Here is a 57671-nt window from a genome sequence, read left to right as displayed (position 1 = left end):
CGATCACCAGGTAGCGCGGATCGGTGAAGTAGTAGTCGATCCAGAAAGGCACGACGTTCTGACGGAAGTCGGCGCTGTCGGTGTTGCCGCCGTTCTGGTTCTCCCACATGATCGCGAACTTCATTAGCGGCGAGTACTTCGCCTCGAAGAAGCCGTCGTGGAGGGCGTGCCCCAGGTACGGGGAGCGGATGGGCGTTCCCTTCCCGGGCGAGGGCCGGAACCAGCAGTACAGCCGGAACGCAACCCCGTTCTCGACCATCCACTTGATCTCCCAGTCGGACACTTCAGGACTACCCTCGTCGTACGTGCCGAGCAACGGCATCCGCGACGGGTACGCCTTCACGGTGTCCCAGCCGATGTGGTGACCTTCGCGCCAGCCGGAGAACTCCTGCATGCCCACGAGTACCCCGGGTGTGCCGACGACGGTGGGCGCCGCCGGATAGTCGGCTGGTTCGTCGGGGTGCGTGAACACCTTCACGTCGTCGACGCGGACCACGGTGCCCGTCGGCGCTGCAAACGCGATCGACGCGGTCGGGGCGGATGTCGACGACAAGTGCACGGGCAGCGCTGTGGCGCACACCTTGCCATTGATGGAGATGCGCGCCTCCTCGCCTGCGATGTCGAGCCGGACGCGAACCTGCTGCCAGATCCCGGTCGTCGCGGCGCGGAGGCTCCGCCATGCGCCGTTGTCGTCCAGCACCTCCCATACGCCGGACGTCACGCGGAGCTGCAGGTCGAGCAGGTCCGCCAGCACGGCCACCGTCGTGCCGTTCAGGGCGCTCGCCGAATGTACGGCGAATTCGATACCGAGGTTCTCTGGCCCGATGACCACGGACGCGGACGCGTTCGCGGCGCCCGCCGTCGCGTCGAGGGACATCGTGACCTTGTCGGCGATGTCGCCCGTGTCGAGCGCGACGAGTGACGCCCCGGCGCCGGATGCCGTCCATGGGCTTCCCAGGGCGCCTGCGACGTCGTGCACGAAGCTCTCATTCAGGGCGAAGCCGCTGCTGAGCCGGACGGGCCCGAACTGCATGTCGTTGACCTGGGAGGCGCCCGTTGAGACGAGGAGGTTGTCGAGGGTGGAGCCGCTTCCCGTCATGCCTGCCGCGGTGGCGGCCGCAGAGCCGTTGACGTACACGTCGGTCGTGCGTGTGTCGAGGTGCGCGACGATGCGCACCCCGATCTCGACGTTGGTCGCGAGCGTGGCGAGCGGGGTCGTCCCCGAGGCATGCTCCAGCCGGAGCGCATTCGACGCCACCGAGAGCACGACCAGCGCCGAGGTGCCGTTGCGCAGTTCCCATCGCGCGCCGTCGAGGGTGCTGAGCGGCACGACCCGGAAGTCGAGCGCGACGTCGCCTCCGGACTGGGCGGCGAAACGCCGCGCGAGCGAGACCGGGAGTCGTCCCGTGGTGTCGCGCACGCGCAGCCACTGGCCGTAGTTCAGGAGGCCGCCCGCCTGCCGATCGTCCCATCCGGACGGTTGGACGTATCCCACGTGCGCGGGGAAGTTGAAGTTGTCTTCGATGAGGATGCGCGGCACCTGCGCTCCTGATGTCAGGGCGGCCGCCTGCTGGGGCACGCCGCCGGGGCCGAATTCCCAGAAGGCACCCGCCGCGGTGACCGCTGCCGCTGCTTGCAGGAAGGTGCGGCGGCTCAACCCGCCATGCTGATCCGAACGTGTCGTCGTCATTGAGAACACTCCTTCAATATTATGAACAAGGGGCATCATCGCATTGAGAGGATCGAGACTCAAGAGGTGAGCGCCGCGACGCCGGACCCGGATGGAGAATTCGCATGACCGATCGACTCCGCAGCGCGGAGCGCCTGAGAGCAGGCGAGCGCGACGTCCACATCAGCGCTTTCGTCGACTCGATCACCTACGGCGCCGGCCAGACGGGCGCTTCCCAGCCCAAATGGCGCAACTCCTGGCCCGGCCGCCTCAGCAGGATCCTCAACGGGCGGCTCGGGCTTCCCGCGGGCACCGGCATCGTCGTTCCGTGGAACACGCTCGACATCCGCCCGGACGACGATCCGCGTCTGCGGCGTGAGGGCGATGTGCGGCAGCTCGCCGGACCGGGTCCGTCAGACCTGCCGCGGGCGGGCGTCGTTGGACGGGGCACGTGGCGAGTCGAGGCGAAGGGGTCGGTGGTCTTCGCACCCATTGCTCCTTCGACGGAGTTCACGATCTACGTCCACGGCATCCGCCCAGTCGCTCCCCGAGTGGAGGTGGACGGCGCTCCCGTCGAGCTCGCTCGGGAGCCGTTGCTCGCCGGCCCCGAGGGCGTCGAGGTGATCGCGTGGACAACTCGCGGCGGCGGGCAGGAGCTGTCCCTCCGACCCGGCTCCGCCGAACCGCTCGACCTGTGGGGTTTAGAAGGACGCACGGGCGGCGTGCGCGTCTCCACCTTCGCCCGCGACGGCATCGGCACCGAGCTGCTCGCCTACGACCCTGATGATCTAAGCGGCGGATTGCCGCTGCATGCGGATGCGGCGCGAGCCGATCTCGCCATCATGCTTCTCGGTGCCAACGATCGCCGCGTCGAAGCGGCGGCGTTCGTCGAGCGCACGCGGACGGCGATCGATCGAGTTCGCTCGGTCGGAGGGGAGGTGCTGCTCATCCACCCGGCGCAGTTCGACTATGCCGATCCGCTCATCGGGTATCCGACCATCGACGAACGTGCGTCCGACCTCGCGCGGCTCTCAGAGGTCGAGGGCATCCCCCTGCTCCACCTCGGCCGCGAGTGGGATGACCACGCCGAGGCGGCACGCCGGGGGTGGTTCGCCGACGGGGTGCATCCGTCGGATGCCGGGCTCGAGGTCATCGCGCGTGACGTCGCCCGGTATCTGGTCGGCTGATCGTTCGTCGGCTACAGCGTCGCGGTGCGGGGCGACCGGCCGATCGGAAGAGGCTCCGCCGGTTCGACCCGGCTGTGCGCGCGAAGAGGAACACCCTTCGACGCCGAGCGGTAGATCCTGAGGAGGACCTCGCGCTACCCAGCGCGTGACTCGGCGAGCAGCGATTCCCTCGTCGCGACACCGTTTCGCGCAGGAAGGCGAAACGGTGTCGAGCCGAACCTGACAGCAATGCACGTAGGCACCATTCCTGGTGGTGACACGCCTGCGCATGTATCCTGCTCGCATGCGAGGCGGACTGCGGAGCTGGAAGCGGGGAACTGACTCTCGCGGCATCCGCAACGCCATCTCCTACGCGTTCGACGGCACCTGCGACGCGCATCGCCGCGAACCGCTCGGCCCTGAAGCTGCTACCCGCTACGCCGACAGTGCGACCGTGACCCGTCACACCGTGGTCGACGGTGCGATTGCACGCGACGAACTCGACGGCGCGGCTCTCCGTCGCTGGATCGAGGGCGCGAACCCCGCAACGGGGGAGTCGCGCGGGCTCGTGCGTCGCTCCGAGAACACCGACTTGCTGCTCGACGGCACCATCAACTTTCCAAAGTCATACAGCATCGCAGCCCTCCTCGTCCCGGAGCTCGCCACCGAGTTTGAGGCGCTACAAGACCGCATGCGCGACCGCACCGTCACGCTCTGGCAGCGCGAGCTCAACGCACGCCGCGGGCATGGTGGCAGTATCCGTGAAGACATTGCCCGGCTCGAAGTCGTCGAACTGCAGCACCGGCGATCGCGGGCACTCGATCCGCACATCCACCGCCACCTGTGGCTGAACATGAAGGTCCAAGGCGTCGACGGCAAGTGGTCGAGCCTCGACTCGCGGGTGGCGATGAAGCTCCACACCGTTGTCAATGCCGAGGGTGAGCTTGCCGCGCGCACCGACCCTCGCTGGATCGCGGCCCTCGCCGCGCGCGGTTACACCCTCGATCAAGACGGGGAGATCGCCCAGCTCGCGCACGTAGTGCGTCCGCTGTCGCGCCGGTCCAACAAGATCGAGGCCAACCGGGTTGGCCTGATCGCGCAGTGGCGCCGCGAACACCCGGGCCGTGAGCCGGGCGCCATTGACCTTCAGCACCTCGACGCGCTCGCGTGGGCACACGGCCGCCCCGGCAAGCCGGTCCATCTTGACGAAGGGGAGTGGGAGGAGCGGGTGCGCGCCGAACTCGCCGCCATCGATCCACTCCTGCTCGGGCAGCTCCATCCCGCGCGCCTCGAATCGACCCTGCTCGCCGACCTCGACCGCGATGAGCTGGCTCAGATGGCAATCGCGGATGCCGATGCCAGGTCGGTCTCGTCCAGCGGGCGCTTCTCGCCCTGGGATGTGCGCGCCGGTGCCCTCCGTGTCATCGCTCGCTCCGGAGTGACTGCCGACCGTGGTCTGCTCGACGAGCTGATCGATGACGTCGTCGCTCGGGCGCTTGGCGACACCATCGACCTTGTGCCAGACGACCCGGCGAAACCGCCACATATCAAGGCGCTGATGGCGACGCAGACCGTGCTGCTCAAGCTCCGGGTCGACAAGCGCTTCGCAGCGCTCGCCGCAACGGGGGCGCTGCCGAACCAGGCGCAGATGCGTATGGTCGCGAGCCGGAACGCGGGGGAGCAGGGTGGGCTCGACGAGGCGCAGCTGGCTGCGGCATCCGCCATCGCCGGAACCGGTCGACTCGTGTCGGTGACCGGCCCCGCCGGCTCGGGGAAGACGACTCTTCTCCGCGTCGCGCGGGACGCGCTGGCCCTGCAGCGCCGGGCGCTGGTGCTCGTCGCACCCACGAAGAAGGCGGCTGTCGTCGCCGAGCGCGAGGTGGGCGTCACCGCGGCGAGCCTGCACGCGGTGCTCGCGGACTACGGGTGGCGCTGGGGCAACGGGATCGCCGGCGAGCAGCGGTGGTCGCGGCTGGCGGTGGGCGAAATCGACGGGGCGGTGGGCCATCGTTACCTCGGGCCCCAGCGGTTCGCGCTGCGGCGCGGTGATCGAGTTGTCGTAGACGAGGCCGGGATGGTTGATCTGCAGAGCGCTGACGCTCTAGCAGCGGTGCTGGACGAGACAGGCGCGGGGATTGCGATGATCGGCGATCCTCGCCAAGCCGCACCGATCGGACACCTAGGTGCGATGGCGTTGCTGACTAGGCATGCGGATCATGTCGTCGAGCTGCGGTCGGTCCATCGCTTCGCAGATCGGGCGTATGGCGAGCTCACGCTCCGACTGCGGCAGGTGTCGAGTGGTGCGGAGGCCATGTCCATCGCCGACGAGTTAGCTGCCACCGGTCACGTCGCGCGGGTGGGAAGCGTGGATGCCGCGCACGATGCGATGGTCGACGCATGGTTCGAGCGGGTCGGTCAGGGCGAGCGGGTGGCGCTCGTCGTCGCGACCAATGACGACGCCGACGCGATCAGCGAGACCATCCAGCAGCGCCGGCTCGAGGCGGGTGAGCTTCGAGCGGATGCGGTCGCCTTCGGCCGCGGCGAGCAACAGATGCTCGTGGGTGACGTCGTCCAGACACGACGAAATGACAGCGGGACGGGCGTTCGGAATCGCGCGACCTGGGTGATCACGTCCATAGGCGATGATCGGATCGCGCTCGTGAATGTGGCCGACACGTCCGAGCGGCGCTCGATCAGTCGTGACTATGCGGCAGAGAACGCGAACCTTGCGTATGCGTCGACCGTCCACGGAATCCAGGGCGAGACGGTTGACACATCGATCGTCGGGCCGGGCGTGGATGCTGCGGGACTCTATGTCGGACTCACGCGCGGACGTTACGAGAACCAAGCGATCGTCGTTGCTGGGTCTACGGATGCTGCCCGCGAGGAGTTGGCGGCTGCGATGCAGCGCGGGATGCCCGAGCCGACCATCGAGGACTCGCGGCGCGCCGCGCAGATCGACCTCAGCCGGGCTGCGCGGCGGACGGCTGCTCCACCAGAGTCGATGGGAGTGGCCCCGGTCCGGGGAGGCATTGAACTTCGCTAACTTCGGCTATGGCTGTTCGGCGGGCTCGTCAATCGCGCCGAATACGAGAGAGAACAGAACCGTGACGTCTTTTCCCGCAGCGGCGACGTTGCGAATCAAGATCGCGGAGGAGTTCGTGTGCTCGACACGCCGACCGATGGTCTGCACCTCGTCGCACTCGAGTTCACGAGCCCAGATGAGGTCGTAAGTGTTCGTGTCGAAGAGAAGGAAGACTGCGCTATCGAAATCCCAGGATCTGAAAGCCGAGAAGTTCTGGGTGCGCTTGTCCAAGCGGTCTACAAGTCGGGCCTTCACCTGGATGCGGCGATTGTCCATAGTAAGTACGTCGTAACTCTTCTGCGAATTGGGGGCGAGAGTCCCTCCATACGCTCGCTCCGCGAGCGTCTCCGCGAGATCGCCGAGTGGTGAATTGCGTGTGCGGATGACGCCGCGCCGCGTGAGCTCGTCGAGCACTGCGACGTAAGAGGCGAGAAGCTCCCGCACAGAAAGAGCGGTCGGCGCAAAGGGCATGCGGGGCCCCGTCGTGTCCATAGGCAAAGCCTACGAGGAGCTCCTTGCCCGCGGTTCCCGAGCACCCGGCATATCGGCAGCCCTTCTGCCGGCTCCGTCGTCGGAGCAGTTGACACGCACGCGACTCGGATGCGCAGCCATGTCAGCGGCGCGCACGATGTGGCATCATGGTGGCATGGCGAAGTCCATCGTGCTCTCCGGGCGCAGCATCCTCGTTCCGCCCGGCCTCGCGCTGAAGCCGATCATCGAGGCCGACCTGTCTGCCGGCCCTCGCGAGATCCGCGCGCTCGAGCAGGGGGAGAAGGCGCGAGTCCAGTTGCGGCTCGAATACTCCGAGGATGCCGGACAATACGAAATCGCACACTTCGGCGTCGACCGGCGCGACCTTGCGCTAGAAATCGGCGGCACTCTACTGCGGACGGTTAAGGTGCACGCGATTGCGCGGCGGGCGATCGCCTACTCCCTCCCCATTTGGACACTCGGTGTCATCATGCTGCGCGACAAGCGACGAACGCGAGAGCTCGACGGCCTTGAGCCGTTCGCCCCCACCGCTGTGGAGACCCTCCACCTCACCGCCCTCGTGTATCGCATCGCCGAGATCTCGAACGAGAATCCCGCGTTCGCCGTCGCCGAGACGATGGGACTCAAGCAACGAACGGCGACCAACTGGATCGCTCGTGCACGTGCAGCGGGGTACATGACGACTGTGCTTGATCAGGCGGCCGCGCGCCGGATCGCAATGGGGCTGTTCGAGCGTATGGGAATCGAAGAGGCGATAACAGAGGAGGAGCATCAGGAGTTCCTCGCTTCGCTGGTGGGTCGCGATGGGGACGATTGAGGCGTACGAGACCGCGCGCGGCAAGCGATACCGCGTGCGCTATCGCACGCCCGATCACCGGCAGACGGACAAGCGCGGCTTCCGCACGAAGCGCGAAGCCGACCTCTTTCTTGCCAGCGTCGAAGTGTCGAAGGCGACGGGGGAGTACATCGACCCGTCGCGGGCACGCACCACGGTCGCCGAGCTCGGGCCGATCTGGCTGGAGGCCAAGCAATCGCGGCTGAAGCCGTCGAGCTACCGTGCTCTGGAAGATTCCTGGCGCGTCTACGTGAATCCTCGGTGGGGCAAGACCGCCGTGGCCGCGATCACACACAGCGACGTCCGCACCTGGGTGTCGCAGCTCGCGGCCGGAACAGCCAAGACCGAGCGCCGCGACAACATTCGCACCCGTACGCAAGGTGCACGCCGGAAAGAGGCGACCACCGTCATTCGCGCCTACAGTGTGCTGGCATCGGTCCTCGACATCGCGGTCAAGGACCGCCGCATCCCAAACAATCCCGCACGCGGGGTTGACAACCTACCCCGCAAGGTCCGCAAGGCGCACCGCTACCTCAGCCACCAGGATGTCGAACGCCTCGCCACCGCCTGCGGCGAGCACTCGACCCTCGTGTACGTCGCCGCCTACACTGGGCTGCGCTGGGGCGAACTCACCGCACTCCGAGTGCGGGATGTGGATGCTGTCCGCCGCCGCCTCGCCGTCAACGAGAACGCGGTGCGAGTCGGTGCCGACATCCACGTCGGCACACCCAAGACGCACGAACGACGGTCGGTTCCGTACCCGGAGTTCCTCGACGATCCGATCGCGCAGCTGTGTGAGGGCAAGACTCGGAACCAGCTACTGTTCGGCGACGGCGATGACTACTTCGGCCGGCCACGCTCGTCGGAGTACTCGCGGTCGTGGTTCAAGACAGCCCTGGAGGAAGCCGGGCTCGAGCGCATGACGATCCACGACCTGCGACACACCGCGGCGTCGCTCGCTATCAGTTCCGGCGCAAACGTAAAGGCAGTGCAGCGGATGTTGGGGCACGCGTCGGCCGCGATGACGTTGGACGTGTATGCCGACTTGTTCGACGACGACCTCGACACGGTGTCGGCCTCATTGAGCGCGGCGCGGAGTGCCGCCATCGCCGGGTAGGCGATGCATTGGTGCGTGCAACAGCATACGCGCGTCGCGTTGCCCCAACTCCGATCGAGTGGGTGGCAATGGAGCACCATGCCTGTCAAGCGCCATGACCTTCAAGCAGCGTGCGAGGGCGGAGCGCGGACGCCATCGTCACGCTTGCTTTACGGAGGCGGGACGTGGCGCAAGCCCTCGAGACCTGATCTCCGCGTTAGGTCTCTGACGTTCATCGAGTCGCGCAATTCGTCGAATGGGCCGTCCGGTCGTCGCCACAGGGAGGGGGCTGTCGGTTCGGGAGGAGGTGTGCTGCTTCTCCGCCCCATACACTGAACCCGTGACCGGTGATGACGTGCAAGCGCGCTCGCTCGTGAACCCTCCGGTGATCGAAGCTGTGGCTGGGATCGAGTTCCGCCCCCGTGGGCTTGGACTGGTCGAACTAGTTCGCGAAACCGACGCGTGGCGCGATCGCTACCCGACCGTAAGCACTCAGGGGGCGTTGCCGCCGACGCGGCCCTATGGGCAGCCCGGAGCCGAATTTGAGATGCAGCTGCTTGGCGGTCCGCCACCGTTGAGAGTCTGGTCAGAGTCGCTCGAAAGTGATTGGCTCCTGCAGACTCAGGACGACCGCTTGTTATTGAACTGGCGCCGTGTAGCTGATGGCGCGCGATACCCCGGCTACGACGAGGCGATCCGCCCAGAGATAACCCGCGTGCTTGACCTGGTGGCTAGTCGCTCCGAGCCGTCCCTACACCCTCTGGTCGCTGAATTTTCCTATGTCAACAAAGTCGCAACTGAGCTGCCAGGCTTGCATCACGCTTACGCGACGTTTCGCAAGCCCGAGCGTCCGATTCCGGGCGAAGTGGTCGGCGAGCGATACGAGATAGTTACTCAGCGCGAGGTCGGCAGCGGGGTCGCCCAGCTCACCGCTTCGATTCAGCCATCAGAGATCTCCGGCCAAACTGTCCTCACGTTGTCGACCAAGGTGTTCGCGACACGTCAAAGCTCTCTCTCGGAAGCGATTGTTATGATTGACGATGCGCACGCTACGTCTAAAGAGGCATTTTTCGCGATAGTGTCTGACAACACCGCAAGCCAGTGGGGGGATGCCGGATGAGTCCAAGTTTGACGCTACCTTCGCACGCCCCTTCGCACGCGCGGATCGATGAGTCGGCAAGCGATAGCCCGTCGCTTACCTTCGATCGAGAAACCTGGTCGAGCGCCCCTCGGTCCCGACGAGCCCTTCTCGCGTATGCACACGCGAGCCTTCGAGACCTTGCCGTACGGCAAGGTCTCGCAGACGGGCGGTATACGACGGTCTTGCGGCTAGTTAGCGTCCTCGTGGAGGACGGCTCCGCTACGCCGCAAGTCAGTTCTAACGGCGAAGGCGGCCTGTTCGTTGAGTGGCTCGTCGGAAGCGCGTCTCTCACGATCGATTATGAAGACGAGACTGAGATCCTAATCACAGCGTCTACCCAAGACGAGGGTGTGCGCTTCGCTGACTTGATCACGGCCTGGTGGACGCCCGACGACGACGCGATCGGTCGCGCGCGGGAGTACCTCGCTGCCATTTCGCGCGGACTGCAGCAGCCCATCCCGCTCCGCTGAAATGACGGATGAGGCGACGCCGTCGCAAGCGGATATTCCGCCTGCTCAGGTCGTCTGGCGGAGGTTCGACACGCGGGATCCCGCGCACTACGACAACAACACGATCGACGAATCGTCGGGAGCGTCGAGATTGAAGGGCGGGGCACTTCGATTCGATGACGACGGTTGCTCCGTGTTCCGTGAAGATGTGCTGCGCTCCCTCGGACTCGCGCCTATCTCGATACTCAGCCGTCAGCACTCCGGTCTCGCGTATGCCGCCTGCTCGGCAATCAACGGCTTCGAGTCGGGAATGGCCAACGATAGCAATCAGGAGTTCATGGTCGTCGGGGATCCGCTTGAACCCGAACCCGCCTATAACCCGGCGCATACTCTGATCACTCACCCGGGCGAGTACGCCTCCAAGACGAAGCGGCGCCAGGCGATACATCAACTCGCGCGTCGGGTGTTCAAGACGATCGAGGTGTCTGGGTAGCAAGCGTCCCCAACTGTTGACCACTACAAGCACTCGATTCGCAGTCCAACGTCGGCAGTCGGGGACTCGTCGGGCATCGGCCGATGCTCGCCCTGAGGCCGGATGACGATGCGTCCAGCAGACCGATGGGCGCTCACGGCGAAGTCAATGCTCAACATGGGCAAGGATACGAACGCCACACTGGGAAGACGCGATGTCGTGAATTGCGTACCCAAACGAGAAGTGTGGGCAAAATGTGGGCAAAACGCTCGCGGCGCTCCTCCCATGCCCGCGCATAATGTGGATTGATCAGCTGTTTAACCACGCGAAAAGCCGACGCGACGGCGGGAGTCGAACCCGCAACGCAACCGGATATGAGCCGGTGCCCGGGACCGCCCGGATCGCCGCGATGCTCCTCGATGAACTCGAGGACGGCTCCACCGTAGCCCCGTCGTCCGAGGAGCGCGGTATGCGTGAACTCGCGTTTCGCTATGAGACGTTGCGAGTCGGGGATTGCGGGCGTTTCGTCTCGCTTCGCTCGCTCAACGAGCGGGGCAGGGCGCTCATCTCCTGCTTTCGACCCAATCATCGGGCTGAAACTGCGATGCGTCGGCGCGGCGGCTGTCGTCGAAGATCGGGCCTTGTTCGCCGGTGACCGTCACCGCGTCGACGTATACGCCGCGGCCGTGCGCCTCCGAGCCGGTGGTGTAGGTCCACCGGAGGTGAGTCGTCGATGGGTCGAGCTGCGCTGTCGCCTCCAACCACTGTCTGCCTTCGAATCCGGTGAACGTGCCGTCCGTCTGCCAGCGATCGCCGCCCGTCCGCAGCGACAGCGGAACCAGCTGCCAGGTCGCTCCGCCATCGGACGATGCGTGGACGGCTCCGCTGTCGGTTTCGGACGTGTCGTACCAGAGGTCGAAAGACAGGTCCGCGCCGCCGTCGGGCACCGCGACCGGAGCGGTGAGCGTCGCGTTCGCGTCGTCCACCGGGCCGGCGAACCACGCGGTGCGACCCCGCGTGGGGCGTACCGGAGGCAACATGGCGAGGTCCGTGGCGACGGCCGCCCGCGGCGGATTGTCGGCGCCCCAGCTGCGGCTCGGGTGCACGCGGTTGGTGAGCAGGATCATGAACGAGTGCGCGAGCGGGTCGATGACGATCGACGTTCCGGCAAACCCGGTGTGCCCCGCCGATACCGGCGAGCTGAGCGCGCCCATGTACCGACGTTGATCGAGCTCGAAGCCCAGCCCGTGCGCGTGGCCGGGGAAAGCCTGGTTGTAGTCGGTGAACAGCGTGCGCACCGACTGCTCCTCGAGGATCCGGGTTCCCTTGTACTGCCCGCCATTCAGGAGGGTCTGTGCGAGTACCGCGATATCGCTCGCGGTGGAGAAGATGCCGGCGTGTCCGGAAACCCCGCCCACGCAGTAGGCGTTCTCGTCGTGCACGCTGCCCCACACGATGCCCCGACCCGTCCACGGCTGGTACTCCTCGGCCGCGATGCGGGGCTTGAGTGAGGCGGGAGGGTTGTACATCGTCTCAGCCATCCGCAGCGGCTCGGTGATACTCCGAGCGATCACACGATCGAGAGACCGCCCGGTGACGGTCTCGATGACCTTGCCCAGCGTCATCATGTTCATGTCGGAGTACAGGAACGCCTGGTTCGGCGGCGTCGCAGGCTCCACCCCATACACGGCCTCCCACTGCTGCTCGCGCGTCGGGTATTCGCACAGCCTCGGCTTCGGATCGGGGGGAAGCCCAGAGGTGTGGGTCAGCAGGTTGAGCATGGTGATGTCGGATTTGCCGTTGGCTGCGAATTCCGGGATGTAGCGCGTGACGGGCGCATCGAGCGCGATCCGGCCGTCTTCGATGAGCTGCACTGCGGCGATCGACGTGAACAGCTTCGTCATCGAGGCCAGATCGAAGATGGTGTTCCGTTGCATCGGAATCCACTGGTCCGGCGGAATGTCGGTGGGCGTGTCATTCAGGTAGCGCAGGGCGTACCCGACCGCGTCATGCGCGACGATCTCGCCGTCGTGGACGGCCAGCGCCACGGCGCCGGGATACACCGGATCCGTCGGCGACGGCCGCAGGAACCGCGTGATGTCCTCTTCGATCTGGTCGATGTACCGGGCCGTCGGAGCGATCTGCCGCGGACTGGCGGAACGCAGGGTGAGGCCTGGCTCCGCGAAGCTGATCTCGGCGCTGGTCACGGTGGGCGCCTCGGCAACCGCGTGCGGCACCGCAGATTGCGCGCAGACCGTCAGACCGACGGCGGCGACACAGCTCGTGAGGGCGCGCGACAAACGTAGGAACCCGAAACCCACAGTCGGATGGACCATCGCACCCCCCAGTGCCCTGCACGAAACGTATCGGTTGACGGGTTCGGCCGATAGCCCTATCCGTGCACGACCTCGAGGTGCACGTCATGGCGAATTCGTCCTGAGGAGATGGCCGGGGCATTTCGGCTCGCTTCGCTCGCTCAACGAGCGGGGACGGGGCGATTCGTCTCGCTTCGCTCGCTCAACGACCGGAGGTGGTCGCTCAACGAGCGGAGGGGGCTCGCTCAACGAACGGGGGCAGGTCAGTCGCGGGGCTCCTTCGGGCGCGCGGACTCCGGGCGCGTCGTCGGCGGCGGCGCGTCCAGGGCTCGCAGCATCCGCTCGAGCACTTCGCGCAGCTCCTCCCGCGCGGGTGACTCGAGGTTGGTCGTGTACTCCACCCCGGCAGGGATCCACGTGAAGCCGTACATCGTCTCACGGAAGTCCCCGCCACCCACCGGCCATCTCGTCCGGCGCTCGTCCTCGGCCGTGGCGCCCTGGCCCCACTGGCCGAACAGCGCCCGCATCTCGTCGAGCGGCAGTTCCATGACGGCATCCGCTTCCACCGCCTGACGCACCCACGAACGCGCGACGAAGATGAACTCCTCGATCTCTTCGGGTGTGAGCGGCTTCGGCTCGAACAGCACGCGCGTGTGCTCGATGTCGGCGAGGCGGTCGACCCGGAAGGTGCGCCAGTCCTCCTTGTCCAGGTCCCAGCACAGCAGGTACCAGTGCCGGTCGGCGGGCGCCAGCGCGTGCGGTTCGACCCTGCGCCGCGTCACCTCGCCCGAGGCCGCCGTGTACACGAACCGCACGCGCTCGTGATCGCGACTGGCCAGGGCCAGCTCGCCGAGGATCTCGCTCGACACCGGAGCGCCGGCGTTGAGGCCCGACGGCTGCACCGCCTCGGCGAGGGCGTTGACCCGGCGCCGCAGAGGAGCGGGCAGCACCTGCTCGAGCTTCGCGAGCGCGGTGATCGTGGTCTCGGGGCCGCTGACGAGGCGCTGGGATGCCGCGACCCGCAGCCCGATCGCCATCGCCACGGCCTCTTCATCGGTGAGCAGAAGTGGCGGCACGGCGCTCCCCGCCTCGAGCCGGTAGCCGCCGGCGGAACCGGGGGAGGACTCGATGCGGTAGCCCAGCTCGCGCAGGCGCTCCACGTCGCGGCGCACCGTGCGCTCGGTCACGCCGAGCCGGCCGGCCAGCTCGGAACCGGGCCAGTGCCGATGGGTCTGCAGCAGGTTGAGCAGCGAGAGCGCTCGGGTCGTCGTGTCGGACATGGTTAAAGATTGCCCTATGATGCGGACCGGATGTGTCCGCATTGGTTCCTACCTTGGATTCATGGCGAACGAACCGATCATCGAAGCGCAGGGTTTGACCAAGCGCTTCTCCGTCAAGAAGAAGACCGTCGAGGCGGTCACCGACCTCACGTTCCAGGTCACGCGCGGCGAGCTCGTCGCGTTCCTGGGGCCCAACGGCGCAGGCAAGTCGACCAGCTTGCGCATGCTCACCACCCTCATCCCGCCGACGTCGGGCACCGCGCGCGTCGTCGGCTTCGACATCCTGCGCCGTCCCGCCGACGTTCGGGCGCGCATCGGCTACGTGGGGCAGCTCACCAGCGGCAGCTTCTCGCAGCGGGCGCGCGACGAACTGCTCAGCCAGGGGGCGTTCTACGGCATGAGCAAGGCAGCCTCACGCAAGCGCGCCGACGAGCTCATCCAGTCGCTCGACCTCGCGGGCTTCGCGAACCGCTCGGTGCAGCAGCTGTCGGGCGGGCAGAAACGCCGGCTCGATGTGGCACTCGGACTGATGCACGCACCGCCGCTCATCTTCCTCGATGAGCCGTCGACGGGGCTCGACCCGCAGAGCCGGGCGAACCTGTGGCAGCACATCCTCGAGCTGCGCGCCAAGTACGGCACGACGGTCTTCCTCACCACGCACTACCTCGAGGAGGCGGACCGCTACGCCGAGCGCGTCATGGTCATGGACAAGGGTCGAGTGATCGCCGACGACACAGCGGCGCGGCTCAAGGCCGACCTCGCCGGCGATCTGCTCACCTTCGGGTTCGCGACGGATGCGGATGCCGAGCGCGCGGTCGCCGTGATCCAGCAGCTCACCGGCCGTGAGGTGCGGCGCGAAGATGCAGCTGGGCCCACCCGCCCGGAGGCTCCAGGCGACGCGCCAGCGGCGTCTGGAGGGGGCGGGGCGACCGTGGTCCTCACCGCACCGGAGGGCGACGCGCTCCTCCCGGCAGCAGTGCGGGCACTCGACGCCGCGGGTCTGCAGGTGCAGCGGGCGACGGGCGTGCCGCCGACCCTCGACGACGTGTTCCTGGCGCTGACCGGGCGCACGCTGCGCGAGGCGGGCGAGGGTGAGCCGGTCGAAGAAGAGAGCGAAGACATTCCGGATGCCTCGGCCGAAGCATCCGGAGCCACCGAAGCGGTGGCAGAGAAGACGGGAGCGAACCGATGACCACGACCACCGCAACCCAACGCCCCGACACCGCCGTGCGGGCCAATCCCGCGCGCGACACCTGGAACGTGCTCACTCGCGAGCTCAAGCCCGTCGTGCGCGATCCGTTCACGCTCATCTTCAGCCTGGTGCAGCCGCTGGTGTTCCTCGGGCTGTTCGCCCCGCTGCTGATCGGCTCGTCGGGCGCTCCGGTGGGCGAGACGCTGCAGTGGTTCGTGCCGGGCGTGCTCGTGATGATCGTGCTGTTCGGCACCGGCGCGACCGGCTCGAACCTGCAGTACGAGATGATGACGGGCTCGCACGAGCGCACGCTGGTCGCGCCGCTGGCGCGGTCGTCGCTGCTGGTCGGTCGTGCGCTGAAAGAGATCGTGCCGATCATCGTGCAGGCGCTCATCATCGTGCTGATCGCGTGGCCGTTCGGGTTCTCGATCGACCCGGCCGGGCTCGTGATCGGCCTGGCGCTGCTCGCCGTCTTCGGCGTCGGCCTCGGCTCGCTGTCGTACACGCTCGCGCTCAAGACCAAGGACCGCGAGTGGCTGTTCTGGGGAGTGCAGCAGACGCTGATCTTCCCGCTGCTGATCCTCTCGGGCATGCTGCTGCCGCTCGATGACGCGCCGGGCTGGATGCAGGCCGTCTCGACGGTGAACCCCATCAACTGGGTCGTGCAGGCCGAGCGTGCTCTGTTCGCCGGCGACCTCGGAAACATCGCGGTGCTGTGGGGATGGGTGGCCGCGGTCATCCTCGCCCTGCTCGGTCTGTGGGCCGGAATCCGGGCGATGCGCAAGAGCAGCTGAGTGAGAAGGAACGCGGATGCCGTGGGCACCGGCATCCGCGTTCCTTGCTCAATTCGCAGGCAGCGGTGGAAATCCACCGTTGCCTGCGAGTTTCTGGTGTGACTAGAGTGACGCGTGTCGGCAATTCCGGGGGGTTAGCCACACGTGAGCATCACGGCCCAGCAACCGCAGCACGTACCCGTGTCCGAATCCGAGAAGCTTCGCGAGCAATCGGTGCCGACCGCACCCGAGCGCCGGCGGCGCCGCGGTGGATTGAGCATTCAGTCCAAGCTGCTCATCATGCTGCTCGCCGTCAGCCTCGTCTCGTCGGTGGTCGTGGGTGTCATCGGGTTCGTCAGCGGCCGCGAGTCGCTTCGCGCGGCGGCGATCGATCAGCTGACGACGATCCGCGAGCTGCGGGCCCACGAGGTCGAGGAGTTCATCGACTCGACGCAGACCGGAGTCACCCTCGACTCGCGCAACCTCAGCGCGCAGACCGCATCGGTCGCGTTCAACGAGGGATGGGAGCAGCTGCAAGCAAGCCCGCCCGCGCCGGAGGTCACCGAGGGGCTCGAGGCGTACTACCGCGACGTCTTCGTGCCGAGCTACGAAGCCCGCACCCAGCGCGACCAACCCGACACCGCGCTCATGCCCGAGACCAACGCGGGCCAGTATCTGCAGTACCACTACACCGCGCAGTTCCAGGACTTCGACGAAGCGCTGCAGTTCCAGGACGCCGGCGACGGCAGCGCGTGGTCGGCAGCACACGCCCGCTATCACGACTACTTCCAGCGCCTCGTGAACCAGGTGGGCTACGAAGACCTTCTCGTGCTCAATACCGAGGGCGACGTCGTGTACTCGGCCTACAAGGGGATCGACCTCGGCATCAGCCTCGACAGCGCGCCGTATCGCGACACCGCCCTCGCCGACGCCTACTCGGCGGTGATGGCGACCAACTCGGTCACGGCCGTCGAGACCCGCGATCTCGAACGCTGGGCGCCGTCGCTCGGCCGGCACGCCCTGTGGGTGGTCTCGCCGATCGGCAACGACGACCGCGTCACCGGCGCGCTCGCCGCCCAGATCTCGCTCGATCAGGTCAACGACGTCATGAGCGGCGGCCGGCAGTGGAAGGAGCAGGGCCTCGGCGACACCGGGGAGGTGTACCTCGCGGGCCGCGACGACCTCATGCGCAGCGTCGCCCGCGAGATCGTCGAGTCGCCCGAGGCCTACGCCGAAGACGTCATCGCCAACGGCACGCCGCCCGACGTCGCCGAGCGCATGGAGTTCGTCGGCGGCACGGTGGGCCTGCAGCCCGTCGACACGTTCGCCGTCAATGAGGCGCAAGCCGGTCGCGAGGGCGCGGGCATCGCGCAGGAGTACATCGGCGACGAGAGCATCGTCGCGTACCGGCCGGTTGAGATCGACGGACTCGACTGGGTCGCCGTCGCCCGCATCGACTCGGCCGAGGCGTTCGCACCCGTCACCGAGTTCACACGCAACCTCGTGCTGTCGACGCTCGCGATCCTGCTGGCTGTGAGCGTGGCATCCCTCCTCCTCGCGCAGGTGTTCACGCGGCCGATCAAGCGTCTCGTCGACGCGGTGCGGCGCGTGGCCGGCGGCGACCTCGCCGTGCAGGTGCCCGAGGGCTCGCGCGACGAGTTCGGCGACCTCGGCAACGCGTTCAACGACATGGCGGCGAGCCTGCGCATCAAACAGGACCTCATCGAGGTGCAGCGCGAAGAGAACGAGAAGCTGCTGCTCACGCTCATGCCCGAGACCGTCGCCGAGCGCTATAAGAAGGGCGAGGAGACGATCGCCGAGCAGCACGACAATGTCTCGGTCGTCTTCGCCGAGCTCGTCGGCTTCGACGAGCACTCGCAGCAGCTGAACAGCTCGGACGAGATCACGCAGCTCAACGCTCTGATGCGCGGCTTCGACGAAGCGGCGCAGAAGGCCGGCGTCGAGAAGGTGCGCACGCTGCGCGGCGGCTACCTCGCGTCGTCGGGGCTGATCGTGCCGCGGGTCGACAACGTGCGGCGAGCCGTCGACTTCGCGCGCGAGATGCGCGCCGTCGTGCAGCGGTTCAACTCGCAGTACGGCACCGACATCGATCTGCGCGCGGGCGTCGACACCGGAACGGTGACCAGCGGCCTCGTCGCGCGCACGAGCCTCGCCTATGACCTGTGGGGGGATGCCGTCAGCCTCGCGTACCGCGTGCGCAGCGTCACCGGCGAGCCCGGCATCTACGTCAGCCAGTCCGTGCGCGACCGGCTGCAGGAGTCGGTGAACTTCGTGCAGGCGGGCACGGTCGAGCTGCAGGGCCGTACGCAGCCGGTCTGGCGGATCGAGTAAGCCATGACGCTGCTCGACGAAGGCTGGGTCTGGTGGGCCGTCGGCATCGCGGTCGGTGTGCCGCTGCTGCTCGTCGTCCTGACCGAGCTGGTCAACAACCTCACACGCAGCGGCAACCCGGCGGCCGGCCCGCTCCGGCTGCTGCGCAACTGGATCGTGCCGGTGGGCGCACTGCTGGCGCTGCTGATCTTCGCGTTCCAGACCGACGTCGACAACCCGTGGCCGCGGGTCGTCGCGACCATCTTCGGGTTCCTCGTGATCCTGCTGGTGCTCTCGGCGTTCAACGTGGCGCTCTTCGCCAACGCCAAGGACGGGTCGTGGCGGGAGCGGATCCCGACGATCTTCGTCGAGATCGTGCGACTGCTCCTGGTCGTGGTCGGGCTCGCGTTCCTCTTCCAATGGGTGTGGGGAGCGGATGTCGGTGGCCTGATCGCCACGCTCGGTGTCACGTCGATCGTGATCGGCCTCGCACTGCAGAACGCCGTCGGCGGCGTCATCTCGGGCCTGCTGCTCCTCTTCGAGCAGCCGTTCAAGATCGGCGACTGGCTCGATGTGGGAAGCGTCCGCGGTCGCGTGATCGAGGTGAACTGGCGTGCCGTTCACATCGACACCGGCTCCGGCATCCAGATCATCCCGAACTCGACGCTGTCGGGAGCATCGTTCACGAACCTGAGCCAGCCCGAGGGACCCAAGCACGTCACGACCGACGTGAAGTTCACCACCGACGATCCGCCGCACGAAGTGATCGCCCTTCTCGTCGAGGTGGCTGACTCGCTTCCCATGCGCGTGCCCGACGAGCGGGCCACCGCGGAGTACGCCGGAGCCGGCGCCTACAGCGTCACGCTGCCGATCGCGAGCCCCGCGATGGAGCAGTACGCTCTGAGCCTGTACCTCGCGTGGCTCTGGTACGCCGCCCGGCGGCGGGGGCTCGCCCTGGACGGCGACGCGACCGACCCGATCGCCGAGCCCGGGCAGCTCGAGCGGGCGCTCGCGGTCGTCGGTCCGACGCTTCACCTCGGCGAGCAGGAGCGCGAGCTGGTGCTCTCGACGGCACGGCTCGAGCGCTACGGCACCGGCGAGATCGTGCAGCCAACCGGTGTGCTGCCGAGCGACATCCGCTTCGTCGTCGAAGGGCACGCGCGCATGGCGGTCGAGGTCGCCGGCGGGCGGATCGACTTCGCCACGGTCGAGTCCGGCGACTACATCGGGCAGACCGCGCTGACGCGCGAGAAGACCCTCACCACGGTGGTGGCTGCCGACGTGCTGACCGTGATGGTCGTACCGCTCGAGACCGTCGACGCCCTGGTGCGGCAGCGGCCGATGCTCGCCGCCGAGATCGGCGCCTCGATCGAGCTCAAGCGCAAGCTGGCTTCACAGGCGATCGCAGACGCCGGCATCGTGCGGGGCACGCTCGGCAGTCGGTGAGGTCGGCCCTTCTGGCTCGGCAACAGGTCTGCAACGCTGCGGCGTACGGTAAAGGCGGCTTTGCGCGCGGTCCTAGGATCAGAGAATGACACAGGCGACACGGCGGGCCATCCTCGCCGTCGTCACCGGTATCGTCCTGCTCGCCCTCGGATTCGGCGTCGCCGTCGTCGTGGGCGATGCGCTGGGCATCCGCACCGAGCCCGCCACGCAGATGCAGCCCGCTGCGCCCGCGAGTGTGGAAGCGGCGGACCCCGTCGCCCCGCCCGAGTTCACGAACATCGACGCGCCCGACACGGAGCGGCTGGACGTCGCCGTGGCGGAATTGACGGACGCCGTCGCGTCCGCATCCGCGCGTTCGGGCCCGGCCTCGCTCACGGTCACCCTTCTGCCGACGCTCCTCGCCGAGACCGGCGACGGCTACACGCTCGACGGCGACGCGGCGGCGCTGCGCGTCACCGCGCGGTCGGAGAACGGGGCCACGCGGGCGATCTATGACCTCGCCGCCCAGGCACGCGCGGCGCGCCCGCTGACCGACCTGATCGGCACGCACGAGCCCTCGACCCTGCCGCTGCGGATGACCGACCTCGGCGCGGTCGGGGTGAGCCCCGATGCGGCCGAGTGGGAGGCGGGCGACGACTACTCGCACGCGTCGAGGGCCTTCGCGGATGTGTTCCAGCCCGAGGCTCCCTACATCGACGACGCTGCCCTCGCCGAGGCGTACGAGGACTTCGACGGCTTCCTGCGTCATTCGCTCGCGAACGGATTCAACGCCGTCGCGTTCCCGGGGTTCGTCGAGTTCGTCACCTTCGACGATGCGCCCGGCGGCCCGGTCTACGCCGACGGCGACGACCACCGTGACAAAGCCCTCGCGCTGCGCGAGGCGTTCGCCCCGTTCTGGGAGCGCGCCGACGAGCTCGGCATGAAGGTGTTCCTGCGCACCGACATGCTCGCGCTCACCGGTCCGCTCGAGCAGTACCTCACCGACCGCTTCGGGTCGCTCGACACCGAGAACCCCGAGTTCTGGGACGCCTACACCGCCGGACTCGACGAGCTCTACGACGCGGTCCCGGCGCTCGACGGCGTGCTCATCCGCATCGGTGAGGCCGGTCCCGTCTACGACGTGGGCGGCTGGGACTACTACTCCGCACTCGAGGTGACCACGGTCGACGCCGTGCGCACGATGCTCGAAGCCTTCACGGGGCAGGCCGAGGCTGGGCCCACGCGCCCGGAGGCTCCAGACGACGCGTCAGCGGCGCCTGGAGGGGGCGTGGGGACCGATCGCGAAGTCATCTTCCGCACGTGGTCTGTCGGCGTGGGCGCCGTGGGCGACATGCACACCAACGCCGAGTCGTACGAAGCGGTGCTCGGCGGGATCGACTCGCCGGCGCTCATCGTGTCGACCAAGTACACGCTCGGCGACTTCTACACCTGGCTGCCGCTGAACGACACCCTCGAGCAGGGCTCTCAGCGGCGCATCGTCGAGCTGCAGAGCCGGCGCGAGTTCGAGAACTACGGCGCCTTCCCGAACGACCTCGGCCCCGAGTACCAATTGGCGCTGCAGCAGCTGCTCGCCGCGAACGACCGGCTCGAGGGCGTGTGGGTGTGGACGCAGGACGGCGGTCCCTGGCGCGCCGGACCCATGTCGCTGTACCTCAAGGCCGGGTTCTGGCAGCTGTACGAACTGAACACGCAGGTGGCGGCATCCCTCGCCCGCGATCCCTCGGTCGATGTCGGCCAGGTGACGGCGGACTGGGCCCGGGAGTGGTTCTCGGACGACCCCGCGACTGTCGACGCCATCGTGGCGGCCATGGGTGCCTCTCGCGAGGCGATCGCGCAGGGCATGTATATCGAGCCGTTCGCCGAACAGCGCGTGTTCGCGATCGGCCTCGAGCCGCCGCCCATGATGTGGATCTTCGAGTGGGACATCCTCACCGGCGACTCGGCCGTGCTCGACGTGATGTACGCGATCGCCCGCGATGCCGACGGCGGCATCGAGGCCGCGATCTCGGGCGGAGCCGAGGCGGTGGCGGCAGCCGAGAGCATGCGCGACCTGGTGACGGCGACGGATGCTGCGACCTGGCACTCCGCCGAGATGCGCGAGGCGTTCGTCTCGACCCTGGACTACGAGCTCGACACGCTGCGGCTGCTCGCGGCGTACCGCGCGATGATCCTGCATCAGGGGGAGTGGCACGACACCCTCGCGCCTGAGGCACACGCGGCGTGGGATTCGGACCGCGTGGAGTTCGAGGCGCTCGCCGCGGAGCACCTCGACCGGTACGAGGGCGACATCGACCACCCGGCGTTCAACCTCACCGCCGCCCAGCTGGGCGTCGAGCGCGCCGAGCGCGACCTCACGATGGCGTGGCTCGCCCGAGTGCTGCTGCTGCTCGCCGGCGCGTGGCTGCTGATCGGCATGATCGCCGCGCGCACGCGGCTGGTGCGCCGGCCCGGCGCGGCCGCAGCCCGGGCGTCGTGGATCGCGTCGACCCGTCCGTGGCGTGCTCGCGAGTCCACGCTCGGGATGCTCGAGCTCGACCGCTGGCTGCTCCTCGCGGTGCCGGCCGCGCTGCTCGTCGCGACCCGTGCGGTGCAGACGTCGTTCCTGTCGTGGACGCACCTGGCCGTCGTGTTCGGCGCGTGGGCGATGTTCGCGCTGGTCGTGCGCGCGTGCGTCGGCCGGCGCTCGCCGTGGCCGGTGCTCGCCGCCGTCGGCGGGGTCGTGGTGCTGCGGTGCCTTCTCACGCTCTTCGCCGTCGCGTTCACCGGGCCCGGCGGATACTGGTTCGGCTTCTGGACCGACCCCGTGCTGCGCACCGCCTACATCGCCCTCGCGTTCGCACTGTTCGTGTGGGTCTTCGTCGCCGCCGGCTGGGCGCTGTCGGCCCAGGTCGGCGCGCGCCGCGCGACCGGCTACGTGCTTGCGGGTGTCGGGGCCGGCCTCGCCGTGCCGGCGGCCGTCGTCGGCATGATCGGCCTCGAGACGGCCCTCACCCTCTGGAACGACGAGATGGGCCTGCTGCCGTGGGGCCTCGCCCGCATCCTAGGGATCACGACCTACCTCGAGATCCCGGCCTCGACGCCCTGGGTGGCTGCCGGCGCCGGAGCAGTGCTGCTCGTGACCGGCGTGCTGCTCGCGCTGCCGTGGCGGCGGCGCGTGGCCGCGGCATCCTGAGCTGCCCTCTCGCCAGCACCGGGGTCGTGCCTTCGCTCAAGGCGTGCCAACAGGTCAACCGGGCTTCTACAGGAGGATGAACCGATTCAAGGTCCTGTGGAAGGCCGGTTGACCTGTTGACGGATGGCGGCTGCCGCCGGATCAGGCCTCCGCGTCGGAGACCGACCCGGAGCGGCTGCGGGCGAACGTGCGCTGCGCGCGACGCGCGACGCCGACCACTCCCGCCACCAGCGCGACCGCACCGACGACCAGCACTAGGTATGCGACGGCGGCGGTCGGAGAGAGGCTCACGGTCCAGTCGGCCAGGGCCGCGCGGCGGTCGGGGCTGACCGTGACCCACAGCGCGAGCGCGGCCGTCGCGGCGAAGACCGCGCCCCAGATGATCGCCGCCCAGCGGGTGCGCGGGGCGTCGGGCGTGCACGCCGGAGTCGCTGCGTCGGCGACCACGGGTGCCTCGTACGCCGGGGGGAAGATCGCGGTCGATGCGGTGCTCGGGGTGTCGCTCATCGGTTCTCCTCCGGCTCGTGGATGGTGACGAAAACGGATCCGGCGGCCTGATCGAGCTCGATGCGCTGGCGCGTCTCGGGCTCGGACGACGGGCCGGTGTTGCGTACGAACCATGTCCACTCGGCGCGTCCGTCGGGGCCGTCGCGGGGAGCCAGGGTGCCGTCCTCGGACCGGCCCGTCTCGGCATCGATGCGGCTGAAGCTCACCCCGCCGCGGTCGAGGGTCGCCTTGAGATCGAGCACAGTGCCCGGGTGGACAGAGATGTAGGTGTCGCCGCCGGCCTTGCGCACGGTGATCAGCCCGGCGTCGACGTCGTCTTCGTCCGAGAGCGGCAGGGTCGCGATGTCGGTGTTCCCGAAGGTCTGGGTGATCGACACCGGCTCGGTGCTCGTGCCCAGCGAGACGTTGCCCAGCACGAAGCTGCGGGGTCCGGATGCCACGGCCGTCGCCGATCCCGCGACCAGCAGTGCGATCGTCACGGCCGCGAGGAACCCGCTGCGCCGGCGGAACGCTCCCGCTCCGATCATCGCCACGGCGGCCACGAGGGCTCCGGCGAGGAGGCCGATGGCCGCCGCGAACGGCGCGGTCGCGGCATCCGTCATCGCCACCAGCACGCAGATCGCACCGGTGACGATCGCCGCGCCCAGCGCCGTGAGCACGTACACGAAGCTCGTGCGGGGCCGCGTGGCGCGGCGGATGCGGCGACGCTCTTCGGCCTCGGCGGCGAACGCCGCGCCGGCGGCCTCGCGCTCGCGGCGGGCCTGTTCGCGCGCGGCGCGCTCGGCGTCCTGCTGGCTGCGACGCCACGCGTCGTTCTGAGCGCGCCAGGCCTCGTGCGTCGCACGCCACTGCGCGATCTCGGCGTCATCCGCGAGCGGGCCGGGCGGCGGGGGAGCTACCGGGCTCGGCGCTCCCGATGAGGACTCGGCCGGCGCCCGACCGGCCGAGTCCCCGTGCTCCGCGAGGGGAGCGGCGGTCGCGTCGTCACCCGAAGACGATGCGGTCGCCGGCGTCGGGTCGGACTCCGCGGAAGCCGTCCGCGAAGTCTCCGCCGAGGCGCGCCGGTCGGCACGTGCCGACCGGACGATGAGGAACGTGGCGCCGCCGATGAGCGCCAGCGTGAGGATCACACCGAAGCCGCCGAACGGGGACGAAAGATCCCAGATCGGCAGCGGATAGCCGCCGAAGCCGCCCCACAGCGGCCAGAACGCGGCATTCCACAGCCACGGCATGACCGGCACGAAGCTCACGACGAGCAGGATCAGGATGCCGATCATGGCGGGGTCGAACCGGGCGTGGAACAGCTCGCGCAGGTGGATCCGGCCGCTCGCATCGGGCAGCAGTGCCCAGGCGATCGCGTAGATCAGGAGCGCCGGGAAACCCGTCAGAGCGACCACCACGAAGATGCCGCGCACGATGATCGGATCGATGCGCAGCCGGGCCGCAAGACCGCCGCACACGCCGCCGAGCCAGCCGTCGGCGCGGACGATGCCGAAGCCGCGCACCCACGAGAAGAAGCGGTCCGATCCGGTCGGAAGGCCGGGCGGAGCGGGCGGAGGCGGGCCGGGATCGGCGGGGGGACCCGCCGGAGCGGACGTCGTGTCGGTCATGAGTCCAGCCTGGCGGTGCGCCCGCCGCGCCCGCCATGGGGTGATCCCCTGACCAGACCCTGATCCTCGGGCCCCCGATGCGGTGAGGGGACCGGCGGGTGATTGGATGAGCGCATGGCTGCGAAGAGGACGACGGTCCCCACGACCCCTTCACCCGCCGCTGACGCGCTGGGCGGAGCCTCTGGTCGCGTGGGCCCTGCGGCGGCGGGCGCGCCCGCCGATTCCTCCGACCGCCGGGGCCGAGCGGAGACGAAGCGCCGGGCGCACGACCGCACCGCCGGCCGGCAGCCCGGCGGGGTGCGCCCGCCGCTGGAGCGTCCGCGCGCATGCGCCGTCTCGGGCGTCTCGGCCGGGTTGGCGCACCACCTCGGCTGGCCGCTGTGGATCGTGCGGGCGGCACTCGTGCTGCTCTCCCTCACGTGGGGCATGGGCGCGCTGCTCTACGCATGGCTCTGGGTCTTCGTGCCGTGGGCACCGGCCGAACGCGACGACGACATGCCCACGAGGCGCGTGCCGGTCGCATGGATCCTCACGGCCCTGTCGATCGCGGGCGTCCTCGCCACCCTCGTCGCGCTGGGCACCTGGCGAGCCGGCGACGTCGCCTTCGGCACCGTTCCCCCGTGGGTCGCGGCGGTCATCGGCACCACCGCGCTCGCCTCCGCCGCGGGAGTGTGGGCGACCCTGGTCGACCGCCGTGACCCGGCCCGCGGCCCTCGGCACGAGACGATCGTCCGCATCACCGTGACGGTCGTGCTGGTGGTGGTCCTCTTCGCCCAGCTCACCACGCTGGCGGGTGCCGGGATCGCCGGCTTCGTGATCGCCCTGGTGCCGCTGATCGGCATCGCGCTGGTGTATTCGTCCGTGCTCGTCGACAAGTGGCGAGAGCTGACGGGCGAGCGCGTGCGCCGCATCCGCGAGGAGCAGCGCGCCGAGATGGCGGCGCACCTGCACGACTCGGTGCTGCAGACGCTGGCGCTGATCCAGAACCGCTCAGAAGCGTCGAGCGACGTCGCACGACTCGCCCGCGCGCAGGAGCGCGAGCTGCGCGCCTGGCTGTACGACGGCGACGCCCCGGCCGACAGCGACCTCCCGACGGATCTGCGGGACTACGGGGCGGCGCTCGAGCTGGACTATCCGGTGCGCATCGACGTCGTCTCGGCCGGGCTCCCCGCCGAGCGCGCCAGCGGCGAGGTCGCCGCCGCCTCCCGTGAGGCGATGCTCAACGCGGCACGCCACGCGGGCGGCGACGTCTCGGTGTACATCGAGGGCAACGCCCACGCGGTCGACGTGTTCGTGCGAGACCGGGGGCCGGGATTCGACCTGGAGTCGGTGCCGGCCGACCGGCTCGGCATCCGTGAGTCGATCATCGGACGGATGCGGCGAGCCGGGGGCTCCGCGACCATCCGGGGCGGCGCCGGCGGAGGCACCGAGGTGCACCTGCACTTCGTGAACGATACGTCCGCCGGCAAGGATCCCGTCTCGTCGGGGGAGGTGCGTCGTGGCTGAAGAAGCGGTGCGCGTGCTGATCGTCGACGACCACTCGATCTTCCGGTCCGGTCTGCGGGCCGACCTGGACCCCTCGATCGAGGTGGTCGGCGAAGCCGCCGACGTCGTCGCCGCGGTCGAGGCGATCGTACGGACGCAGCCCGACGTCGTGGTGCTGGACGTGCACCTGCCATCGGGCGAGGCCGGGGCCGTAGGGACCGGAACCGACGCGGCGGGCGGCGAAGCGGTGATCCGCGCAGCCGCGCCGGCGGCACCGTCGACGCGCTTCCTGGCGCTGAGCGTGTCGGACGCCGCAGAAGACGTCGTGCGCGTCATCCGGGCCGGGGCGCGGGGGTACATCACGAAGGGCTCGTCGGGGGCGGAGGTCAGTCGCGCCGTCCACGCCGTCGCCGGCGGTGACGCGGTGTTCTCGCCCAGGCTCGCCGGATTCGTGCTCGACGCGTTCGGCGCGGCGGTGGGCGAGACGGCGACGACCAACGACGAGCTCGACCGGCTGTCGGCGCGCGAGCAGGAGGTCATGCGGCTCATCGCCCGCGGCTACGCCTACAAGGAGGTCGCGGCCGAGCTGTTCATCTCGATGAAGACCGTGGAGTCCCACGTGTCGGCCGTGCTGCGCAAGCTGCAGCTGTCGTCGCGCTACGAGCTGACCGCGTGGGCGTCGGCGAGGCGCCTGCTCTGACGGCCGGGCGGGTGTCGGCCGGGCGACCTAGACTTGGTGGGACATGACCGACGCCACTCCGACCGCGCCGGGCCCGACTGGGCCCCCACACCCAGAGGCTCCAGACAACGCGCCTGGGCCCACAGGACCGGAGGCTCCGCGCGACGCGCCAGCGGCGCGTGGAGGGGGCGTGGGGACGGTGTCTGGAGGGGGAGTGGGGACCTCCTCTCGTCCTATCGTTCTGGACGGCGGCGCCGGCCCGCGCGCTCACGCGTACCCTGACGTGCGCCCCGACGAGGACCTGCTCGCCGGGCTCAACCCCCAGCAGCGCGAGGCTGTGACCTACCGGGGGCAGGCGCTGCTCATCGTCGCCGGTGCCGGATCGGGCAAGACGAGCGTGCTCACGCGGCGCATCGCATCGCTGCTGCGCAACCGCGAGGCGTGGCCCAGCCAGATCCTCGCGATCACCTTCACGAACAAGGCCGCGGGCGAGATGCGCGAGCGCGTCGAGCAGCTCGTCGGCGACACCGCGCGGGGCATGTGGATCTCGACGTTCCACTCGGCGTGCGTGCGCATCCTGCGGCGCGAGGCCGAGCAGTTCGGGTTCACCAAGGCCTTCACGATCTACGACTCGGGCGACTCGCGTGCGCTCATCAAACGCCTCGTCAAAGAGCACGAGGCCGACGCCTACGGGCTCACGCCGGCGGCCACCCAGGGCAAGATCTCCAAGCTCAAGAACGAGCTGGCGGATGCCGAGTCCTACGCCCGCTCGGCGAACATGAGCGACCCTGCCGAACGTGTCTTCGTCGAGTTGTTCGCCGCCTACCAGCGTGAGCTGCAGCGCGCCAACGCCTTCGACTTCGACGACCTCATCGCCCAGACGGTGTTCCTGTTCCGTGCGTTCCCGCAGGTGGCTGACGTGTATCGCCGCCGGTTCCGGCACGTGCTGGTGGACGAGTACCAGGACACCAACCACGCGCAGTACTCGCTGATCCACGAGCTGACGAGGCCGATCGGATCGGACGCCGCGCCCCTGGCAGGCGCCGGCGGCATGATGATCTTCGAGCCCGACCCGGCGGACGACCCCGACAAGGCCGGTGCGTCGCTCACGGTCGTGGGCGACTCCGACCAGTCGATCTACGCGTTCCGCGGCGCCGACATCCGCAACATCAGCGAGTTCGAGCGCGACTTCCCGGGCGCGAAGGTCGTGCTGCTCGAGCAGAACTACCGCTCCACGCAGAACATCCTCTCGGCGGCGAACGCCGTCATCAGCCACAACTTCGACCGCAAAGACAAGCGACTGTGGACCGACGTCGGCGAGGGCGAGAGGATCATCGGCTTCACCGGCTACTCGCAGCACGACGAAGCCCAGTTCGTCGCCGACGAGATCGAGGTGCTGCGCAAGGCGGGCGTCGACTACTCGCAGATGGCCGTGTTCTACCGCACCAACTCGCAGTCGCGTGCGCTGGAAGAGATCTTCATCCGCTCCGCCGTGCCCTACAAGATCATGGGCGGCACCAAGTTCTACGAGCGCGCCGAGATCAAGGACGCCCTGGCCTATCTCGTCGCGGTCGCCAACCCCGCGGACGAGATGGCGATGCGCCGCATCATCAACCGGCCGCGGCGCGGCATCGGCGACGTGACGATCGAGACGATCGCCCGGTATGCCGTCGACCAGCAGATCACGTTCCGCGACGCCCTCGCGAACTCGTCGGCGCTGGGGGTCGGACCCAAGATCCAGGCGGCGATCGCGCATCTGGACGCGGTGCTGGCCGAGGCATCCGCTCTCATGCTGCCGCCGTCGGGCGAGCTCGCGCCGCCCACCGCGGTGGCCGAGGGTCTGCAGCTGCTGCTGAGCAAGAGCGGGTACTACGACGCGCTGCGGGCGAGCAAGGACGCGCAGGACGAGGCGCGCATCGAGAACCTCGACGAGCTCGTCGCGGTCGCGCGGGAGTTCGCGCGCAACAACCCCGAGGGCACGATCCTGGACTTCCTCACCGAGGTCGCGCTGGTGTCGGATGCCGACGACCTCGAGGACGCGTCGGGCTCGGTGTCGCTCATGACCCTCCACACCGCGAAGGGCCTCGAGTATGACGCCGTGTTCGTGACCGGCGTCGAAGAAGACCTGATCCCGCACCGCATCTCGGCCAACGAGCCCGGTGGGCCGCAGGAGGAGCGACGCCTCTTCTACGTCGGCATCACTCGTGCGCGCAAGCGGCTGTATCTGTCGCTCGCCATGACCCGCGCGCAGTTCGGCGAGGTCACCGTGGCGATGCCGAGCCGGTTCCTGCAAGAGATCCCGAACGAGCTGCTGCACTGGCGCCAGTCGCCCGGAGACGTCAACTCGCGCGGCGGCACGCAGTCGCGGGCGCTCAACGCACGGCGGCAGTCCGGTTCGGGCTTCGGTGGGTCCGGGTCCGGGGGGTCGGGTTCACGGTACGGGGACGACCTGGTGCCGCTGCCTCGCCGCGCGCCGGGCGGGTCGATCGACCGGTTCGCGAACAAGATCCCGGCGAAGGTCCGCGACAACGGCGACCTCGAGCTGGGCCCGGGCGACCGCATCCGTCACGACGATTTCGGTGAGGGAAAGGTGGACGCTGTCACCGGCGAGGGCGCGAAGCGCGTCGCGCACGTCCGCTTCGACACCGCCGGCCCGAAGAAGCTGCTGATCAAGATCGCCCCGATCGAGAAGCTCTGACCCCACGTCCCGGGGTCCGGGTCCGGCAGGTTCTGGGTCGGTGGTTGCTGCGTTTCCTGGACTGCGGTGTTCTGGGCGCGCGCTGTCGGCGGGTTCCGGTGGGTGCGGTCCGGGTTTGGCAGGTTCTGGGCTGGTGGTTCCTGCGTTTCCTGGACTGCGGTGTTCCGGGTGGGCGCTGTCGGCGGGTTCCGGTGGGGTGTGGTCCGGGTTTGGCAGCTTCTGGGCTGGTGGTTCCTGCGTTTCCTGGACTGCGGTGTTCCGGGCGCGCGATGTTGGCGGGTTCCGGTGGGGTGCGGTCCGGGTTTCGCAGCTTCTGGGCTGGTGGTTCCTGCGTTTCCTGGATCGCGGTGTTCCGGGCGCGCTGTTGGCCGGTTCCGGTGGGTGCGGTCCCGGGTTTGGCAGGTTCTGGGCTGGTGGTTCCTGCGGTTCCTGGACTGCGGTGTTCCGGGTGGGCGCTGTCGGCGGGTTCCGGTGGGGTGCGGTCCGGGTTTGGCAGGTTGTGGGCTGGTGGTTGCTGCGCTTCCTGGACTGCGGTGTTCCGGGTAGGCGCTGTTGGCCGGTTCCGGTGGGTGTGGTCCGGGTTTGGCAGGTTGTGGGCTGGTGGTTGCTGCGTTGCCTGGACCGCACCCGGCGGAATCGGGTCAGGCGTGGTCGTCGCGGTGGACGAGCAAGTGGTGGTGGGCGAGGCGGCGGAGCGCGAGCATGACCGGCTCGTACAGGGCAGTGCCGAGCACCGCGTAGGGAACCGCATCGTCGAGGTCCATGTCGGCCACGGGCGCGACCTCTTCTGCAGCCACCTGGCGCATCGCATCGCTGTAGCGGTGGAGCACGGCGGGCGAGGCATCCAATCCGGCGCCCTCCAGCGCGTGCAGCGCCTCGTCGAGCTGCGCGACCGCCGTGAAGCCCGGATCGTAGGTCAGGCCCAGCTCAGCGATGGCGGCGCGCGCGTACGGGTAGTCGTCGCGATCGCCGTCGACGTACGGCGGGAGTGCGCCCACAGCACGGCCGAGGATGTCGATCGGGTCGCCGGTGGGGGAGTCGATGAGGGTCAGGATGTCGCGCACCCGCGACAGCGGGAGCCCGCGCACATCCGCCAGGGCGGCGATGAGGCGCAGCCGCGCGAGGTGCGCGTCGCTGTACTCGGAGCTCGTCGCCGACACCGCCTCGCCGCGGGGAAGCATGCCCTCGCGGATGTAGAACTTGACCGTCGCGACGGGGACTCCGCTGCGCTCGGCCAGCTGCGAGATCTTCATGAACCCTCCCTGGGCTTGCATTAGATACTATAGCTATCTACTACTGGCGAGTAGGACTATCTAATGGAGGTCACGATGGACCCGATCCTCACGATCGTCGCGGGTGCGACGATCCTCACCGTCATCGGCATCATGTCGGGCGGCGCGTTCCTGCTGCGTATCGCGACGCGCGGGCTGCCGTTCAACGCGCTGCAGAAGACGTTCTTCCGCGCGGGCCACGCCCACGCCGGCGTGCTCGTGATCCTGGGGCTGGTCAGCCTGCTGGTCCTCGCCGCTGCCGGCGCTTCGCCGGCGTGGCAGTGGACCGCTGTCGGCGTGCTCGCGAGCGCGATCCTGATCCCGGCCGGATTCTTCCTGTCGGTGCTCGGCCGCGACCCGGAGCGGCCGGGCCGTGCGATCGCGCTGCTCTGGGCCGGGGTCGTGGTGCTCGCGGCATCCCTCCTCGCCGTCGGCATCGGAGTGATCGCAGCCGGGGTCTCGGCGCTGTGATGGGTCGGCGGGCGTAGCTCCGGACCAGCGCGGCTCGTCGGTGTGGCCGGCCACGGAATTCCGCGGGTCGGGATTCGCCGGCGGGGCGGTGATCCGGAGAACTGGGCGGTGGCGAGCGAGCGGGAGCCGGGATTGCCGCGGTGTCGTGACGGGCCGGCGGGCGTAGCTCCGGACCGGCGCGGCGCGTCGGTGTGGCCGGCCGCGGGATTCCGCGGGTCGGGGTTCGCCGGTCGAGCGGCGGTCCTGAGAACGGTACGGCGGGCGGCGGGGAGGAGCCGGGTTAGGCTCGCACAATGGCCTTGTTCTCGCGCCGTCCGAAGAAGCCCGCCGAGCGCCGTCCCGGTGAGGAGGCGGCCGTACCGGCGGCTCCGTCGGGTGAGCCGGGTGTGACCTCCGCTGATGAATCGGCCGCGGGGGCGTCGGGTGAGCCGCGCTCCGGCGACGTGAGCGACCTGGCCGCCGCCGAGGCCCAGACGGCAGCGACCTCGGGCACCGAGGCGACGGATGCTGCGGCCGGGCCCACGCGCCCGGAGGCTCCGGCCGACGCGCCGGCGGCGGATGAAGGGGGCGTCGGGACCGTTTCCATCTCCGTCTCAGCGTTCGGTGGGCTCGGCGCGGCGACGCCGGCTGCACCAGGCGCGCCGAAGGAAGCACCCCGTCCGCGCGGCAACGCCCGCGCCGAGACGCGCGTCGCGCCGCCGTCGAGCGAGACCATCCCTGGGCTGCGCGACAACGTGCTGCTCCGCGACGCCCTCGCGCGCGTGCCGGACGGCGCTCCGGCGCAGATGGTGCTGGATGTCGCCCGGCAGCTGCTGCAGGGCCACGTGTTCCTGCGGGTGAAGGGCGACGCCCGTGCCCTGCTTGCGGAAGGCAAGAACCTGCCGCTCGCCGTCGTCAACGCGGGGGAGCGCACCTTCGCTCTCGGATACTCGAGCGGCACCGCGTTGCAGGCCAGCCTCCGCGCGGACGGCGATGCCGACACTTCCGCGATGGGGCAGCCGGTGCTCTCGGTGCTGCGGCATGTGCTCAACGGATCGTACGACGGGCTCATCCTCGACCACGCGTCGGCTCCGGCTCGAGCCGTGCTGCCCCGGGAGCTGCTGCAGAAGATCGTCGAGCAGGCCGATCCGCAGCTGACGGTCAAGACCCTGCTCGCCGGCGAACGCACGCCACAGACCTCGGCCGAGATCGCCCAGGCTCTCACGCGCGTGCCGCTGTGGGTCGCCGTCGGCACGGCGGCCGGCGGCAAGCCCGGTCTCGCTGAAGGGCGGCAGGCCGACGGCAGCCGGTACCTCGAGCTGTACTCGCACCCGCTCGAGGTCGCGGTCGTCGGGCGGGGCGACAACGCTGCACCCATCACCGCGGCCCAGCTCGCCAAGGCGCTGGCTGCGGACTCGGGCTTGACGGGTGTCGTCGTGGACCCCGCTGGTCCGTGGGTCCGGCTCACGCGCGACGAGCTGGCGCCCGTGCTCGCGCTCGCGAGCTGATCCCGACCGTTGGATGAGGGGTTGACTCCTGGCATCCCGTCGGTATCCTATTCAACATGAACGTTGATAAAGGAATCGGTTGAGTATGAACGAGGAACTGCTCGATCGCGCGTTCGTCGCGCTGGGCGATCCGGTGCGCCGCGCGATGATCGCGCGGCTGAGCCGGGGCCCGGCGACGGTGGGCGAGCTGGCTGAGCCGTTCCCCATCACGATGCAGGCGGTGTCACGGCACATCCGGGTGCTCGAAGACGCCGGGCTCGTCACACGGTCGCGTGATGCGCAGCGGCGTCCGGTCCATCTCGACGCCGCGGCCCTCGAGCAGCTCACCGCCTGGATCGACCGGTACCGGCTGGACGCTGAGCGCGCCTACCGGCGGCTGGACTCCGTGCTCGCCAAGACCCTGTCAACGCCCACCGAGAACCACGACAAGAAGGAGAAGGAATCATGAGCAACCCGCTCATCATCGACGCGCCTCCTGGTGCGACGTACGCCGACATCACGCGCGAGTTCGACGCGCCCGTCGAAGCGCTCTTCCGTGCCCACGCCGACCCGGAGCTGTTCGTGCAATGGATCGGGCCGGGCGAAGAGCGGACCACGATCACCCATTGGGACTTCCGCAGCGGCGGGGGCTACAGCTTCGAGCAGACCGATCCGGACGGCAACGTGTACAAGTTCCGCGGCATGTTCCACACGGTCCGCGAGAACGAGCTCATCATCCAGACCTTCGAGTTCGAGGGGTATGCCGACGAGGTGAGCATGGACACGATCCGGTTCGAGAGCCTCGACGGCGGCCGTTCCCGGCTGGTTGACCGCAGCGTGTTCCCCGGCCCGGAGGTGCTCGAGAAGATGGTCGCCGACGGCATGGAGCGCGGCATGCGCGAGGGCTACGAGAAGCTCGACGCGCTGCTCGCGGGGGAGGGCTGATCCATGGGCAAGGTCGTGACCTCCGCATCGACGTCGCTCGACGGCTTCGTCGCATTCCCGAACGACGACCCCGGGCCCCTCTTCGATTGGTACGGGGCCGGGGACGTCGAGGTCGTCAACGCCGGGGATCTTCCCCCGTTCCACCTCACCCAGACCAGCGCCGACTACTGGCGGGAATGGACGTCGCGCCTCGGCTGCCTTGTGGTCGGTCGCCACCTGTTCGACATCACCGACGGCTGGAAGGGCCAGCATCCGCTCGGAGTCCCCTTCGTGGTGCTGACGCACGAAGCGCCGACCGACTGGGCGCATGCCCACACCGGCAACGCCCACTTCGTCACCGACGGCATCGAAGCGGCGGTCGCGAAGGCGCAGCAGATCGCCGGCGACAAGACCATCGGTGTCGCGGCGGGCACGGTCGCCGGGCAGGCGCTCGCCGCGGGCCTCGTCGACGAGGTCGCGATCGACCTGGTGCCTGTCGTCCTCGGCGACGGACACGCGTACTTCGCGGGGATCGATCCCAGCGAGGTGCGGCTCGGCGACCCGACCGTCGTGATTCCCAGCGCGCGCGTGACGCACATGGTGTTCCCCGTTCAGCGGTGACGGATGCCGCGGCCGGGCGTCCGGTCGCGGCACCGGCCGCCTCCGGGGTGGCAGGCCGTGGCGCGAGATAGACCGCGGGGAGCCGGTCCCCACGACCCCTCCACTCGCCGTCCCCACGACCCCTCCACGCGCCGTCCCCACGACCCCTCCACGCGCCGCTGGCGCGCCGCGCGGAGCCTCCGGTCGCGTGGGCCCAGGCGCGTCGCGCGGAGCCTCCGGTCGCGTGGGCCCAGGCGCGTCAAGCGGAACCTCCGGTCGTCTGGCCCCCGTCGCGGCATCCCGCTACCGTCGAAGCATGGCGTCGCCGCGCATCACTCTTACCGTCCCGAGTCCCGACGGAGACCGCGAGGTCGGGATATCGAACCCCGACCGCGTGATCTGGCCCGAGGTCGGGATCACCAAGCGGGAACTCGCCGAGTACATGATCGCCGTGCGTGAACCGTTCCTCGCGGCGAACGGCGATCGGCCGGTGTCACTAGAGCGGTTCCCCGACGGCGTCGAAGGCGAGAAGTTCTACTCCAAGAACCCGCCCAAGGGTGCGCCTTCGTTCGTCGAGGCGCAGACCGTCACGTACAACAGCGGGCGACGGCATCCGCAGATCATCCTCACCGAGATCGCAACCGCGGTGTGGGCGGTGCAGATGAACACGATCGTCTTCCACCCGTGGGCGTCGCTGACGGCCAATACCGACAACCCGGTCGAGCTGCGCATCGACCTCGACCCGCAGCCGGGGACGGATTTCGCGGATGCGGCAGCCGTCGCCCCCGCCCTGCGCGAGGTCCTCGCCGAGGCTGGGCTGACAGCCTTCCTCAAGACCAGCGGCAACCGCGGCATCCACGTGTTCTGCCCGATCGAGCCGACGCACGAGTTCCTCGACGTTCGGCACGCGGTGATCGCCGCAGGTCGCGAGCTGGAGCGGCGCCTGCCCGACAAGGTCACGATGAACTGGTGGAAGGAGGAGCGCGGCGAGCGCATCTTCATCGACTTCAACCAGGCCAACCGCGATCGCACGATGGCGGGCGCGTACAGCCCTCGCGCACTGCCCGGCGCGACCGTGTCGACGCCGCTCACCTGGGACGAACTCGCCGCAGGCGTCGATCCCGCCTCGTTCACGGTGCGGTCGGTGCCGCAGCGCCTCGCCGACATCGGCGATCCGTGGGCCGATCTGCTCGCGAAACCGGGGCGCATCGACACGCTGCTCGAGTGGTGGCAGCGCGACCTGGACCACGGGCTCGGCGAGCTGCCGTTCCCTCCGGACTTCCCGAAGATGCCGGGCGAGCCGCCGCGCGTGCAGCCCAGCCGCATCAACCCCGAGAACTGGCCCAAAGAAGAGCGATGACCGAGGCGCTCACCGATCCGACGCAGGCCACGCGCGGCCCCGGCTTCCTCGACCGGCTGGCGGCCCGCGCCCTCAAGGTGCGGTGGCTGATGCGGATGCCGATTCCGCTGTATCGCGCGGGGCTCGGCTGGATGCTCGGGCGGCGCCTCGTCATGATCGAGCACTTCGGACGCGTCTCACACGAGCGGCGTTTCGTGGTGGTGGAGGTGGTGGAGCGGGAGCGCAACGTCGTGCGCGTGGCATCCGGATTCGGCGAGAAGGCGCAGTGGTACCGCAACCTGCGTGCGAACGGCGTCGCGTACCTCAGCACCGGAGGCGCCCGGCGCGTGCGCGCCGCGGTGCGGCTGCTCGGCAAAGAGGAGTCCGCGGCGGTGCTGCGCCGGTATGCGATCGCGCATCCGGAGGCGTGGCATCACCTCAGCAGCGCGATGGACATCGCCGCGGGCGGCGACGCGCACATTCCGATCGTGGAGTTCACGCCGCCGAGGGACTGACGCCCCGGGCTTGTTCGCGGGTCAGAGCGTTTCGTCTCAGTCGCTGCGCTCCCTCGCTCAACGAACGGGGGTGTGGGACACGGCATCCGTCATCCTCAGACCAGCACCTCGGCGAGGTCGTACGCGGCGACCACCTCGAGCTGCTCGTACGTGCACGAGCGTGGGTCGCGGTCGGGGCGCCACCGCTCGAACTGCACCGTGTGCCGGAAGCGCCACCCCTCGAGCTGGTCGTAGCGCACCTCGAGCACGCGCTCGGGGCGCAGCCGCACGAACGACGAGTCGGCACGCCCGGCCTGGAACCGGGACTTCTCGCCCTCACCGCGCACAGCCTCGCCCTCGGCGTCGCGCTCGACGAGCGGCGCGAGCTCGTCGATCAGCTCCAGCCTGCGGGCGTTGCTCCATGCGGCGACCCCGCCGACCGGATAGAGCGTGCCGTCTTCGCCGTACAGCCCGACCAGCAGCGACCCGACGCCCTCGCCCGACTTGTGGATGCGATAGCCCAGCGCCACGACATCGGCCGTCCGTGCGTGCTTGATCTTGAACATCGTGCGCTTGCCCGGCGCGTACGGCTGCTCGAGCGGCTTCGCCACGACCCCGTCGAGCCCGGCACCCTCGAACTCGGCGAGCCAGCGGCGCGCCAGATCGGCGTCGTCGGTGGTGCGGGTCACGTGGATGGGGTCGGGCACATCGCGCAGCAGGTCGACGAGTGCGGCCCGACGCACTGCGAAGCGTTCGGACTGCAGGTCGCGGTCACCGACGGCCAGCAGATCGAACGCGATGAACATCGCCGGCGTCTGCTCGGCGAGCATGTTGACGCGGGATGCCGCGGGGTGGATGCGCTGCGACAGCGACTCCCAGTCCAGCCGGCGTCGCCCGTCGCGCTGGATCGGCACGACGATCTCGCCGTCGAGCAGGCACGGCTCGGGCAGAAGCCGCGCGAAGGCCTCGACCAGCTCGGGGAAGTAGCGCGTCAGCGGCTTGGCGCCGCGTGAGCCGATCTCGACGTTCTCGCCGTCCCACGAGATCAGGGCGCGGAATCCGTCCCACTTCGGCTCGTAGCTGAGACCTCCCGGCACCTTCGCCGGGTCGGGCACATCGGGCACGGACTTCGCCAGCATCGGCGCGGGGATCTCGTACGGCATGGGTCCATCCTGCCGTGGCGCCCCGACACCCGCGAGGCCTCGCTCACGCCTGCGCGGTTGGGCGGGCGGTCGGATTCCGGGCCGGTGAGGGGCGAGGGCGGCGGCAAGGGGGACGGACGCCGCGGGCACCGCCCCTCGCGAGGCAGGCTGGGCCGGTCAGGGCGCGAGCGCGGCGGTGTACAGCGCGGCGGCTTCGGCGCGGTTGGAGGCGCCGATCTTCGCGAGGATCGCCGAGACGTGCACCGAGGCCGTCTTGGGGCTGATGAACAGCCGCCGGCCGATCTGCGGGTTCGTCAGACCCTCGGCGATCAGCTCGAGCACCTGCCGCTCCCGCGGCGTGAGCGTCGCGGCGAGGTCGGAACCGCCTGGCATCTCCGCGTCGGGCCCGAGCCCCGCGTGGGCCGCGAGCTCCGTGGCCCACCGCCCCACGCGCGCCACGCCGTGCCCGGGCGCCTCGGCCTCGACGCGCGCCAGCAGCGCGGCAGCCTCGTCGCGATCCCCGTGCTCGAGCAGCGCGGCGGCGAGCCGGCAGCGCGCGACGTGGCGGTGCCACACCAACGTGGTGCCCTCCTCGAGCTGCGCCACCACCCCGCGCCACCGCTCGATGCGATCCGCCAGGGCGTCCGGGTCGGCGTCGCCGAGCAGCGCATGCACGAGTCCCGCCATGACCGGGGCGACCCCGCGGTCGGGCCACGCGTCGACCACCGCCTTCAGCTGCTTCGCCCGCCCGTCGCCGGGGTTGCTCAACGCGAGGAGCATCGCGGCGGCGACGGCCGCGTGGCGGCGGAGCGCCGGCGGCGCGTCGCCCGCCACGACGTCGAGCGCGCCCGCGAGCGCCGCCTCGCGCTCGGCGACCGGTGCCGGCGTCACCCCGCGGATGCTCGCGCACGCCTCGGCACGTTCGGTCATCCATGACGAGCGCTTCTTCGGATGCGTGCGCAGCGACTCGTCGATCATCGCCGCGTCGGCGGTGAGCAGCTCGTCGCGCGCTGCGGGCTGGTCGTCCCAGCTGAGATGGCTCGCAATGAGCCGCACCACCGATCCCCGACCCGTCGGGCTGGTCAGGCGGCGGGCGCGGCGGGCGTAGCGCAGGGCATCGTCGGCACGCCCCATACTGAACAGCGCCCGCGCGAGAGAGTAGGCGACGGATGCCCCGGACCCGCGTTCGATCCCTGCTCTGACCGCGTCGGCGTAGCGCTGCTCGCCCACGATCGCCGCCTCGTCGAAACGGCCGAGCTGCACGAGCAGATCGATCAGCGCGGTCCCGGCGTAGGAACGCAGCGCAGGATCGAGAGGCAGCGCGGCCGCGCGCTGGACCGGAGCGAGCGCCCGCGGCTCGTCGGTCTCGTCGTCGGAGATTCGCCAGGACTCCACCGTGAGCGCGACGCCGAGCGCGGCGTCGTCGCCTGCCTGCTCTGCCAGGGCGATCGCCCGCTGGGCGTTCTGCTGCGCCGAGGCGCCGTGGTCGCCGATCGCGAGGTTCGTGTAGACGCGGGACAGCAGCGCGAGCGCTCGCTCGTCGTCCAGACCGTCGAGCAGCTCGATGGCCGCATGGAGGTCTTCGGTCTGATTGCGGTGCTCGAAGTTGAACACCTCGACGAACCGCAGGCGCAGCAGGGCCGCGCGTGTGAAGGCGTCGTCGGGGCACACCGCCAGCCCCTCGTTCGCCGACCGCAAGGCGCGCTCGGCGTCACCGAGGTCGTGCCACCCCTCGGCGGCGCCGAGGTGCAGTTCGGGGAGCGTGGTGCCGGCGCGGGTCGCGGCATCCGGAACCTGATCCCACAGCTCGGTGAGGCGCTCGGCCAGCTTCACCGATGTGGCCGGGGAGTAGCGGGCGCGGGACTGCTGCAGCGCAGCGACGGTGGCGTCGAAGGCGGCCGGCAGGTCGCGGGCCGCGAGCCAGTGCTCGGCGATGGCGGAGGCCTCATCCGGAGAGTCGGTGTGGCGGTCGCGCAGGAACTCGGCGTAGCGCCGGTGCGTGCGCACGCGTTCGCTGGGCAGCATGTCGTTCTCGACCGCTTCGCGCGTCAGCGCGTGGCGGAAGGAGTACCCGGCGCCGTCGGCGAGGATCACGCGCGCGTCGATCGCCTCGCGGACCGCCTGGTCGAGGGCGCGATCGTCGAGGGGCGACACCGCCGCCAGCACCTCGTGGTCGACGTGCATGCCGCCTGCCGCCATCGTGCGCACGGTCTGCTGGGCGGCGTCACCCAGGCGGGCGTAGCGGGCGAGCACGAGCTCGCGCAGCGTGTCGGGCAGTCCGCGGTCACCGAGATCGACGAGCTCCTCGACGAGGAACGGGATGCCGCCGCTGCGCTCAGCGAGATCCTCGATGAGGCGGGGGTCCAGGTCGGGAGCCAGCTGTGCGACCTGCTCGGCGACCTCTTCGGGACTCAGGCGCTCGACGTCGACGCGGACGACGGAGCGGGTGCGATCGAGCTCGGCGAGCACCGGGCGGAGCGGGTGGAAGCGGTCGATGTCATCGGAGCGATAGGTGGCCACGATCGTGAGGTGCCGGCCCCGGAGCGTACTGGCGAGGGTCTTGAGCAGAGCCATGGTGGAGGCATCCGCCCACTGCAGGTCTTCGATCACCACGAGGATGTGGCGCTCCTGCGACAGCTGCTCGAGGAGCACCTCGATCGCTTCTGCGAACTCGCCAGCCGGATCGTCGCTGTCGGGGTGCTCGGCGGCGATGCCGGGCACGAGCGCGGCCAGGCTCGCGATGACGGCGACCGAACCGGCCGCGGTGCGCAGCTCCTCCGTGCCGACCGCGGCGTGCAGATCGCGCAGCACCCGGCGGATCGGGCCGAACGGGGCGCCGATCGGGCCCAGATCGACGCATTGCCCGACGGCGACCGTGACGGGCAGCTCGCCGCTGCGCTCGGTCGCCTGGGCGAGGAACTCCTGTACGAGCCGCGTCTTGCCGATGCCCGCTTCACCCCGCACGACCACGGTGCCCGGCCGGCCGGCCACGCCGTCGTCGAGCGCCGCCAGCAGGGTGTCGAGCTCGGCCCGGCGCCCCACCATGCGAGGCGTCGACGCGAGGGCGGGCATGTTCATATGCTCGCACCTCCGTGCGACACGGGGGAGGGGCGGCCGGTGGCATCCGTCACGACGAGGGGCCGGCGAGTGCGAGGTCGGTCGCCGCGTTGCGCGCGGGGGCCTCGGCAGCGTCGGCGGCGCGGCGCTCGGCAAGCGCGGCCCGGCGCTCGGCGTGAGCGCGGCGATGACGGTTGTCGCGCTCGAGGTCGGCGAAGCGGTGCTCGGCCAGTCGCATGACGGCGAAGGTGGTGGCATCCATGATCGGTCTCCTGCCTCGGAACCCGGTGATTCCGTGCAGTTCGACTCTCGTCGCTGAGGCGCCATCCCCTCATCGGACGAATGCCCTATCTCGGGCGCGCGACCTCCCTATTCCTGGCCGTGGCCGGACGGATGCCGCGGGTCAGGCCTCGATCGGATGCTTAGGCCGCGCCCATCGGGCCGGCAGATCGGGGCCGTCCCACACCTGGATCGCGCCCCACGCGGCGGCGGCGATCGGCACCGCGAGCACGGCGCCCACGATGCCGCCCAGCACCGTGCCGATGGTCAGGGCGACCAAGATGACGAAGGCGTGCAGCTTCATCGAGCGGCCCATGAGCACCGGCTGCAGGAAGTTGCCCTCGAGCTGGTTCACCAGGACGACCACGCCGACCACGAACAGGGCGTTGACCCAGTCGTTGGCGACGAGCGCCACGAGCGCCGCGACGATGCCCGCGACCGTCGCGCCGACGATCGGGATGAAGGCGAGCAGGAACACCAGCACCGCGAGCGGGAACGCCAGCGGCACCTGCAGGATGAGCAGACCGATCAGGATGCCGATCGCGTCGACCGCGGCGACGGTCGCGGTGCCGCGCACATACGAGCCGAGCACGCCGACCGTCTTGTCGCCGATGCGGCGGGCGCGCACGTAGTGCTGGCCGCGGAACGGGCGCAGCAGGAATTCCCACATCTGCGGGCCGTCCTTGAGGAAGAAGAACAGGATCGTGACCATCAGCACGAAGCCCGTCACGAAGTTCGCGACCGCGCCGACCCCGGCCAGCGCGCCCGAGCCGAACTGCGCGCTCGTGACGAAGTCGGTGAGCGCGGCCAGCCACTCATCCAGCTGCTCCTGTGTGGGCGCGAACGGCAGTGTCTGCACCCACGCGATCACCTCCTGGATCCCGCGCTCCGCCTCGGTGTACAGCTCCTCCCACTGGTCGCGGACGGCGGCCACGATGAGCCAGCCGATCCCGGTCAGCAGCAGCACGATCGCCAGCAGCGAGAGCACCGTGGCCAGCAGCGGCGGAACCCCGCGCCGCCGCATCCATCCCATCACCGGCGCGAAGGCGCACGCGAGGATCAGGGCGATCACGAGCGGGATCGTCACGAGGGTCAGCTGCTGGATCGCGAAGATGATCGCCGCGACCACCGTGACGACGACGATGATCTGGATCGAACGGATGCTGAGCATGCCGAACCCGTCGGCCCACAGGCTCCACGGCGCCCGGGTCGCCTTCAGCTCGGCGTCCTGCGACTCCAGGCGCACCGTCTTCGGCTCGTTGCTGAACAGTCCCATGTGCCGAGGCTAACCGGCGGCTCCGGCGTTGCCGGACGGCTTGCCGAGCCCGCGCCGACCCGCTATGCGAACGCGCCCATCCCGGCGATGTCACGGCCGATGAGCAGCGCCTGCACGCTCTCGGTGCCCTCATATGTGTGGATCGCCTCGATGTCGGCCATGTGCTGCATGACGCCGTTCTCGAGCAGGATGCCGTTGCCGCCCAGCAGATCACGGGCCGTCGAGGCGATCCGGCGCGCCGCCCGGGTGTTGTGATACTTCGCGAGCGAGGCCTGCGTCGGTCGCAGCTCGCCGCGCGTCTCGAGGTCGGCCATCCACCGGCAGTACAGCTGCATCGCGGTCAGCTCGTCGAGCATCTGCGTGAGCCGCTCCTGCACCATCTGGAACTTCGCCAGCGGCTTGCCGAACTGCACGCGCTGCTGCGCGTACGCGAGCGACGCCTCGTAGCAGGCGGTGGCGTGACCCAGTGCCGACCACGCGACCCCCGAGCGCGTCGAGTACAGGACGGTCGAGGCATCCTTGAAGGTCTTCGTGCCGGGCAGTACGGCATCGAACGGCACGCGCACGCCGTCGAGGACGATGTGGGCCTGATGGATGCCGCGCAGCGACGCCTTGCCGGTGATCACGGTGCCGACGTACCCGGGTGTCTCCTGCTCGACCAGGAAGCACCGGACCGCGCCGTGGTGCTCGCTCTCGGGGTCGTCGACGCGCGCCCATACGAAGGTGACGCCGCCGGACGCGCCGTTGCCGATCCACTTCTTCGCCCCGTCGAGCACCCACTCCTGGCCGTCCCGGCGCGCGGTCGTCTCGAGCGAGACCGAGTCGGAACCGTGGTCGGGCTCGGTGAGGGCGAAGGATGCCGCGACCTCGCCGCGCGCGACGGGCGCGAGCCAGCGCTCCTGCTGCTCGGGGCTGCCGAAGAGTGCCAGGGTGCGCAACGCGAGCCCGCCCTGTACCGCGATCACCGTGCCCAGCGAGCCGTCGCCGCGCGAGACCTCCATGTTGACCAGCCCCGCCGCCAGCGGCGAGAAGCGCGTGAGCGCGGGGTGGTCGATGCCGTCGTTGAAGAGCTCCCGCTCGCCCATGCGCATCGCGAGCTCGAGTGGATACTCCGCCCGGTCCCAGGCATCCTGCATCCGCGTGCCCACCTCGTCGACGTACGCCTGCGCGCGTTCCCACACCTCGCGGTCGGCGGCCGGGATGTCGGCGAACACCGCGTAGTAGTCCGTGCCGAGTCGTGCGGTGACGTCGTAGCCCTGGACGCTCTGACCGGGGCGGGGCTGGAAGGCGGTCATGTTCGGACTCCTGACGGCGATGCGGATGCGGCATCCCGAGTCTACTGAAACTCAATGCCGCGCTCCATAGGACTCAGTCTCACGGCTGGGATGGTCCGGCCCCACGGGGTGTGGTGCGGCGACGGGCCGAAGCTCGCTTAGCCGGATCCGGAAACGGGAGCGCGGCCGTTGCCGGATCCGGAAACCGGAGTTCGGGAGGGTTTCCGGAGCGTCGACGGCGCGCGGGTCCGGAGAGCGGGCGATTCTCCGGGTTCCGGATCGTCCGCAAGAGGACGGTGACGGATGCCGCTCGCGGTCTGCTACGGTGGAAAACCGACCAGCCGGTATGTCACGCAAGGAGGCGTCATGACCCTGGGTAGATTCGACGGCACCGTCTCGCTCGTCACGGGCGCGAGCCGGGGCATCGGGTTCGCGATCGCGCGGCGCCTCGTCGACGAAGGCGGCTCGGTCGTCATCACCGGGCGCAAGCAGGACGCGCTCGACTCTGCCGTGGCCGAACTCGGGCCCTCGGCATCCGCCGTCTCCGGCCGCGCCGACGACGCGGAGCGGCGTGCCGCCGTCTTCGCGCACATCGCCGAGCGCCACGGGCGCCTGGACCACCTGGTCAACAACACCGGCATCAACCCTGTCTACGGGCCGCTGACCGAGATCGACGCGGACGCCGCCCGCAAGATCCTCGAGGTCAACGTGGTCGCGGCGCTCGAGTGGACGCGCGCGGCGCTCGCCGCGGGCCTCTCGCGCTCGGTTGTGAACATCGCCTCGGTCGCCGGACTCGGCGCGAGCCCCGGCATCGCGTTCTACGGCATCTCGAAGGCGGCGCTCGTGAACCTCACGATGCAGCTCGCGTATGAGCTGGCGCCGGGCATCCGGGTGAACGCGGTGGCGCCGGCCGTGGTCAAGACCGTCTTCGCGCGGGCGCTGTACGAGGGCCACGAGGAGGAGGCATCCGCCGTCTATCCGCTCCGCCGGCTCGGTGAGCCGGCCGATGTCGCCGGACCTGTCGCGTTCCTGCTGTCGGACGACGCCGCGTGGATCACGGGTCAGACCGTGCCGATCGACGGCGGCGCCGGCATCCGTCCCCTCACATGACGCGGCTGCGGCACCGACCGGGTGAAAGATGAAGGCATGAAGGATTCCCACGTCGCCGACGACGTCACCCGCGCGGCCGTCGACCTCTTCGCCCGGCAGGGCTATGCCAACACCAGCGTGCAGCAGATCGTCGAGGCCGCCGGCGTCACCAAGGGCGCGATGTACCACTACTTCGAGTCGAAGGACGACCTGCTCTTCGGCATCTACGAGAAGCTGCTCACGCTGCAGAAGGCACACCTCGACGAGATCATCGCGCGCGGCGGCGCGGTGGACGACGTGCTGCGCGCGGTGTGCGTCGACGTGCTCGAGACGTCGATCGACCACATGGGGGAGGGCGCGGTGTTCTTCCGCAGCCTCAACATGCTCTCGGCGCCGCGCCAGCAGGAGGTCACCCGGCGACGGCGGGCGTACCACGACGAGTTCGCCGAGCTGATCTCGCGCGGTCAGCGCGAGGGGCTGTACCGCACCGACATCCCCGTCGCGATGCTCGTCGCCCACTTCTTCAGCGACGTGCACTATCTGTCGCACTGGTATTCGCCCGAGGGTCCCGAAGACAAGACGCTCGTCGCCGAGCAGCTCACCGACCTGTTCCTATCGAGCTTGAGGAGAACGGATGCCACAGCCTGACGTCACCGCCGATGCCCGCGCCGCAGCCTCGGCGTCGCCGGTTCCCGCCGAGATGCGCGCGTGGCGTGTGACGCGCCTGGGCGAGCCCGCCGAGGCGCTGTCGCTCGACGTCGTTCCGGTGCCGGCGCCGGGCCCGGGCGAGGTCCTGGTGCGGGTGGCATCCGTCGCGGCCAACTTCCCCGATGTGCTGCTGTGCCGCGGCGAGTACCAGGTCAAGCCCGAACTGCCCTTCAGCCCGGGGATCGAGCTCGTCGGCACGGTCGCGGCCGCCGGTGCAGACGTCTCGGGCGTGGCGGTGGGCGACCGCGTGGTCGGGTCGAAGATCGGGGTGCTGTCGGAGTACGCCGTGCTGCCGGCATCCGATGTCTGGCGCGCGCCGGACGCACTCGCGGACGCCGAAGCCGCCGGGCTCACCGTCGCCTACCAGACCGCGTGGTTCGGGCTGCACCGCCGTGCGGCGCTGCGGTCGGGGGAGTGGCTGCTCGTGCACGCCGCCGCGGGCGGCGTGGGACTCGCGGCCGTGCAGCTGGGAGCCGCTGCCGGCGCCCGCGTGATCGGAGTCGTGGGTTCCGAGGCCAAGGCGGCCGTCGCCCGGGACGCCGGAGCCGAAGTCGTGCTCGTGCGGGGTGCCGACGACCTCGTCGCCGGCGTCAAGGCCGCGACCGGTGGGCACGGCGCCGACGTCGTGTTCGACCCCGTCGGGGGAGCGGCGTTCGAGGCCTCGACGAAGTGCGTCGCGTTCGAGGGTCGCATCATCGTCGTCGGGTTCGCCGGCGGGCGGATCCAGTCGCTCCCGGCCGGCCACCTGCTGGTCAAGAACTACTCCGTGGTCGGCCTGCACTGGGGCCTCTACCCCCGCGTGCGTCCCGACCTCATCGACGACGCCCGCGCCGAGCTCACGCGGCTCGCCGGGGACGGCGTCGTGCGTCCGGTCGTGGATCGCGTCGTGCCGTTCGCACAGGCGCCCGAGGCGCTGACCGCCCTCGCCGGAGGTTCCACCGTCGGACGCGTCGTGATCCAGGTGGCGTCGTGAGTGCCGCGTGCCGCGATGTGCCGGGATGTACCCGGTGAGCGCCGGGTTCGACCTCGACGGCCGGGTCGCGCTCGTCACCGGCGGGGCGCGGGGCATCGGCGAGGGCGCGGTCCGCGCTCTCCATGCCGCGGGTGGCCGTGTGGTCGTGGCCGACCGCGGAGAGACCCGCGGCCGCAAGCTCGAGGCGGAACTCGGAGACCGCGTGCGCTTCGAGCCCCTCGACGTCACCGACGAGAAGCGGTGGGATGCCGTCATCGCGTCGACGCTCGACACCTTCGGGGCGCTCGACGTGCTCGTCAACAACGCCGGCATCGCGAACGCCGCGCCGATCGAGCACATGACGACCGCGAAGTGGAACGCCGCGATCGGCGTCAACCTCACCGGCGTCTTCTTCGGCTGCCGCGCGGTCGTTCCGGTGATGAAGGCCCAGTTCGCGGAATCCGGCAGCGGCGGCTCGATCATCAACCTCTCGTCGGTCGACGGCATGCGCGGCAGCCCGGGCGTCCACGCGTACACCGCCTCGAAATGGGGCGTGCGCGGATTGACCAAGTCGCTCGCGGTCGAACTCGGGCCCTCCGGCATCCGCGTCAACTCCGTGCATCCCGGCTTCGTGCGCACGCCCATGACGGCGCGCATCGACCCGGAGCACCTCGACATCCCTCTCGGCCGCCCCGGCACCCCCGGCGACATCGCCGGCACCATCGTGTTCCTCGCCTCCGACGCCTCGGCGTGGACGACCGGCGCGGAGTTCGTCGTCGACGGCGGCATGATCGCCGGCATCCCGCACAAGTAACGCGCGCCTCCTCCGCAGCGACCTCCGTCTCGGGAGTGGCTTCGGCGTGCTTTCGGAGCGCGTGCAACAGGAACATACCGCCCGGTCGGTTTCTCGTGTACAGTGAGGGCACCCGACACGAAGAGGTGCCGATGACCGCAGCAACTGCGACCCGCGAGGGTGCTCCCGCACGCCTCGAGGTCACCGACCTGAGCGTCGCCTTCGGCGGCCTCACCGCCGTCGATCGCGTGTCGTTCGACGTCCGGCCCGGCGAGGTCGTGGCCCTGATCGGTCCCAACGGCGCCGGCAAGACCACGGTGTTCAACGCCGTGTGCGCGCTGGTGCGACGGCGCGGTGCGATCGCGATCGACGGCGCACCCGCGCCCCGGCGAACCGCCGCGCTGACAGCGCGCGGAGTCTCGCGCACGCTGCAGGGGCTCGGGCTCTTCGCCGGACTCACGGTGCGTGAGAACGTCGCCGTACCGGTCGCGAGCCGTAGCGACGCGGCCGGCCTGATCGACGCGCGGCTCGAGGCGCTGCACCTCGCCTCCCTCGCCGACCGCCCGGTGGCGTCCCTGTCGTACCCCGACCGCAAGCGCGTGGCGCTGGCCCGCGCGCTCGTCACCGAGCCTCGGCTGCTGCTGCTGGACGAACCCGCGGGTGGGCTCGGTGCCGACGACATCGCGGGTCTCGGCGAGATCATCCGCGATGTCGCGGCGACCGGCTGCGCGGTGCTCCTCGTCGAGCACCACGTGGACTTCGTCATGGGCCTGGCAGACCGCATCGTCGTGCTCGACTTCGGCCGCGTCATCGCACGCGGCACGCCGGCCGAGGTGCGCACCGACCCGCGCGTCGAAGAGGCGTACCTCGGCGTGAAGGCGATCGCATGAGCACCGCGGCCGCACGCACCGAAGCGCCCGCCGAGGGTGGCGCCCTCGACATCGGCGGCCTCACGGTCGGCTACGGCGGCGCACCCGTGCTCCACGAGGTCGGATTCGCGCTCGCGCCCGGAGAAGTGGTCGCCCTGCTCGGAGCCAACGGGGCCGGCAAGACCACCCTGCTGCGGGCGCTCGCAGGGCTCGTGCCGGTGGCATCCGGATCCATCACGCTCGACGGAGACGACCTCGCACCGCTGCGCACCGAAGACCGGGCTCGTCGCGGCATCGCGCTCGTGCCCGACGGGCAGAGCGTCGTCGCAGAGCTCACCGTCGATGAGAACCTGCGGCTCGGCGGACTGTGGCGGCACCGCGGCGCGGCGCGCGAGCGCGCGGTCGCGGCCGTCTACGACCTGTTCGAGCCGCTCGCGCGTCGCCGCGCCAGTGCCGGCCACCAGCTGTCGGGCGGTGAGCGCCAGATGCTGGCGCTGGGCCGCGCACTCATGGCCGAGCCGATCGTGCTCGCGCTCGACGAGCCGTCGCTCGGGCTCGCGCCGCTCGTCGTCGCGCATTTGATGGGCACACTGCGCGACGCCGCCGCGAGCCGCGGCCTGACGGTGCTGCTGGCCGAGCAGAACGTCACGAGCGCCCTGTCGATCGCCGACCGCGGGGTCGTGCTCGACCTCGGTCGAGTGGTGGCGGACGCCCCCGCCGCAGCGCTCGCCGCCGACGAGACCCTCCGCCACGCCTACCTGGGATTCTGATGGACCGACTTCTCTTCCTCTTCGCCACGGGGCTCGCGCGGGGCGCGGTGTTCGCACTGTTCGCGCTGTCGCTCGTGCTGATCTGGCGCGCCGCCCGCATCGTGAACTTCGCACAGGGCGCGATGGCGCTGGTCGCGACGTACGTCGCCTTCGCCGTCACCGGGTTCACCGGCTCGTACTGGGCGGGCCTGGCGGCCGGCCTTCTCGCCGGGGCTGCGATCGGCGTCGGCGTCGAGCGGGGCGTCATGAGGTTCGCGCCGCACAGCAGTCCGCTGTCGGGCGTCATCGTGGCGATCGGACTCGTGATGGTGCTGCAGTCGCTGCTCGGCATCCTGTTCGGTGCCCAGTACCGGCCGATGCGGGCACCCTTCGACGACAGCCCGATCGTCGTCGGCGGCGTGCCGCTGCTCTCGCCCTACGACCTGTTCGTGCTGGTCGTCGCACTCGTGGTGATGACGGGTCTCGCACTGCTGTTCACCCGCACGTCGCTCGGCCTGCAGCTGCGGGCCTCGGCGTTCGCCCCCGAAGTGTCGCGCGTGCTGGGCGTGCGGGTGAGCCGCATGGTGACGATCGGATGGATGCTGTCGGCCGCGGTCGCCGCGCTGGCCGCGATGCTGCTCGTGCCGACCGAGCTCGGGCTCAATCCCCACGCGACCGACATGCTCTTCGTCTACGCGTTCGCCGTCGCGGTCGTGGGAGGGCTCGACTCGCCGGTCGGCGCGCTGCTGGGAGGCCTCGTCGTCGGCGTCGCGATGACGCTCGTCACCGGCTACCTGGGCGCGACGGTCGCGCCGATCGGCGTACTGGTTCTGCTGGTGATGGTGCTGCTGATCCGGCCCGGCGGCGTCTTCTCGATGCGAGAGGCACGGACGGCATGACCCGGCTGCTTCCGCGACTTCGCGGCATCCCCCGCACCCTCGTCTTCGGCGCGGCGCTCACGCTGCTCGCCCTCGGGGGCACGTTCCTGCTCGACCCGTACCGCAACTTCCAGCTCGCGACGGTGGCGGCGTACTTCTGCGCCACGGCGGGGCTCACGGTCCTCATCGGATACAGCGGGCAGCTCTCGCTCGGCCACGCGGCGCTCATGGCCGCGGGCGGCTACGGCTACGCGCTCACCGCGAACGCGATGACGGATGCCGGGATCGACGGCCTCCCTCGCTTCCTGGGCGGCATGCTCGGCGCGATCGCGGTGTCGGGCGCCCTGGGCTGGCTGCTCGGACTCGCGGCGGCGCGGCTGCGAGGACCGTATCTCGCGGGCGTCACCCTCGCGCTCGTCATCGCCGTTCCCGCCGTGGCTGCGGTGTTCTCGGGCGTGCTGCGCGGAGACCAGGGGCTGCAGATCGCCTACGACGGCGTCCCACCCGTACTGGTGCGGCTCATCGCCGTCGAGCAGTGGCAGGCGTGGGTTGCGATCCTCGTCGCCGGCGTGGTCGTGACGGTCCTGGTCGCGCTCTCGCGCGGACGGCTCGGCCTGCGGATGCGCGCCGTGCGCGACGACGAGACCGCGGCCCGGCTGAACGGCGTGCGCGCCGGGCGCGTGAAGGTCACCGCGTTCGGCGTCAGCTCGATCGCGGCCGGCGCGGGGGGAGCGGTGCTCTGCTTCGTGACCCAGTCGGTGAGCCCCGGCGCCTACACACTCGCGTTCTCGCTGCTGCTCGTGGTCGCTGTCGTACTCGGCGGGCTCGGCAGTATCGGCGGCGCTGCGATCGGCTCGGCGCTCATCGTGCTGCTGCCGTGGCTGCTGTCGACCGGGATCTCGGCGATCCCGCTGCCGGCCGAGGTCGAGCAGCGCCTGTCAGGCAACCTCTCGGTGCTCGTGTTCGGCGCGCTGCTCATCGTCGTGATGCTCGCGCGGCCCGGCGGGCTCGCAAGCCTGCGCCGCTCCGGCGGAGCCCGGTCGCGCCGCGGGCCGGCACTATCGGGGCCGGGCACCGCCGCGGCCGTCGCTGCCGTAGGTGCCGCGGATGCTCCCGCCGCCACACCGCAGACCGCCACCCCACCGCAGGCCGCCACCCCGCCGCACGCTGAGCCATCGCAGTCGGCCGGGCCGCGGCATCCGGAATCCGTCCTGACCCCCGCATCACCCCCACCACAGAGAAAGAGGTGACCATGTCACAGCACTCCCTCGCACGCCGCGTCGCGGCGATGGCCGGCGCATCCGCCGTCCTCGTCGCCCTCGCGGGGTGCAGCACGCCCGCCGCGACCGGCGATCCGGCCCAGGCCGCTCCCGGTGTCAGCGACGACACCGTGACCATCGGCGCGCACACGCCGCTGACCGGGCCGGCCGCCGCCGGCTACTCATCGATCTCGGCCGCCGCGACGGCGTACTTCGACTACCTCAACGACCAGGGCGGTGTGCACGGCCGCTCGATCGAGTACCTCGTGAAGGACGACGGGTACAACCCGGCGACCACGCAGACGGTCGTGCGCGAACTGGTGCAGGAGGACGAGGTCTTCGCGATCGTCAACGGGCTCGGCACGCCGACCCACACCGCGGTGCTCGACTACCTCAACCAGAACGAGGTGCCCGACCTGTTCGTCGCCTCGGGATCCACGAGCTGGAACCAGCCCGAGAAGTACCCCCTCACATTCGGTTTCAACGCCGACTACGTCGTCGAGGGCGCCGCGCTCGCGCAGTACGCCGCCGACGAGTACCCCGGCAAGAAGGTGTGCCTGCTCGGGCAGGACGACGACTTCGGCGACGAGATGATCGAGGGCGCCCAGCTCGCACTCGGCGAAGACGGGCTCACCGCCGTCGAGCGCTACTCGGTCTCGAACCAGGACGTCGCAGCGCAGATCGGCGCCCTCAAGGCCGCCGGCTGTGAGATCAACATCCTCGGCACGATCAACGGGTTCACCGCGCTCGCCCTGGGCACCGCGGCGCAACTGGGGTGGTTCCCGATGTGGTTCTCGTCGTCGTCGGGTGCCGATTATCCGACCCTGATCGGGTACCTCGGCGAAGACGTCGGACCCAAGCTGCTGCAGGGCTTCGTCGGCACGAACTACCTGCCGGCGCTCGGCGGCGACTCGGAGTGGGTCGCGCTGTTCCAGCAGATCAACGACGAGTACAACGACGGCGCGCCGTTCGACGGCAACACGATCTACGGCATGAGCGTCGCCTACCTGTTCGCCGAGGCGCTCGAGGCCGCGGGCGAGAATCCGACCCGCACGTCGCTGATCGAAGCAGTGCAGTCCGGCGAACTGGCGGGCAACGGCATCCTGCCGCTGTCCTTCAGCGAAGACAGCCACGCCGCGTACCTCGGCGTGGGAATCTCGGTCGTCGACCAGGGCGTGCAGGACTACGTCGGTGCCACTTACGCCGTCGAGGGCGGCGAGGTGACCGCGGTCGAGCAGGCGCCGGTGGCGCTCTCGGGCGAGGGCGTGCCGGGGTCCTGACGATTCGCGACCAGAAGGCCCGGGCCCCGCAGGGCTCGGGCCTTTCTGCGCGCCCGTGGGGCCGAATCCGGGCTCGGTCCGGCTCGAACTCGGCCGCGTCGCCGGATCCGGAAACCGGAGATTCTCGTGTTTTCCGGATCGAAGACGGGTCGCGGGTCCGGAAAGAGTCCGATTCTCCGGTTTCCGGAGCGGCCCGGTGGGACTGCGCGATGCGGGCCTGCGATCTCGCGGCGGCCCGCTGTCGCCTCGCGCCGTGGATAGGGTCGGGACGACGCGGCGGTGCCGGGAGAGGAACGCGATGGTGACGGATGCTGCAACCGGGCTCGATCTGTACCTTCCGCTGCACGGCGGCCGGTCGGTGCGCGAGATCGAGGCCGGGCTGCGCGCACTCGTGGCCGGTGGCCGCCTCCCCGTGGGCACGCGGCTGCCGGCGTCCAGGGTACTCGCGTCCGACCTCGGCGTCGCGCGGAACACGGTGGGCGAGGTGTACGCGCGGCTCGCGGCCGAGGGCTGGCTGCAGACTCGCGTGGGGGCCGGCACGTGGGTTGCGGCGGTGCCCCGACCGGATCCTTCGCGCTCGCCGGGTGCGCAGCATCCGGCGCCGCTCGACCTGCGGGGCGGACTCGTGGACGCGAGCGACTTCCCGCATGCCGCCTGGAGCGGCCACGTGCGTCGCGCCGTCGCCGAGCTGCCCTCGGCCGACTTCGGCTATCCCGACCCGGCCGGTGTCCCCGCGCTGCGCGCGAGCCTCGCCTCGTACCTCGCGCGCACGCGGGGTGTGGTCGCCGACTTCGACGCCGTGGTGGTCGGCAGCGGGTTCGGCGACCTGCTGGGCCTGATCGCGCGCACCCTCCGGACGCGCGGGACACGTCGTATGGCCGTTGAGGAATACGGGCACGAACGCCATCGGCGCATCATCGAGGCGGCCGGTCTGCAGGTCGTGCCCGTACCGGTGGATGACGAGGGGGCGGATGTCTCGCACCTTGCCCGCCTGGATGTCGGCGGCATCCTCCTCACGCCCGCGCATCAGTTCCCGACCGGCGTGCCGCTCTCGGCTGCCCGGCGCCGTGCGGTGGTGGAGTGGGCGCGGTCATCCGGAGGGCTCGTGCTGGAGGACGACTACGACGGCGAGTTCCGCTACGACCGGCGGAGCGTCGGAGCCCTGCAGGCGCTCGCACCCGACGCCGTGGTCTATCTCGGCAGCGCGAGCAAGGCGCTCGCACCGTCGGTGGGACTGGCGTGGGCTGTCGTGCCCGCCTCGCTCCGTGACGACGTGAGAGCCCAGCGCGAGGTGTCGGGCGGAGTCCCGAGCGGACTGCACCAGCACGCCCTCAGCGGGTTCATCGATGCGTTCGAGTACGACCGGGCGGTGCGCCGGCGTCGAGCCCGCTTCCGGGCGCGACGCGAGTTCTTCGCCACACTGCTGGCCCAGCGCGCGCCGCAGCTGCAGATCGAGGGGCTCTCCGCGGGCTTGCAGTGCCTCGTCGGTGTGTCCGATGAGTCCGCCGAAGCCCGCGCCGTGGCGCGGGCGCACGAGCGCGGCGTGGCCGTGGACGGGCTGTCCTCGTTCCGCGCGGCGGATCCCCGGCACACGACGCCGACGGCTCGGTCGACGCCGGCAGGGGTCGTCGTCGGCTACGGCGCGCTGCCGCCGTCCCGTGTCGAGACCGGACTCGAAACGCTGGTCGACGCGCTCGCGGAGGCGGTGACGGCATGACCGGTGGGTGAAATGGCCCATGTGTGAGCGGATGAATTGGCCATGTTCAAAAGGGCATTGATTCCTAGCCTGGGATCATGACACTCCTCAGCGACACTCTCGTCCCCGTTTCACCCCGCCTGGACTTCGACGCCCTCGCGCCCGTGTTCTCGCGCGCCGTCAGCACGCTCGACGACGCCGCCACCGAGCAGCTCGACCTCGCCGGCATCGACTCCGGTCTGCGGGAGCTCGTGCGTCTGCGCGCCTCGCAGGTGAACGGCTGCGCCTACTGCGTCGACCTGCACGCCCGCGCCGCACGCTCCTCGGGAGTGACCGCGCAGCGCGTGGACGCGGTCGCCGTGTGGCGCGAGTCGGGCCTGTTCACGGCCGCCGAACGTGCGGCCTTCGCTCTCACCGAGGACGTCACGCGCCTGTCCGAGACGCACGTGCCGGAAGCGACCGTCACAGAGGCGGTCGCGGCGTTCGGTGAGGAGACCGCAGCGGCTCTCATCTCGCTCATCATCACGATCAACGTGTGGAACGCGATCGGCGTCACCACGCGCGCGTGGAGCGTGTCCCCGCGACCGGCCGGCTGACGCCGCCCCGCTTCGAATCGCGCACTTGTCACTTTCTCACGGCTCGTCGGTGGCAAGTGCGCGATTCGAAACACCCCGTGTGCGGGCGGGAACAGGATCCCGCGTGTTGCGCCACTCGAAGCCCGGGGACCGCGGGGGTCAGTGCACGGGCGTGAACTGCGCGACGAGGTCGCGCTTGAGCACCTTGCCGCTCGATCCCAGCGGCAGCTCGGGCAGGATGTGCACGACCCGGGGGTACTTGTATGCAGCGAGCCGGTCGCGGACGAAGGCGATGACCTCGTCCGCATCGAGGGTTGTGCCCTCGTGCGCGACGACGGCGGCGTGCACCTCCTGGCCCCGTACCTCGTCAGCCACTCCGAACACGGCGGCCACCGCGATGCCCGGATGCCGCGCGAGCACCGCCTCGACCTCGGTCGGATACACGTTGTAGCCCGAGCGCACGATCATGTCCTTCTTGCGGTCGACGATCGTGAGCACGCCGTCGACGTACGTGCCGAGGTCTCCGGTGCGGAACCAGCCATCGACGACGGCCGCGGCCGAGGCATCCGCCCGCCCGAGGTACCCCTTGAAGAGGTTGTGGCCGCGCACGACGATCTCGCCGAGCGCGCCCGGCTCGTCCTGCAGCGCGACGGCGTCCTCAGCCTCCGGATCGGCGATCGCGACGTCGACACCCCACAGCGCGCGACCGACGGTGCCGGGCCGGATCGGCTCGTGGAGCGGGTTGGACGACACGGTCGGCGCCGTCTCGGTGAGCCCGTAGCCCTCGTGCACGTCGGCGCCGAACGCCGCGCGGAACGACTCGAGCACCGCGACCGGCAGCGCGGCCCCGCCCGAGACCGCGTACCGCAACGGCGGTCGGGCGTCCGAGCGGCGCGCGGCCTCGAGCATCCCGACGTACATCGTCGGCACCGCCGTGAAGACCGTCGCGCCCAACTCGACCATCAGCGCGAGCGCCTGGTCGGGGTCGAAGCGGGGAAGAAGGACGACGGATGCTCCGACCCGCAGTGCGATGTTCATCACAGCGGTCTGCCCGAAGGTGTGGAACAGCGGCAGCCCGCCGAAGACGACGTCGTCGGCGCGCAGGTCGAACGCGTCGATCAGGGTGGTGTGCACCTGCTCCACGATCGACAGGTGCGAGCCGACCGCGCCCTTGGGCGTGCCGGTGGTGCCGCTCGTGTAGAGGATGGTCGCGGCATCCAGGGGTCCCACGGATTCGTGGCGCGCGATCGGCTGCGCTGCCGCGGCCTCGATCTCGAGGCGCGGCAGGTCGACGCCGGCATCGGCGGGAAGCAGGACGGTGACCGCCGGCACGCCGGCCGCGGCAGCGGCCGGCATCGCCTCGGCGAGCAGCGGGGCGGCGACCACGAGCAGATCGGCGTCCGAGTCCCGCAGCACGTGGGCGATCTCGTCGGCCTTGAACAGCAGATGGACGGGCACGGCGATGGCGCCGAGCGACAGCACCGCGTAGTACACGCGCGCGAAGTCGGGCACGTTCGGCACGAGCATCGCGACGCGGTCGCCCCGGCCGATGCCGCGGGCGCGGAGGGCGCCGGCGTAGGCCCGCGTCTGGTCCCACAACTCGCGGTACGACACGGTCGTGCCCGCGAAGTGGAACGCGATGCGCTCGGCGTGGCGCACGGCGGACTCGGCGAGGATGCTCGCGACCGACAGGGTCGTGAATCCCGCGCCGTCGATCGCGGGGTCGGGCTGGTGTGTCATCGCTGTCTCCTTCGACATCGGTTCGTTCTTCGGGTGCGCCGGATGCCGCGACATCCGGTGTGGGCTATTCCCGCAGCTGTGCGCGGCCGAGGCTCGCCAGGTGCACCTCGTCGGGACCGTCGGCGATGCGCAGGGAGCGCACACCGGCGTAGAGCTCGGCCAGGGGAGTGTCGGAAGAGACGCCGGCCCCGCCGTGCACCTGGATCGCGCGGTCGATGATCTGCTGCACCGCTCGGGGTACAGCGATCTTGATCGCCTGGATCTCGGTCATCGCCTGCTTGTTGCCCACGGTGTCCATGAGCCAGGCCGTCTTGAGCACGAGCAGCCGCAGCGACTCGAGCTGGATGCGGGCCTCGGCGACCCACTCGCGAACGACGCCCTGGTCGGCGAGCGTCCGTCCGAACGCGTGACGCGCGTTCGCCCGCTCGGCCATGAGATGCAGCGCCCGCTCGCCCATGCCGATCGCGCGCATGCAGTGGTGGATGCGGCCGGGTCCGAGCCGTGCCTGCGCGATGGCGAACCCGTCGCCCTCGCCGGCGATGAGGTTCGACGTCGGCACGCGCACCTCCTCGAAGGCGATCTCGGCGTGCCCGCCGTGATCGCGGTCGTCGTAGCCGAACACCGTCAACGGCCGGACGATCCGCACCCCCGGTGTGTCGCGCGGCACCAGGACCATCGACTGCTGACGATGGCGCGCAGCATCCGGATCCGTCTTTCCCATCACGATGAAGATCGCCGCGTCCGGGTTCATCGCCCCGGTCGACCACCACTTCCGCCCCGAGATGACGTAGTGGTCGCCGTCGCGGCGAATGCTGGTGCCGATGTTGGTCGCGTCGGAGGAGGCGACGTCGGGCTCGGTCATGCAGAACGACGAACGGATGCCGGCCTCGAGCAGCGGCTCGAGCCACCGCTCCTTCTGCTCCGGTGTGCCGAAGTCGTTCAGCACCTCCATGTTGCCGGTGTCGGGGGCGGCGCAGTTGAACGCCGCCGGCGCGAGACGCGGGCTCCACCCGGTGACCTCGGCGACCGGCGCGTACTGCAGGTTCGTCAGGCCCGCACCACGTGCGCCGGGCAGGAAGAGGTTCCACAGTCCCGCCGCGCGCGCCTTCTCCTGCAGCTCTCGGACCACCGGCCGCACGGTCCAGTCGCCGGGCGTCGCGGCCAGCTGCTCGTCGAGCACCGGCTCGGCCGGCAGAACATGCTCGTCGAGGAAGACGCGAGCCCGCGCGGCGTACTCGCGCGCGGTGGGGTCGGGGGCGAAGTCCATCAGCGCACTCCTTCGGCTCGGGTGGTGTCGAGGCCGGTCCGCGCGAGCGGTTCGACGAGGGCGCCCATGCGGTCGAAGCCCTCGCCGACGGTGTCGCCGGCTTGGAAGCGGTAGTGGATCCCCTCGAGGATCACCGCGAGCTTGTAGGCCGCGAATGCCCGGAACCAGCGCAGATCGGGGACGCGGATGCCGGCGCGCTCGGCGTACGCCTCGACCAGCTCGTCGAAGCCGGGGTAGCCCGCGTCGGGGTCGACGGCGCTCGGCACGACGCCCTCTCCGCCGGGCAGCGCGGCGATGTCCCAGTACATGCCGAGCATGCCCACATCGACG

47 protein-coding genes and 1 tRNA gene (2 of these 48 only partly in view) are annotated in these 57671 nt (G+C 70.1%); 32 read left to right on the top strand and 16 right to left on the bottom strand.

The features are described 5' to 3' along the window. Positions 1-1690, bottom strand: the 5' portion of a protein-coding gene (locus HF576_RS09950; RefSeq protein WP_168912633.1) for a glycoside hydrolase family 99-like domain-containing protein. Its footprint begins 1415 nt before the window's first position; the window shows 1690 of its 3105 coding nt (coding positions 1-1690); it begins with the start codon at positions 1688-1690; the stop codon falls past the left edge of the window. Positions 1691-1794: 104 nt separating this feature from the next. On the opposite strand from HF576_RS09950, the gene HF576_RS09945 reads away from it, so the two are divergent. Beyond that, the gene (locus HF576_RS09945; protein ID WP_168912632.1) at positions 1795-2856 is read left to right on the top strand and encodes an SGNH/GDSL hydrolase family protein; all 1062 of its coding nucleotides are present in this window, start codon (positions 1795-1797) and stop codon (positions 2854-2856) included. Positions 2857-3289: 433 nt separating this feature from the next. Further along, positions 3290-5881 (top strand): AAA family ATPase, encoded by a 2592-nt coding sequence (locus HF576_RS09940; RefSeq protein ID WP_343234224.1) that lies wholly within the window; start codon positions 3290-3292, stop codon positions 5879-5881. A gap of 6 nt (positions 5882-5887) precedes the next feature. Here the strand turns inward: HF576_RS09940 and HF576_RS09935 are convergent, their stop codons facing one another. Next, entirely contained in the window at positions 5888-6412 is a 525-nt protein-coding gene (locus HF576_RS09935) for a DUF6998 domain-containing protein (RefSeq protein WP_168912630.1), read from the bottom strand. A 169-nt stretch (positions 6413-6581) separates the two neighbouring features. Between HF576_RS09935 and HF576_RS09930 the strand changes: the two genes are divergently transcribed. From HF576_RS09930 to HF576_RS09915, 4 genes are all read left to right on the top strand, one after another. Continuing rightward, entirely contained in the window at positions 6582-7229 is a 648-nt protein-coding gene (locus tag HF576_RS09930; protein ID WP_168912629.1) for a hypothetical protein, read from the top strand. Further along, positions 7216-8364, top strand: a complete 1149-nt coding sequence (locus HF576_RS09925) for a site-specific integrase (protein ID WP_168912628.1) — start codon at positions 7216-7218, stop codon at positions 8362-8364. Before HF576_RS09930 ends, HF576_RS09925 begins: the two co-directional genes overlap by 14 nt. Before the next feature lie 319 nt (positions 8365-8683). After that, entirely contained in the window at positions 8684-9463 is a 780-nt protein-coding gene (locus tag HF576_RS09920) for a TIGR04255 family protein (protein WP_168912627.1), read from the top strand. A 492-nt stretch (positions 9464-9955) separates the two neighbouring features. Beyond that, positions 9956-10426 carry a hypothetical protein gene (locus tag HF576_RS09915; protein WP_168912626.1) on the top strand — a complete coding sequence of 157 codons (471 nt, stop codon included), beginning with the start codon at positions 9956-9958 and terminating at the stop codon, positions 10424-10426. A 315-nt stretch (positions 10427-10741) separates the two neighbouring features. Here the strand turns inward: HF576_RS09915 and HF576_RS09910 are convergent. The 3 genes from HF576_RS09910 to HF576_RS09900 all read right to left on the bottom strand — a co-directional run bounded on the left by HF576_RS09910 (position 10742) and on the right by HF576_RS09900 (position 14000). Beyond that, positions 10742-10814, bottom strand: a tRNA-Met gene (locus tag HF576_RS09910). 154 nt (positions 10815-10968) lie between these two features. Then, the gene (locus tag HF576_RS09905) at positions 10969-12612 is read right to left on the bottom strand and encodes a serine hydrolase (protein ID WP_205835077.1); all 1644 of its coding nucleotides are present in this window, start codon (positions 12610-12612) and stop codon (positions 10969-10971) included. Positions 12613-12983: 371 nt separating this feature from the next. After that, positions 12984-14000: a helix-turn-helix transcriptional regulator gene (locus HF576_RS09900; RefSeq protein ID WP_168912624.1), complete on the bottom strand. Its 1017-nt coding sequence runs from the start codon at positions 13998-14000 to the stop codon at positions 12984-12986. Positions 14001-14061: 61 nt separating this feature from the next. On the opposite strand from HF576_RS09900, the gene HF576_RS09895 reads away from it, so the two are divergent. From HF576_RS09895 to HF576_RS09875, 5 genes are all read left to right on the top strand, one after another. After that, positions 14062-15192, top strand: coding sequence for an ABC transporter ATP-binding protein (locus HF576_RS09895; RefSeq protein WP_205835076.1), 1131 nt, complete (start codon positions 14062-14064; stop codon positions 15190-15192). After that, a complete protein-coding gene (locus tag HF576_RS09890; RefSeq protein ID WP_168912623.1) occupies positions 15189-15986 on the top strand; it encodes an ABC transporter permease in 798 nt (265 codons plus the stop codon). Before HF576_RS09895 ends, HF576_RS09890 begins: the two co-directional genes overlap by 4 nt. A gap of 180 nt (positions 15987-16166) precedes the next feature. Beyond that, a complete protein-coding gene (locus HF576_RS09885; protein WP_168912622.1) occupies positions 16167-18317 on the top strand; it encodes an adenylate/guanylate cyclase domain-containing protein in 2151 nt (716 codons plus the stop codon). Between the two features lie 3 nt (positions 18318-18320). After that, a complete protein-coding gene (locus tag HF576_RS09880) occupies positions 18321-19742 on the top strand; it encodes a mechanosensitive ion channel domain-containing protein (protein ID WP_168912621.1) in 1422 nt (473 codons plus the stop codon). An 85-nt stretch (positions 19743-19827) separates the two neighbouring features. Beyond that, the gene (locus HF576_RS09875; RefSeq protein ID WP_168912620.1) at positions 19828-22914 is read left to right on the top strand and encodes a hypothetical protein; all 3087 of its coding nucleotides are present in this window, start codon (positions 19828-19830) and stop codon (positions 22912-22914) included. Positions 22915-23055: 141 nt separating this feature from the next. On the opposite strand, the gene HF576_RS09870 is transcribed toward HF576_RS09875, so the two are convergent. Together HF576_RS09870 and HF576_RS09865 are read right to left on the bottom strand one after the other, a co-directional pair. After that, on the bottom strand, positions 23056-23421 hold the full coding sequence (locus HF576_RS09870; protein ID WP_205835075.1) for a hypothetical protein: 366 nt from the start codon (positions 23419-23421) through the stop codon (positions 23056-23058). Next, complete coding sequence (locus HF576_RS09865) at positions 23418-25031, bottom strand: PspC domain-containing protein (protein WP_168912619.1); 1614 nt, start codon at positions 25029-25031, stop codon at positions 23418-23420. Before HF576_RS09865 ends, HF576_RS09870 begins: the two co-directional genes overlap by 4 nt. A gap of 114 nt (positions 25032-25145) precedes the next feature. Here HF576_RS09865 and HF576_RS09860 point away from each other — a divergent pair, with 114 nt between their 5' ends. From HF576_RS09860 to HF576_RS09850, 3 genes are all read left to right on the top strand, one after another. Further along, entirely contained in the window at positions 25146-26537 is a 1392-nt protein-coding gene (locus HF576_RS09860) for an ATP-binding protein (RefSeq protein WP_168912618.1), read from the top strand. Then, entirely contained in the window at positions 26530-27216 is a 687-nt protein-coding gene (locus tag HF576_RS09855) for a LuxR C-terminal-related transcriptional regulator (protein ID WP_168912617.1), read from the top strand. Before HF576_RS09860 ends, HF576_RS09855 begins: the two co-directional genes overlap by 8 nt. 193 nt (positions 27217-27409) lie before the next feature. Beyond that, positions 27410-29893: an ATP-dependent helicase gene (locus HF576_RS09850; RefSeq protein ID WP_168912616.1), complete on the top strand. Its 2484-nt coding sequence runs from the start codon at positions 27410-27412 to the stop codon at positions 29891-29893. A gap of 641 nt (positions 29894-30534) precedes the next feature. On the opposite strand, the gene HF576_RS09845 is transcribed toward HF576_RS09850, so the two are convergent. Beyond that, a complete protein-coding gene (locus HF576_RS09845) occupies positions 30535-31146 on the bottom strand; it encodes a MerR family transcriptional regulator (protein WP_168912615.1) in 612 nt (203 codons plus the stop codon). Positions 31147-31209: 63 nt separating this feature from the next. Between HF576_RS09845 and HF576_RS09840 the strand changes: the two genes are divergently transcribed. The 7 genes from HF576_RS09840 (at position 31210) to HF576_RS09810 (ending at position 36479) form a co-directional block, all read left to right on the top strand. Next, entirely contained in the window at positions 31210-31635 is a 426-nt protein-coding gene (locus HF576_RS09840; RefSeq protein WP_205835074.1) for a hypothetical protein, read from the top strand. A gap of 293 nt (positions 31636-31928) precedes the next feature. Then, positions 31929-33122: an SseB family protein gene (locus HF576_RS09835; protein WP_168912614.1), complete on the top strand. Its 1194-nt coding sequence runs from the start codon at positions 31929-31931 to the stop codon at positions 33120-33122. 85 nt (positions 33123-33207) lie between these two features. After that, positions 33208-33570 carry an ArsR/SmtB family transcription factor gene (locus tag HF576_RS09830; protein ID WP_168912613.1) on the top strand — a complete coding sequence of 121 codons (363 nt, stop codon included), beginning with the start codon at positions 33208-33210 and terminating at the stop codon, positions 33568-33570. Then, complete coding sequence (locus tag HF576_RS09825) at positions 33567-34046, top strand: SRPBCC family protein (RefSeq protein ID WP_168912612.1); 480 nt, start codon at positions 33567-33569, stop codon at positions 34044-34046. The genes HF576_RS09830 and HF576_RS09825 overlap by 4 nt, the downstream gene beginning before the upstream one ends. Before the next feature lie 3 nt (positions 34047-34049). Beyond that, positions 34050-34646 (top strand): dihydrofolate reductase family protein, encoded by a 597-nt coding sequence (locus tag HF576_RS09820; RefSeq protein ID WP_168912611.1) that lies wholly within the window; start codon positions 34050-34052, stop codon positions 34644-34646. Positions 34647-34941: 295 nt separating this feature from the next. Then, positions 34942-35985: a non-homologous end-joining DNA ligase gene (gene ligD / locus HF576_RS09815; RefSeq protein ID WP_168912610.1), complete on the top strand. Its 1044-nt coding sequence runs from the start codon at positions 34942-34944 to the stop codon at positions 35983-35985. Further along, positions 35982-36479 (top strand): nitroreductase family deazaflavin-dependent oxidoreductase, encoded by a 498-nt coding sequence (locus tag HF576_RS09810; RefSeq protein WP_168912609.1) that lies wholly within the window; start codon positions 35982-35984, stop codon positions 36477-36479. The genes ligD and HF576_RS09810 overlap by 4 nt, the downstream gene beginning before the upstream one ends. Positions 36480-36574: 95 nt before the next feature. Here the strand turns inward: HF576_RS09810 and HF576_RS09805 are convergent, their stop codons facing one another. From HF576_RS09805 to HF576_RS09785, 5 genes are all read right to left on the bottom strand, one after another. Continuing rightward, positions 36575-37621 (bottom strand): ATP-dependent DNA ligase, encoded by a 1047-nt coding sequence (locus HF576_RS09805; protein ID WP_168912608.1) that lies wholly within the window; start codon positions 37619-37621, stop codon positions 36575-36577. Positions 37622-37777: 156 nt separating this feature from the next. Beyond that, positions 37778-40672: a helix-turn-helix transcriptional regulator gene (locus HF576_RS09800; protein WP_168912607.1), complete on the bottom strand. Its 2895-nt coding sequence runs from the start codon at positions 40670-40672 to the stop codon at positions 37778-37780. Positions 40673-40727: 55 nt separating this feature from the next. After that, positions 40728-40919: a hypothetical protein gene (locus HF576_RS09795; protein WP_168912606.1), complete on the bottom strand. Its 192-nt coding sequence runs from the start codon at positions 40917-40919 to the stop codon at positions 40728-40730. Positions 40920-41060: 141 nt separating this feature from the next. After that, complete coding sequence (locus tag HF576_RS09790; RefSeq protein WP_168912605.1) at positions 41061-42212, bottom strand: AI-2E family transporter; 1152 nt, start codon at positions 42210-42212, stop codon at positions 41061-41063. Between the two features lie 62 nt (positions 42213-42274). Continuing rightward, on the bottom strand, positions 42275-43507 hold the full coding sequence (locus HF576_RS09785) for an acyl-CoA dehydrogenase family protein (protein ID WP_168912604.1): 1233 nt from the start codon (positions 43505-43507) through the stop codon (positions 42275-42277). Positions 43508-43852: 345 nt separating this feature from the next. Between HF576_RS09785 and HF576_RS09780 the strand changes: the two genes are divergently transcribed. The 11 genes from HF576_RS09780 (at position 43853) to HF576_RS09730 (ending at position 54355) form a co-directional block, all read left to right on the top strand. Further along, positions 43853-44596, top strand: a complete 744-nt coding sequence (locus HF576_RS09780; protein WP_168912603.1) for an SDR family oxidoreductase — start codon at positions 43853-43855, stop codon at positions 44594-44596. Between the two features lie 36 nt (positions 44597-44632). Continuing rightward, positions 44633-45223, top strand: coding sequence for a TetR/AcrR family transcriptional regulator (locus HF576_RS09775; protein WP_168912602.1), 591 nt, complete (start codon positions 44633-44635; stop codon positions 45221-45223). After that, the gene (locus tag HF576_RS09770; protein WP_168912601.1) at positions 45210-46256 is read left to right on the top strand and encodes an NADPH:quinone oxidoreductase family protein; all 1047 of its coding nucleotides are present in this window, start codon (positions 45210-45212) and stop codon (positions 46254-46256) included. The genes HF576_RS09775 and HF576_RS09770 overlap by 14 nt, the downstream gene beginning before the upstream one ends. A 34-nt stretch (positions 46257-46290) precedes the next feature. Continuing rightward, a complete protein-coding gene (locus tag HF576_RS09765) occupies positions 46291-47049 on the top strand; it encodes an SDR family NAD(P)-dependent oxidoreductase (RefSeq protein ID WP_343234223.1) in 759 nt (252 codons plus the stop codon). Positions 47050-47180: 131 nt separating this feature from the next. After that, positions 47181-47918, top strand: coding sequence for an ABC transporter ATP-binding protein (locus HF576_RS09760; protein ID WP_168912599.1), 738 nt, complete (start codon positions 47181-47183; stop codon positions 47916-47918). Beyond that, positions 47915-48667, top strand: coding sequence for an ABC transporter ATP-binding protein (locus HF576_RS09755; RefSeq protein WP_168912598.1), 753 nt, complete (start codon positions 47915-47917; stop codon positions 48665-48667). The genes HF576_RS09760 and HF576_RS09755 overlap by 4 nt, the downstream gene beginning before the upstream one ends. Continuing rightward, the gene (locus HF576_RS09750) at positions 48667-49545 is read left to right on the top strand and encodes a branched-chain amino acid ABC transporter permease (RefSeq protein ID WP_168912597.1); all 879 of its coding nucleotides are present in this window, start codon (positions 48667-48669) and stop codon (positions 49543-49545) included. The genes HF576_RS09755 and HF576_RS09750 overlap by 1 nt, the downstream gene beginning before the upstream one ends. Beyond that, on the top strand, positions 49542-50774 hold the full coding sequence (locus HF576_RS09745; protein ID WP_168912596.1) for a branched-chain amino acid ABC transporter permease: 1233 nt from the start codon (positions 49542-49544) through the stop codon (positions 50772-50774). Before HF576_RS09750 ends, HF576_RS09745 begins: the two co-directional genes overlap by 4 nt. A 2-nt stretch (positions 50775-50776) precedes the next feature. Beyond that, positions 50777-52063, top strand: coding sequence for an ABC transporter substrate-binding protein (locus tag HF576_RS09740; protein WP_168912595.1), 1287 nt, complete (start codon positions 50777-50779; stop codon positions 52061-52063). A gap of 301 nt (positions 52064-52364) precedes the next feature. Then, positions 52365-53780, top strand: coding sequence for a MocR-like pyridoxine biosynthesis transcription factor PdxR (pdxR, locus tag HF576_RS09735; RefSeq protein ID WP_425522987.1), 1416 nt, complete (start codon positions 52365-52367; stop codon positions 53778-53780). 77 nt (positions 53781-53857) lie between these two features. Continuing rightward, complete coding sequence (locus HF576_RS09730; protein WP_168912593.1) at positions 53858-54355, top strand: carboxymuconolactone decarboxylase family protein; 498 nt, start codon at positions 53858-53860, stop codon at positions 54353-54355. A 138-nt stretch (positions 54356-54493) separates the two neighbouring features. Here HF576_RS09730 and HF576_RS09725 read toward each other — a convergent pair whose 3' ends face one another. The 3 genes from HF576_RS09725 to HF576_RS09715 form a co-directional block, all read right to left on the bottom strand. Continuing rightward, positions 54494-56074 carry an AMP-binding protein gene (locus HF576_RS09725; RefSeq protein ID WP_168912592.1) on the bottom strand — a complete coding sequence of 527 codons (1581 nt, stop codon included), beginning with the start codon at positions 56072-56074 and terminating at the stop codon, positions 54494-54496. Between the two features lie 64 nt (positions 56075-56138). After that, complete coding sequence (locus tag HF576_RS09720) at positions 56139-57341, bottom strand: acyl-CoA dehydrogenase family protein (RefSeq protein ID WP_168912591.1); 1203 nt, start codon at positions 57339-57341, stop codon at positions 56139-56141. Then, positions 57341-57671, bottom strand: partial view of a phosphotransferase family protein gene (locus tag HF576_RS09715; protein ID WP_168912590.1) — the end only. The gene runs 722 nt beyond the window's last position; only the last 331 of its 1053 coding nucleotides appear in the window; its start codon lies beyond the right edge, outside the window — the gene reads right to left on this strand; the stop codon is at positions 57341-57343. Before HF576_RS09715 ends, HF576_RS09720 begins: the two co-directional genes overlap by 1 nt.

The sequence above is a fragment of the Microbacterium salsuginis genome (assembly GCF_012524205.1).
Lineage (GTDB): Bacteria > Actinomycetota > Actinomycetes > Actinomycetales > Microbacteriaceae > Microbacterium > Microbacterium salsuginis.
This window is presented reverse-complemented; position numbering and strand designations above follow the sequence as displayed.

Coding starts and splice junctions, on each gene's coding strand:
- HF576_RS09945 (WP_168912632.1), top strand. CDS start 1,795: ATGACCGATCGACTCCGCAGCGCGGAGCGCCTGAGAGCAGGCGAGCGC.
- HF576_RS09935 (WP_168912630.1), bottom strand. CDS start 6,412: ATGGACACGACGGGGCCCCGCATGCCCTTTGCGCCGACCGCTCTTTCT.
- HF576_RS09925 (WP_168912628.1), top strand. CDS start 7,216: ATGGGGACGATTGAGGCGTACGAGACCGCGCGCGGCAAGCGATACCGC.
- HF576_RS09915 (WP_168912626.1), top strand. CDS start 9,956: ATGACGGATGAGGCGACGCCGTCGCAAGCGGATATTCCGCCTGCTCAG.
- HF576_RS09900 (WP_168912624.1), bottom strand. CDS start 14,000: ATGTCCGACACGACGACCCGAGCGCTCTCGCTGCTCAACCTGCTGCAG.
- HF576_RS09895 (WP_205835076.1), top strand. CDS start 14,062: ATGGCGAACGAACCGATCATCGAAGCGCAGGGTTTGACCAAGCGCTTC.
- HF576_RS09890 (WP_168912623.1), top strand. CDS start 15,189: ATGACCACGACCACCGCAACCCAACGCCCCGACACCGCCGTGCGGGCC.
- HF576_RS09880 (WP_168912621.1), top strand. CDS start 18,321: ATGACGCTGCTCGACGAAGGCTGGGTCTGGTGGGCCGTCGGCATCGCG.
- HF576_RS09875 (WP_168912620.1), top strand. CDS start 19,828: ATGACACAGGCGACACGGCGGGCCATCCTCGCCGTCGTCACCGGTATC.
- HF576_RS09870 (WP_205835075.1), bottom strand. CDS start 23,421: ATGAGCGACACCCCGAGCACCGCATCGACCGCGATCTTCCCCCCGGCG.
- HF576_RS09865 (WP_168912619.1), bottom strand. CDS start 25,031: ATGACCGACACGACGTCCGCTCCGGCGGGTCCCCCCGCCGATCCCGGC.
- HF576_RS09860 (WP_168912618.1), top strand. CDS start 25,146: ATGGCTGCGAAGAGGACGACGGTCCCCACGACCCCTTCACCCGCCGCT.
- HF576_RS09845 (WP_168912615.1), bottom strand. CDS start 31,146: ATGAAGATCTCGCAGCTGGCCGAGCGCAGCGGAGTCCCCGTCGCGACG.
- HF576_RS09840 (WP_205835074.1), top strand. CDS start 31,210: ATGGAGGTCACGATGGACCCGATCCTCACGATCGTCGCGGGTGCGACG.
- HF576_RS09835 (WP_168912614.1), top strand. CDS start 31,929: ATGGCCTTGTTCTCGCGCCGTCCGAAGAAGCCCGCCGAGCGCCGTCCC.
- HF576_RS09830 (WP_168912613.1), top strand. CDS start 33,208: ATGAACGAGGAACTGCTCGATCGCGCGTTCGTCGCGCTGGGCGATCCG.
- HF576_RS09825 (WP_168912612.1), top strand. CDS start 33,567: ATGAGCAACCCGCTCATCATCGACGCGCCTCCTGGTGCGACGTACGCC.
- HF576_RS09820 (WP_168912611.1), top strand. CDS start 34,050: ATGGGCAAGGTCGTGACCTCCGCATCGACGTCGCTCGACGGCTTCGTC.
- ligD (WP_168912610.1), top strand. CDS start 34,942: ATGGCGTCGCCGCGCATCACTCTTACCGTCCCGAGTCCCGACGGAGAC.
- HF576_RS09810 (WP_168912609.1), top strand. CDS start 35,982: ATGACCGAGGCGCTCACCGATCCGACGCAGGCCACGCGCGGCCCCGGC.
- HF576_RS09805 (WP_168912608.1), bottom strand. CDS start 37,621: ATGCCGTACGAGATCCCCGCGCCGATGCTGGCGAAGTCCGTGCCCGAT.
- HF576_RS09800 (WP_168912607.1), bottom strand. CDS start 40,672: ATGCCCGCCCTCGCGTCGACGCCTCGCATGGTGGGGCGCCGGGCCGAG.
- HF576_RS09795 (WP_168912606.1), bottom strand. CDS start 40,919: ATGGATGCCACCACCTTCGCCGTCATGCGACTGGCCGAGCACCGCTTC.
- HF576_RS09790 (WP_168912605.1), bottom strand. CDS start 42,212: ATGGGACTGTTCAGCAACGAGCCGAAGACGGTGCGCCTGGAGTCGCAG.
- HF576_RS09785 (WP_168912604.1), bottom strand. CDS start 43,507: ATGACCGCCTTCCAGCCCCGCCCCGGTCAGAGCGTCCAGGGCTACGAC.
- HF576_RS09780 (WP_168912603.1), top strand. CDS start 43,853: ATGACCCTGGGTAGATTCGACGGCACCGTCTCGCTCGTCACGGGCGCG.
- HF576_RS09775 (WP_168912602.1), top strand. CDS start 44,633: ATGAAGGATTCCCACGTCGCCGACGACGTCACCCGCGCGGCCGTCGAC.
- HF576_RS09770 (WP_168912601.1), top strand. CDS start 45,210: ATGCCACAGCCTGACGTCACCGCCGATGCCCGCGCCGCAGCCTCGGCG.
- HF576_RS09760 (WP_168912599.1), top strand. CDS start 47,181: ATGACCGCAGCAACTGCGACCCGCGAGGGTGCTCCCGCACGCCTCGAG.
- HF576_RS09755 (WP_168912598.1), top strand. CDS start 47,915: ATGAGCACCGCGGCCGCACGCACCGAAGCGCCCGCCGAGGGTGGCGCC.
- HF576_RS09750 (WP_168912597.1), top strand. CDS start 48,667: ATGGACCGACTTCTCTTCCTCTTCGCCACGGGGCTCGCGCGGGGCGCG.
- HF576_RS09745 (WP_168912596.1), top strand. CDS start 49,542: ATGACCCGGCTGCTTCCGCGACTTCGCGGCATCCCCCGCACCCTCGTC.
- HF576_RS09740 (WP_168912595.1), top strand. CDS start 50,777: ATGTCACAGCACTCCCTCGCACGCCGCGTCGCGGCGATGGCCGGCGCA.
- HF576_RS09730 (WP_168912593.1), top strand. CDS start 53,858: ATGACACTCCTCAGCGACACTCTCGTCCCCGTTTCACCCCGCCTGGAC.
- HF576_RS09725 (WP_168912592.1), bottom strand. CDS start 56,074: ATGACACACCAGCCCGACCCCGCGATCGACGGCGCGGGATTCACGACC.
- HF576_RS09720 (WP_168912591.1), bottom strand. CDS start 57,341: ATGGACTTCGCCCCCGACCCCACCGCGCGCGAGTACGCCGCGCGGGCT.